A 57,671-nucleotide genomic window follows, 5' to 3' on the forward strand; every position below is an offset into this window, starting at 1 on the left:
ATTTTGGAATGACTATATTATCGATAGAAAAGTGACTGAAAATAGTGAGGTAACTTCTTTTTATCTTAAACCTCAAGATGGTAAAACCTTGGCACCTTCATTAGCTGGACAGTATATTACAGTGAGAATTAATCACCCGCAGCATGGACAAATGATGCGTCAATATAGCTTATCTGCTGCTAATAAAAACTCTTTCCGAATAACTGTTAAAAAAGAACAACGCCATGCATCACATCAAGGGATCATGTCAAACTTCTTACATCATAGCATCAATGAGCAGGATGAAATTTCTATCAGTGCACCAACAGGTAGTTTTTTACTAAAACCACAAGTAACACCTAAACCAATTGTACTGATTTCAGCTGGTGTTGGCATTACACCAATGCTTAATATGCTTAGTTTTCTGCATCAATCTGGTACAACACAACCGGTATATTTTATCCATGCAACACAAAATAGCCAATCGCAAATTTTGCCTAATGAAGTTGATAACATTGCAAAAAGAATGCGTAACTTAGCTGTTTTTTACTGTGTTATAGCTTACCGCAAAATAAGGATATTCAAAGCACGTCTACACATCGCCATGGCTATGTGACACAGGATTGGTTAGAGGAAATATTGGCAACCAAAGATTGTGATTATTATTTCTGTGGGCCTCGTGGTTTTATGCAACATATCTATCAGATTCTAAAAAGCTGGGAAATTAAGCCTGAACACATAAACTATGAGTTCTTTGGTCCAGAAGAGACTTTAGCAAGTGCCTAATAATCAATAAATACTGTCAAGTAATATAGCTTAACGTTACAATAGCCAAATATTTTAACCTTTTTAACTTTGCGGCTTTCTTATGTTACGAACAAAACTAAAAAAGATCTCATGCATTCTCACTCTATCCGTCAGCTGTATTGGCTTACTATCTGCGGCTGATTTTCAATGCAGTGAAAAATTATTAAGCACGCCAATCACTCCATTTAAAACGAAGCAAGCGCTTAATTTCACTAACTGGGCAGACTATATGTCACCGGATCTTATCCCGTGCTTTAGTCATCTTTCTAATACCCGTGTGCGTTTAAGCTATACAACAGATGATAATATGACACGTGCTAAAGTAATGACTGGCGCCTCGGGGTTTGATGTCATTGAGCAAGGTGCGCTTTATCTGCCAAGTGAGATCAAATCACATGCTTTGATTAAACTAGATAAAAGTAAGCTACCTAACTGGGCACATCGCAATAAGGCAATTTATGACAAAGTTTCTAAGATCAATGATCCAGGCAATCACTATGCTGTTGTCTATACCTATGGTACAACAGGGATTGCCTATAATGTCAAAGAAGTAGCTAAAGTTTTTGGTCATCCTGTTGTGCCAAACAGCTGGAAATATTTATTTGACCCGAAGTATCTTAAAACTCTGTCCAAATGTGGTGTTTCAATGCTTGATGAACCAGAACAGGTATTTGGTAATTATTTTTATTACGCTGGTATTGATCCTAATACTACAGATAGAGCTGCTTATGAGAAAGCCGCTCTTTATTTAATAAAAAATGTACGTCCGTATATAAAATACTTTGACAGTAACAAGTACCAAAATGACTTTACTGCTGGCAATTTATGCGTTGTTATGGGCTATTCTGGTGATGTTGTGCGTGCCGTTGAACGCGCTAAGGAGATTAATCCAGGTCAAATTTTAAAATATGTCTTACCACAAGAAGGCACAAACATCTGGTTTGATATGTTGATGATTCCTAAAGGAGCTAAAAATCTTGATGCCGCTTATGCCTTTTTGAATTTTAATATGGATCCGTATATCGCGGCAATGAATAGCAACTACATTTATCAACCCAATGGCGTTGTTAATAACAGTCAATATTTAAATGACTTATTCAAGGATCCCAACGTCAATCCAACAAAATCAATGATTAAGAAAATGTATGTTTTAAATATGCATCCACCTGAGCTACAAGCCTTTGTCTCCAAAATGTGGATGTATGTAAAATATGGGATTAATTTTACCCCGCAGTATTATCATCCTGATAAAAAATAATGACAATCCCTAAGCCAACTCAGTTGCTTTATCTTCTGAATAAACAGGGAACCTAGCACAAAGTACCACAACTTTTCGTTTGACTTCCTGCTCTTTTGCTTCATTACCAAGATCATCAACAATATCACACATCCAATGTGCGATTTGCGCACATTCATCTTCTTTAAATCCACGCGTGGTAATCGCAGGTGTACCGATACGTAAACCACTGGTGACAAAAGGAGAACGTGGGTCATTAGGCACCGAGTTTTTGTTCACGGTGATATTCGCACGTCCCAAAGCTGCTTCAACATCTTTACCGGTAATATTTTTGCTGATTAGATCAATTAAAATCAAATGGTTTTCAGTCCCTTTTGATACAACATCTACACCACGCGACATCAATACTTCTGCCATCTTTTTAGCATTTTTCACAACTTGTTGTTGGTAAGATTTAAATTCAGGTTGCAAGGCTTCTTTAAAGGCAACTGCTTTAGCAGCGATAACATGCATCAGCGGCCCACCTTGTGTGCCAGGAAAGACAATCGACTGGAATTTCTTCTCAAGCTCCGGATTTGATTTAGCCAAAATAATCCCGCCACGCGGACCGCGTAATGTCTTATGTGTCGTACTGGTGACCACATCAGCAAAAGGGATAGGATTTGGGTAAACACCGGCGGCAATGAGACCGGCAACGTGCGCCATATCAACCATCAAATAGGCACCAACCTCATCAGCAATTTCTCTAAAGCGTGCCCAATCAACAATCCCTGAAAATGCTGAAAATCCAGCGATAATCATCTTGGGTTGATGCTCTTTTGCCAAACGCTCAACTTCGACATAGTCGATATCACCGGTTTGCGGATCTAAACCATATTGAATAGCATTGAATAGTTTACCAGAGAAGCTCACTTTAGCACCATGCGTTAAATGCCCACCATGCGCTAATGACATACCAAGCACCGTATCTCCTGGCTTAAGAAGTGCAAAATAAACGGCCGCATTCGCTTGTGAACCAGAATGTGGTTGCACATTAGCATAGTCTGCACCAAATAGTTCTTTTAAGCGATTAACCGCTAACTCTTCAGCCACATCTACATATTCGCAGCCACCATAATAACGCTTACCAGCATAGCCCTCAGCATATTTATTGGTAAGTTGTGAGCCTTGGGCTTCCATTACGGCGGGACTGGCATAATTCTCTGAAGCAATTAACTCAATATGCTCTTGTTGACGCTTATTTTCATTTTCAATCGCTTGAAATAATTCCGGATCAAATTGGGCAACGGTAACGTGGCGATCAAACATCGATGTATCCTCCAAGATAAGGTTATATAACTTAGGAATTTGGTGTATCATTCTACACATCATTATCATAAAATCCTATTGAAAACCGCCAATGACTGAAGAATATCACCAAGATCACAATAGCAATGATTTTATTGAAGAAAAAAGTCGTACCAAGATTAAGAAAGAAGCGCATGATATCACTGACTTTGGTAAGAAATTAACTGAACTAAGTGAAGAGCGCATTAAGAAAATGCCTTTAGATGAGAAAATCATTGATGAAATTATCAAAGCAAAATCTATGCAACGTATCGCTTTAAAACGTCAATTGCAATACATTGGCAAATTGATGCGTAATGCTGATCTTAACGAAGCTTATGCTACCTACGATGGTTACACACAAAAAAATCAAGCTGAAATTGCTAAAATTCACCGTTTAGAGCAACTGCGTGATGCACTTGTGAATGAACATACGATGAAATCAGCCTTTGATAAACTGTTGAAGGAACACCCACACACCAATACTCAACAATTACGCCAATTAATCCGTCATCATCACAAGGAAGTATCACAACAAAACCCCGGCAAATCTTATCGCCAAATTTTTCAACTTTTAAAAGAAATACTAGGCTAAATAATGCAAAAGCGCTTTATCTACGCCTTTTGGATTGTGATCTTTATTGTTATTACCTATCTTGCACATTCTTATTTACAACATGAAGAAAAAGTAAATCTCACCCCGATAACAAAACAAAATACAGTTGAAAAAACGGTTATACTAAACGCCTATAATCACCACTATATTAGCTTTGGGTTTATTAATAACGTTAGCGTTAAATTCTTAGTCGACACAGGAGCGAGCTCCGTCTCCATTCCAGAACACATTGCCAAACAAATTGGATTAAAGAAAGGCTTAGGCTATACCGTGAGCACCGCTAATGGCAATATCACCGTATATCAAACGTTAATTGATCAATTACGTATTGGCAATATTACATTGACCAATGTTCGCGCTAGCATTAATCCTCAAGCCAATGATGATTTTGTTCTTTTAGGTATGAGCGCATTAAAGCAACTTGAGATGATTCAAAAGAACAACACATTGATTTTAAAGCAAAAAATCTAAGAAACTTGAGGAATTAGAGCTTACGCCCTATCAACCTGCATTTAACATAGTATTTAAGTAATCTATACTAGCTAATACGCATCCCTGGAACAGCTCCTTGATCCGGCTCTAATAGATATAAAGAATCGCCATCGCCGGCACATAGCACCATTCCTTCTGACAACCCAAAACGCATCTTGCGTGGTGCCAAATTCGCTACCATCACTGTATATTTCCCCAATAGACTCTCCGGGTTATAAGCCGCTTTTATCCCTGAGAATACTTGTCTTTGCTCTTCGCCTAAATCAAGTTTTAAGCGCAATAATTTATCAGATCCCTCAACATGCTCAGCCTCAACAATTTGTGCTACACGCAAGTCTACTTTAAAAAATTCATCAATTTTAATCTCATTGGCGATGTTTAAACTATTTTTTGCATGCGCTGTTTCAGGTGTTGTTACTGCTGCAGCTTGCTCTAATTCTAATTGCATCTTTTTTGTTTCCTCAATAATTCGTTCAATTTTTTCTGACTCAACGCGTGCAATCAACGGTTTGAAAGCATTGATTTCATGCCCCAGCAACAAGTTTGGAATCTCAGCCCATTGCAATTGATTGATATTTAAAAAATGCTCGGCTTTTAGTACCAACTCAGGCATTACAGGCTTTAAATAACCGATAATGATTTTAAACAGGTTAATCGCTAGACTGCAAACTTCATGCACCGTTTGCTCTTGTCCTTCTTCTTTAATCAACTGCCATGGTTTATAAGCATCAACATATTGATTGGCTTGATCGGCAAGCTGCATAATTACACGTAAAGCTTGGGCAAAATCACGCTTTTCAAAAAGTGTCGTAATCTCCTCATGCACTGCATGAAATCGTTCAATTAACTCCTGATCATGAATATGCTTGGATAACACACCATTAAAACGCTTATTGATAAAGCCCGCACAACGACTGGCAATATTAACGACTTTACCCACCACGTCTGAATTGACCTTTTGCACAAAATCTTCCAAATTCAAATCAATATCATCGATTCTAGGTGTTAGTTTACTAGCAAAATAATAACGCAAATAATCTGCTTTTAAGTGATTTAAATAGGTTCTTGCCGCAATAAACGTACCACGTGATTTTGACATCTTCTTGCCATTAACCGTTAAAAATCCATTTGCAAAAACGCCTGTTGGTGTACGATAGTCTACTGCATTTAAAATCGCCGGCCAGAAAAGTGCATGAAAATAAATAATATCCTTGCCAATAAAATGATAGAGCTCTGCTTTGCTTTCTGGACTCCAGTATGCATCAAAGTCAATACCTGCTCGATTACAAAGATCTTTGAAGCTTGCAATATAACCCATTGGCGCATCCAGCCAGACATAGAAAAATTTCTTATTATCCGTGCCTGGAATTGGAAAACCAAAATACGGCGCATCCCGTGAGATATCCCAATCTTGCAAACCTGATTCAAACCATTCTTTGAGTTTATTTTGTACTTCAGGTTGCAATGCTTTGTTGTGCTTCATCCATTTTTGAATATCTTCACTTAATTCGCTGATCTTAAAGAAAAAATGCTCACTATTTTTTTGAATTGGTGTTTCACCACTGACCACAGACTTAGGGTTCAGTAAGTCTGTTGGCGAATACGTTGCACCACAGACTTCACAACTATCTCCATACTGATCTTCTGCTTTGCATTTTGGACAGGTTCCCTTGACAAAACGATCAGGCAAAAACATCTCAGCTTTTGGATCATAGGCTTGCGCAATATCACACGTACTAATAAGATCATTGGCTTTAAGCTTTAAATAAATTTCTTCAACAATCTCCTGATTAAGTGGATGGTGCGTAGAATGATAATTATCAAACTCAACCTCAAAACCGATAAAGTCATCACGATGTGCTTGTGACATTTGTTCAACCAATTTTTCAGGCTTAATACCCTCTTTTTTTGCCTTAAGCATAATCGGTGTGCCATGTGTATCACTACCACAAACAAAGTGGCACTGATTACCACGCATTTTTTGGAATCTCACCCAAATGTCAGATTGAATATAACCAAGCATATGCCCTAAATGCAAATGACCATTAGCATATGGCAATGCATTAGTAACTAGAATATTTCTCATATTAACTGTATAGAATGCTAAAAGTGCCGATGATTATATACCCATCACAAACCATTTTACAGCATTTCTGCTATTGAACAGTGGGAGCTGCTGATAAAAAGCTTTGTCTATTTATTATCTAGGTTTATTATGGCAAGCTAGTTTAAGCCTAAATAACGCATTAACAAATAATGTACTTCCTTGTTGATAAAGTAATCGTATTCCAAATCCTCTACGTGATTGGTATCACAGCTGAAAGTATGTCAGGAACCATTTCAGCGGGCAAAAAAAATATGGATATTTTTGGCATTGTCACGATTGCAACCATTACCGCACTAGGTGGCGGCACCGTGCGCGATATTCTTCTAGGATATTATCCTCTGACTTGGGTGATGTATCCTGAATATATTCTGGTGACTTTTGTCGCTTCTATCTTAGCAATTTTTATTGCGCGCCATATTGTTAAACGTCATAAATTTTTCTTGCTGGTTGACGCATTGGGACTCGTCACTTTTGCTTATTTAGGTAGTGACATTGGCTATAGCATTGCACTACACGCCGTAAACAATGACCACTTTATGATTTTTGGCAGCTTTATCATTGCGATATTAATGGCAATTATCACAGGTGTATCAGGTGGTGTGTTACGCGATGTCTTATGCAATGATGTACCACTTGTTTTCCAAGCTGAACTCTACGCTCTTGTTGCAGCATTTGTCGGCATACTTCATGCATTAACACTATACTTCAAAGTGGATAATCTCATTAGTGCATTGATTATTATCGCGATTGGTTTTAGTCTCAGGGTATGTGCAATTTATAAAAATTGGCACCTACCTAAAGCCAAATACTTTTCTTAACAAATACAATCAGAGGAAACCAGGCCTATATACCCATGCGTTGTCGTGCCATATCAGCCTGATGATCACAGAACTTTCTATAACCTTCTGCAAATTTTGTCCATTTTGAAGTATTTGTAGTACTTGATATGCTCATTTTTATTCTCCTTGAATGGTTATTTTATGACTTATCAGTGATGGAATATTATCTCTTCATCACAACCTTGATTGAATTTTACACTTTATTTCACAAAACACACGTTTCACTAAAGTATTTGCCCGTATCATTTTTGATACATGGGTATATATAAGAGTGCATATTGATAAAAACCTGCTTAACTAGATAGCATATCTTACTAATACGCATCAACTGAATTGGTGTAGGAGAAATAAATGCATTTGCGTAATTATGCGTATAAATTGAAAACTATCTTATTTTTTAGTCAGTGCATTATCTGCAAACAAATAACAAGCAAGGGTCTTTGTAACAACTGCCAAGAAGCGCTTACTAAAGAGTCACATACCAATAAACGCCAGCAGTTGATAATCAATGGGCAGCCTATTATTTTCTATGCATTGAATCATTTTGATGGCTTAACACGCAAATTACTCTTTTTATTTAAGTATCAAAACAATCATATTGCTGGTGATGCACTAGGTTTATACCTCTCAACATGCTTTAAACGCCTACATTCACTTTCAGATGTTGATTATATCCTACCCGTGCCAAGTCACCGTTTGCGATTTCTGGTGCGTGGCTTTAATCAGGCAGATATTTTGGCAAAACACCTAAGCTCCATTTATTGCGTCGTTGATACAACCTCTATCAAACGTCATAAATATACTAAACCTCAAGCTAAATCAAGCTATGAACAACGCCAACGTCAAATGCATCATGTCTTTAAACAAAAAAAGGCAATTATGGCAAAGCATCTTTTGATTATTGATGATGTCTATACTACGGGCGCGACACTTAAGGCACTTATCGCCTGTATCCAAAGCTTTTCAAAAAATCATATTGAAAAAATAAGTGTGCTCACACTTTGTCACGCGTGATGATGTCTTAATAATTCACGAACTTTTGAACGAATAACATCAATCGCAATTTTATTTTTGCCACCGTGCGGCACAATAATATCGGCATAACGCTTAGAAGGCTCAATAAATTGTAAAAACATTGGGCGCACCGTTTCTAAATATTGTGTCACCACACTATCGACTGTTCTACCACGCTCTTTTTGATCACGTACCAAGCGGCGGATAAATGATACATCCATTGGTGTATCCATAAAAATTTTAATATCCATGAGTTTGCGTATATTCTCATCAGTAAACAGCATAATTCCTTCTAAAATTAAAATGCTCGTCTGTGCACTAATTGGCAAAGTCTCTCCTTTTACACGACTATGCGTTGCATAATCATATAATGGCACTTCAATATTCTGACCAGCGATTAGCGATTCTAAATGCTCTTTTAACAAACTGTGCTCAAAAGCATCCGGATGATCATAATTCAATTTGTCTAATTGTGCTTTTGATAAATGACTATTATCACGATAATAATGGTCTTCAGATAACACTGTCACTCTTGCGGATTCTAAATCCTCAAGTTCCTCAACAATTGTATTAGACAATAAACTTTTTCCAGAACCAGAACCGCCGACAACACCAATGATGACAATACTTTTATTACTTTGCATCCGAGTAAATGATTTGATGAGTTTGTGACATTCTAGCGACTTTTCTAAAAAAAGCAGCAAAATTTTCTATACCGTTTGTAAATCATTTTGCAGTGTCCGATGTCAAAGAAGTTTTTGATAATTTTGAGTGATTGTATTGCAGGTGATAGCCGCCCTTGAAAGAGTCTTTGGGCGCTCATTTGCTAAAACAATGAAACTATTCATTGTTTCTTAACGCATTTGCTATTGGCAAAATACAATGACTCAAAAGTGCAGGGAATTCGATGGCAGAAATATTGTAAAATGGTTTGTGGACGGTATAATCGTTAAGCTTGTGATCCCGTTAACACTGTTTTGATATTGGCAAGTTCGTGCAATGCCTCTGAAGAACACTCCCGACCATAACCTGATTGCTTTACACCGCCAAATGGTAACGCCGGATGCGAGGCAACACACTGATTAATAAAACACATACCTGCTTCAATACGCTTTTCTGCCACTTCTTTGGCATATTCAATATCATTCGTAAAAATAGCACTACCTAAACCATACTTAGAGTTATTTGCAAGCTCAATTGCTTCCTCATCATTTGCTGAATAGCTAATAGCAATTACCGGACCAAATAATTCTTCTTTAAATGCTAACATCGATGGCGTGACATCTGTCAAGACAGTTGGAGCATAATAAAAGCCTTCTGCATTATCTATTTTAAGGCTTTTTCCTCCTGCTAATAGTTTTGCTCCTTGCGCAATACTTACTTCAATCTGGTGATGTAAATTATCACGCAAATCAGCTCTAGCCATAGGGCCCATGGTTGTAATCTCTGCTAACGGGTCCCCGACAATAATCTCATCAATTGCATTAAGTATTGCTTTTTCAAATGCTACTTTGATAGATTGATCCACAATCAGTCGTTTTGGTGAAATACACACCTGACCACTATTTAGCATTCTGACACTAACAATTTCTTTGGCAACCCTCTCAACATCAACATCTTTACGAATAATATACGCATCGGATCCACCAAGCTCTAGCACACTTTTCTTGCAAACTTCTCCAGCTTGTTTGGCAACGATGCTACCTGCGCGATTGCTGCCTGTTAGTGTCACCGCAGCAATATCACGGTGTTTAATAATATATTCTGAATGCGCAAGATCAATCACGACATTTTTTAACAATGATAAACCCAGTGCTTTCGTAAAAATACCTTCAATCACCTCAGCAGAACCAATCACATTTTCGGCATGTTTAAGCACAATGCCATTACCAATTAAAATACTAGGAATTGCCGCGCGAAATACTTGCCAGAAAGGGAAATTCCACGGCATAATCATATAAATCACACCAAGTGGTGCAAACACACGCTCAGCATTTAGATCTTGATAGTCGATTTTCTGCGGACATAGCATCTGTTTTGCATGCTCAACATAATAATCACATAAAAAAGCACATTTTTTGATTTCAGCCACACTTTCTTTGAGTGTTTTACCCATTTCACTGGTAACTAAATGCGCATATTGATCAATATTTTGTAATAGTAATGATTTGATGGTTTTAACACTTTCAATACGCTGATCAATCATGCGATCACGCCATAATAGTTGTATTTTCTTAACCTTTGCAATCGTTTGATCTATTTCAGATAAAGTCAATATTTGATAAGTATTCAGTAACTTACCATTACTTGGATTAATGGTTTGATATTCCTTTTTCAAACGATCCTCCTTTCTACTAAACAAGCATTGTTAATGCAACAATAAACATCATTATAATGTAGATAATTTGTAAATATTTATGTGAAATCAGCGCCGTAACTTTAACACCAAGAATAACCCCGATAACACTTGGAATAAGCGAAACTAAAAAGAATACTATATTTAAATAACCAACACTATAAGGTGGCAAATTATGCGCATGCCAACCAAATACGATAACAAAAAATGACATGACTAAGCATATAGCCATAGTAATCACAGTGGATGTACCAATTGATTTACGAATATCTAGGCCACACTTTATTAAAAATGGGACAAAGAAAACAGAAACACCTGAGAGCATCGTAAACATACCTGATATAAACGCACCCAATGCTTTTAATGGTAATGGTGCTTCCCAGACTTTTAATACAACCTTGAGCTTTCGCCACATCCAGATTGCCATAGCAATGACGATCACTGCAAAGGTAACCTTTAATTCATTACTACTGATTACTGACATTAGAAATACACCGAGTAAACCGCCTACGAGCACACTCACCATTGCCCAACGCAGTGTATGATAACAAATCTGCTTATATTTATGCTGTTTCAAGCTTGCAAACAGCCCTAATAATACGCCAGAAGCAATACTCGAAGCAATGGCGACCTGCATTAAATGATCATTTTCCGGATATGCATATTGCATCAATAAATAAAATCCAGGAACAAGGATAAGACCTGCACCACCACCAAATACACCAGAAACAAATCCACCCAAAAATGCTACTAAAGCAATAAGTATAATCAATACAGCTAGACTCAATTTTTAAACTCTCTCACTCTTTCAAACACCAACAAAGATGTTTTATTCAAAAGAAACTATATTACTTATAGATGTGCTTGTACACAATTAGGAACTCGCTAAATTCTCAAAAAATCTTACAACCAATGCGCAGACTCTATAGACTTTATCAAACTTAAAATATTGAGAAATGTGATGTACTATTCTATTTATTACGGAATTTAATACGCCCTTTGGTTAAATCATAAGGCGTCATTTCAACAGTAACTTTATCTCCTGTCAAAATACGAATATAGTTCTTACGCATTTTCCCTGAAATGTGTGCCGTGACAATATGCCCATTTTCAAGCTCAACACGAAACATGGTGTTTGGTAATGTCTCGACTACCGTACCTTCTAACTCAATACAATCTTCTTTTGCCATTGCTTGTTTAAATCTCTCTATATCTTCAACTTTAGTGCTTTTGTAAGCACCCAATAAAATAAGCGTGTGAATCATGCACTATTTTCAAGAAATATTCAACTGCTTGTGTTGATCTATTGAAATTTTTCGAGATTTAACCTAGCAGCTGATATCCTAATCTTTAATGGCGCCGCTGGCTTTGATTGCCTTGTAAGCAGCAGATAAGTATAGCCACATCGAATAAACTGTCAGGATAACAGCAATATATAACAACACAAATCCTAAGATCACCCAGATATTACCTAAATCTTTTGGCTTTAATAATAAAATAAAAATTGCAGCCATCTGCGCTGCTGTTTTTACTTTGCCCACAAAAGAAACTTTTACTACAGAGCGCTGTCCAATTTCTGCCATCCACTCACGTAATGCTGAAACGACAATCTCGCGACAAATAATGATAATTGCCGGTAATGCCACCCACGGATAAGGATAAAGCGCAATTAAAAGTCCAAGTGCTGTTGCCACCATTAACTTATCCGCAACGGGATCTAAAAAGGCGCCAAGTTTTGTCGTTTGTTCAAAATAGCGCGCTAGAAATCCATCCAACCAATCGGTTAATGCAGCTAACAAAAATAAAGTCGCACTAACACCATGATGATGCGGGAAGGGAACATAAAATGCCACGACTAAAAAAGGAATAAGTAATATTCGTAATATGGTTAACATATTTGGTACTGTCCAAATCATCTTCGTTATAATCCTTTTCTTAGCTGACGTTACTAGTGTAGCAAAGCGCTTAGCTTACAACAAGTTTGTTTATACCCCAGTATGTCCAAACCCACCCACACCACGTATGGTTTGATCCCCAAATTCTTCAACCGCAACAAAGCTTGCCTGCACAACAGGCACAATTACCAATTGCGCAAAACGCATTAATGACTCGATCACAATTACATCATTTGATCGATTCCAACAAGAAACCATAAGTTCTCCTTGATAATCAGAGTCAATCAAACCAACACTATTACCTAAGATAAGCCCCTTTTTGTGTCCTAATCCTGAACGCGGTAAAATCATACCGGCAAGCCCTGGATTTGCAATGTGAATCGCGATACCTGTTGGCACAAGCTCACATTGTCCAGGACTTAACTGAATATCATGTTCAATTGCGGCACACAGATCAATAGCTGCAGAACCTGTTGTACCATATTCAGGTATTGTTGAAAAAATTTCAGGCCGTAATAATTTTAATTCAATCATCGTTTGACGCATATCACCCCCTATAATTGTTCTACAAATCGATCAAAAAGCCACGCCGTATCAACAGGTCCAGGTCCAGCCTCAGGATGGAATTGGACAGATGAGTATGGTAAGTTTTTGTGTTTGATCCCTTGAATTGTATTGTCATTAAGATTTCTAAACCAGACTTCCCAGTTTTCAGGCATAGTTGATTCATCGACTGCAAAGCCATGATTTTGTGAGGTTAAGTAACTACGGTTACTTCCCTCTAATAAACAAGGATGGTTCTGCGCACGATGCCCAAACTTAAGCTTATAGGTTTTAGCACCAATCGCAATACCCATAATTTGTGAGCCCAAACAAATGCCAAAAATAGGTTTTTGAGGTGACTTTACCATGGCTTCTTTTAAGATCTTAGCGGTTGTCTGACAACGTGCTGGATCTCCTGGACCATTTGAGATAAATACGCCATCATAAGACTCTTTCGTGTAATCATAATCATACGGCACACGCTTTAAGGTTAAATTCGAATATTCACATAAGTAACGCCAGATATTTGCCTTCATGCCACAATCAACAACAATCACTGTTTTCTCTCCATTGCCATGTGTAATGGGTTTATCAATCGTGACTTTAGAAACCAAATCAAGATCACTAATGTTGGGGTAATTTTTTGGTAGTTCATTGCCGACAACAATAGCTCCTGCAACAACTCCATGATGACGCAGGACTTTGGTTAATGCACGCGTGTCAATATCAGCAATAATTGGGGTGTTATATTTTTCACACCATGCTTGCAATGATGACTCTCCTTGGACGCGTGCGTAAAAGGGTGCCAATTCTGAAATGATAATACCGGCTGCATGAATCTGATCAGACTCCCAATGCGTTTGGTTTTCAACACCATAGTTACCAATCATAGGATAAGTAAAACAAACAATTTGTCCTCTATATGAGGGGTCAGTTAATACTTCTGTATACCCTACCATACCGGTATTAAATACAATTTCACCGTAATTAATCCCTTTAACCCATGTTGGCACTTTGCCTTTGAATACTTCCCCGGTTTGTAAAGCAAGCTTTGCTGGAATCATGAAAAATCACCTTGATTGAAGTTGATCTATTCTATACCCACCACAAACCATTTTACAGAATTTTTTGCTTCGCATTTTGCGTGCTTTTGATAAGTTGAGTTTTGAGATGTTTTAAGCGCTTTTCTTTCTTACAAAATACATTAATAAAGAGATAATAATTAATATGATACATGCAATCGCTGACACTTTGGTGATTGCACCAAATACATTGTAGTAGTTGGTAGCACTTTTAACCAAAAAATCACCCGCAGTTTTTACCGTTTCGACACTTGTTAAGGTGGCAATTTCTGCTGCTGCATAGTTGGCAATCGATCCGGTAATGAGCATATAAAGCCCTGCCAAGAAACCAACCGAACCACCTGGGTTTAAACGTGTGATTTCAGATAGTGCAACTGGGTCAACAAACAGCTCTGCAAAACCAATAACTGTCATTCCAACGACTACCCATATCATTGAAGCATGTCCGTCGGTAGCCGCTGCAATCTTAGCCCCCATCATAATCATAAAAAAACCAAAAGTGAGAAACAACAATCCAAACGTAATTTTAAATAACGCACTTAATTTAATACCTACTTTGATCAACCAATACCAAACTTGCGACATAATCACACCACCGATTAAAATCGCAAAGGGGTTAATCGATTGAAAGGCTGCTGCAGGAATCGTAAATCCATCAAAGTCACGGATGACATTGCGCTCAATAAACAGGCTAATAGAACTACCGCCTTGTTGATCAAATGCCCAAAAAATCAAGCCAAAGATCATAAAAAAGCAGATCGCCAACAATGCCCTTCTATCTTTACTATTGAGCTTAATAAATAAGAAAAATAAGAAGTAAAGACTAGCGATCACACAGGCAAGCAAAATCCAACCAGCAAATAAATAATATAATGCAAAGCTAAAAAACACTGCTGAGACTACGATTAATAAAACGGTAATTGGCAATACTTTGATGCTTAATATCCCTTTCTCCTTTAAAGCATCCCACTGCGGATCGTTACCAGCAACAAAATGCTTGCGCCCTGTTATAAAAATCACCAAACCAATCGCCATACCAATTGCTGCTAATAAGAAACCATAATGCCAGCCCCATACTTGTGCTGCCCACGCACACAAGATCGGGGAAATAAAAGCCCCAATATTACCGCCAACGTACATCAGTGCAAAACCACTATCACGTTTAGTGTGTTCACGCGAATATGTCGCTCCCAACAAACAAGACACATTGGTTTTAAATAGACCATAACCACAGATAATAAGTGCTAAACCGAAATACAAACCACCTCCATCTAAGCCAAGTACTAAGTGCCCTGCCACCATGGTCGCAGCCCCTAGCAAAGTCGACCAGTAATATCCTAAATAACGATCCGCAATCGCCCCACCAATAATAGGTGTGACATAGACTAGTGCCGTATACGCGCCATATAGCGCATACGCGTGATTGTCAGTAAATAATAGTTTTTGCGTCAAATAAAGTACCAGTAATGCACGCATCCCGTAGTAACTAAAGTACTCCCAGACATTAAGTGCAATGGCATAATAAAGCGATTTGGGTTGAGTCTCAATTTGAGCCATGTAAATTTCCTGCTAACCATATAGAAAAACAAGAATATCAAAGATTTTCAAAAATCCTATTAAAACCTGTAAGAATTGATAAAAATCTTAAAAAACTCTATACAATCTATTGCCTGATTGCGCTTGAATGAGATTATTAAGTCTGATTCAAAGTAAGTAATCTTCCAAATCACCGAGGATTGCATTTTCAGAGATAGCAAAATTGCAGGCTGAAGCACCTGCCTTATGGACACTGTTTTTATCTTGTGTAATTAGTGGGTGCCAATCAGGTAATTTTTTACCATGATAGCGGCATTTATAGGCGCAAGTGTCAGGCAACCAATGCTCGGCATGTTTTAGATGATATAAATCCAGTTGCAAGCAGTCAGGGACGAGTTGTTTGCGTTTGGGATAGTTTGTGCACTGACAAGTACTGCAATCTAAAAGTTTACAGGCAACTTTGGTGTAATAAATCTCATCTGTTTTATCATCTTGCAATTTATGTAAACAACATAAGCCACAACCATCACAAAGAGCTTCCCATTCGGCATCATTTAATGCTTTTAATGGATATAAGTGCCAAAAATTATCACGTAAAAGTTTAGTGGACATAATCGTTAATGCGTACGTTCAACTGCAATATTTGCCAGTGCAATCAGTGCATCTTTATATTCAGATTCCTTTAAAGTATCTAATGCATCAATAGCAGATTGAGCGGCTTGTTCTGCTTTGCCAATAGCATATCCAATCGCGCCAGTGTCTTTAATAATATCAATAATTTTTAGCATTTCTGGATGGTGTCCTTGTTCAATCGCCTGACGAATAAGGCGTTGATCTTGAGCCTGTGCGTTTTTCAGTGCATAAATGACGGGGAGTGTTGTTTTGCCTTCGGCTAAATCATCACCAATATTTTTGCCAAGTGCCTTACTATCAGCAGTGTAATCAAGGATGTCATCTGCAATCTGAAATGCATTACCCAAATGCATACCATATTGATGGAGTGCCGTTTGTTCTTCTTCACTAGCGCCAGCAATGACACTGGCTACATCACAAGCAGATTCAAACAGCTTTGCGGTTTTGCAGTAAATAACTTGCATATATTGTGCTTCAGTAATCTCTGGATTATTGCAATTTAGCAGTTGTAATACTTCACCTTCAGCGATTTTATTGGTCGCATCTGCTAAGATTTGCATAATCTGCATTTGATTTAATTCCACCATCATCTGAAAGGCACGTGAGTATAGAAAATCTCCCGTTAATACTGATGCTGCGTTACCAAACACATTATTAGCAGTTTCTTTCCCACGACGCAAATCCGAAGCATCAACCACATCATCATGCAATAATGTTGCTGTATGGATAAACTCAATAATAGCAGCAGCTTTAGTGTGATCTTGACCTTTATAGGCAAGAGCACGTGCCGCAAGCATGAGTAACAACGGACGCAAACGTTTACCGCCGCTGTGAATGATATATTGACTAATTTGATTAATTAAAACAACATCAGAGCTTAATTGATCAATGATGACCTGATTATTTTGCTGAATATCATGCGCTGATAATTGTTGAATGTGCTTAAGTGTTAACATTTTTAATATTTGATCTTAAAGTAAGTCGTTGAGGATAATTGTCATTGCCCACGAGGTCAAGTAAATTACTGGAATCTGCGATGTAAAAAACTGCCAAGTATGACAGTAAAAATAAGCGATAAGATAAAAATACCGATAATTGAAAGCCAATGTGTGGTAACAAAAATGTTTACTATTTTATGGGTAAAAGCGGTCAAAATAGCACTAGGTGCAATTAAGCGCAAACTTAGATTATAAAGTGCAGATAATTTGATTTTTGTGGCTTTATGTAGTTGATAACTTAACTTCTGTGCATCGCAAATCCAACCAAAGATAATAATCTCAAGATAGGCAATAAAAAGAATAAGACTAATAATAAGCTCAGATTGAATCACTTCATGCACTTTGTTTGCTAGCACGTGTTGGTAGATAATTGAAGCGGCTAAAAGTAGGATGAAAAATGGCAAGTAAACATACCACTTATGTTTTGTTGTCGACGTGCTTAAGTCTTTAAATGTTTGGCATAGCAGTACAGCCGTTGTCAGTAAGCAGAAGAAGAACATGCCAAAAGCTAATAAGTTTAATGTATAGGCATATTGAAAGCCTAATATATCTGACGCTGAACGACTGCTATTGGTATATAAACTTTGCATCAACATGATCATAGTAATCGTCACAATACTAGCAATGATAAACACCCAGCTAAAGCGTCGGATCGAGCTTTGAGGATTAAAATAAGTACCAAGTACCGAGTTGATCCCTAAACCAATTAAACCCGAAAATAATGAAAGGCTAAGCGCTGATTCCCAGACATCTATTGATACCAGTAAATGAAAATTAGGCATGAAAAAGTGATGTGTTGTTAAACCAGTATTAAATGTAATGCTATTCATCATAAATAGACCCACAAGACAGCCAAGACCAAGAGTTGCAAATGCCGCACACAATTTTAAAAAGCGTTCACGTGTTTGTGAAAATCCAATAATGATAACAATAATGGTGCTAAAAATAATACCTATAAGCAAGGTGTAATGATCCATAAGATGTAGTGTTTTCTTTGCTGAATGCGTTGTATACCAAAAGCTTGTATAAACAAGACTCGAACTCGTTATCGATATGCGTGCAATCACCATAACGAGTAATATTGCAGCAAGTATCATTGACAATAGTCCAACAAAGCGTAAACGCTGCGAACGCGTGGCATAATGCAAACTACCTGTTAGTGGTTTTTTGCTTAAAAAGCCCGAAATGGTCTCAGAGACAAAAAGTGGCATACTGATAAATATCAGCGTAACAGCATAAGCAAAAACAAAGGCAATATTATTAAATGCTTGTGGGTAGCTACTGATCTGCCAATAAACAAAAACGCCAATACTGGCGGCAACAATGCTTAAAGCATACAGCGCTGAACGTATTGTCGAGGCTGGATTCATGTTAATTCCTATCACTAAAAAATAAGCCTATGATAACAATACCATTTTGCTTGTCATCTAAAACCGTGCAATATTTAGCGCTATACTGATATATACCACTTGTAAATTATTTTGCGGTGTTTTACTGATATATACCACTTGTAAATTATTTTGCGGTGTTTTATATCGAAGAAGTTTTTAATGTTTTTAGGTAATTGATTTAACAAAGTCAATTACCTAAAGTGCGTGAAACTCAGTAGTAAAAATAATGTAAAATGGTTTACAAGCGGTATAAAACTTAAGGGAGATGGATATGATAACCAATGTGCTTTATAGCAAACGTTTTTCTTTAATAAATGCGTTAAAAGCGGTTATTGCTAGTGCTATTGCTTATCTTGTTGGGCATTTATTAGGTGGGTGGTTTAACATTTCGCAAATGTATGCTTGGATCGTGATTACTGTTTTGGTAGTGATGTCAAGCCAGCCTAATTTAGGCGGAGCATTAGAGAAAGCCAAAATGCGATTTTTAGGGACATTGCTTGGCGCATTATGCTCAATCGTTGTTATCTTGATTTTTCCACAAATGCCAATAATTCAGCTAATTTTAGGGTTGGGCATTATTGCTGTGGGTGTTTTTACTGCAACAAACTCTAGCAAATATACCTACGCTGGCGTTCTAGGAGCAGTAACAGTTGCGATTATTTTGTTTAGCAGTGATGTCACTCTGGCTGCTGCGTGTTACCGCACTTTGGAAGTGCTTATTGGGATTACGATTGCCATTATTGTTAATCGCTACTTTTTTCCTATTCATGCCTATAAACGCATCCATCAATCCTTTTGCGATACAGTAAACTGTATTGGCTCTTTAAATAGCCGGCTTTTTGTCGGCGGTGACTATGATAATGTTTTAGTGGAGATTTTTGGTCATTTCTCGAAACAAATCGCTCTGCAAAAGGAGATCATGCATGAGAAGCCAAATATTGATCTTAAGTTACTTAAAGCCACAACACGTCATTTGCGACAGTTATATCGTTATACCAGCGTGATCTATGACTATGTTGAAACCTATCCCGAAAAGCGTGAAAAATTTGACCAAAACCCAGCATTTAGGGCGCTATATGATGAGATCAATCATACCTTTAAAGCGCTAAGTATAAGTTTTAAGAAGAATTTTTTTGATCAGAATAACTATCAGCAGATCATCGTCAAATTAGAAGGGTTACTAGAAGCATTTGGTCAATCAATGAAAATTCAAAGTGACTTGCGTCATGCAAGTGTTGTGATGTTTTCATTTAAAAAGCTCATTGACACATTACGCATGATTGAGCAGAACCAAAATCTCTTTAATCAAATGTGAGTTTTATACATACTATACCGCTCGTAAATCATTTTGCAGTGTTCGGTGCCGAAGAAGTTTTTGATGCTTTTGGATGATTGGATTGCAGCTAATAGCTACCCTTGACAGAGTCTTTGGGTGCTCATTTGCTAAAACAATGAAACTATTCATTGTTTCTTAACGCATTCGCTATTGCCAAAGTTCAATCACCCAAAAGGGCGTAAAATTTAATGGCAGAAATGCTGTAAAATGGTTTATGGGCGGTATAGCTAGTGGAAAACGCTATTGATCAGTAGTGCGTAAATAAAACAACTAACACAGAAAAAAACAAGACCACAAATAACCGCATTAAGATAACGGTCTTTCTTACTAAGTGCTTGGCTTTTTTTTATGTTTAGGCGAAATAAGGCACGTGCAGCAAGCCAAGTAATAATCATTGAGACTAATAATGAAATTAAGAAGCTAATGAACATAATTATTCCTCATATTTAACATAATACGCACTTTGCTCATGAACAACATTCAGGCTCCTATTACGTTGATGATCAAATCATTTTTCTTTGATACTTACTATATACCACCGACAAAATGATTTACGAGTAGTATCAACATAATAATTGTCATGGCAAGTACAAACAAGCCAATTTTTAACATTGACAAACTAAGCATTGAGTTATAACATTGTTATAACTTAGATATTTAGGAGAAATCATATGCAGACTACATTAAGAGCCATTGGTAACAGCGTTGGCATAACCATTCCTGCAAGTGAATTAAAGTCACTATCTGCTCAGATTGGTGATACCATCGAGATCAACATTACTAAAGTGATCAAAGCGCCACGTTCAAGTTGGGATGACGCAAATTTATGGCAAAACTCAGATCTTGAGCCCTTACATTTGAATGATCTAACCGATAATGATTTTGATGGAAAAGAATGGCAATGGTAACGATCAAACGATTTAGTGTTTGGGGTGTTGACCTAGATCCAACCAAAGGTAGCGAACAATCAGGTTTTAAGCCTGTTTTAGTTCTATCACCTGATGTTATGAACAATTATTTAAATACAGTCATCGTTGCACCAATGACAACCTCATTACGCGGCTGGCCAACACGTGTTCAAATAGAGCACCAATCAAAGATCGGTGAAGTTGCACTTGACCAACTTAGAACGATTGACAAAATCCGTCTGAAAAAAAATATGGGATTGCTTAAGACAAGTTTTCATCAGGATATTTATAGCGTTCTTGCTGAAATATTTAGCAAATAATCAACAACGTGAATCTATAATGTTGTCTGATAAATACTGTTGAAATACCTCAATAATCTCCCGATTTGCTTCAGGCATGATCTTACTATCTAGCATATCTACACTCACCCACTTCCCCTCTTGATCTTCTTGAGGGGAGATATTATTTTGATATTTTGTCACAACAAAACAGTGAAGTTCAACTGATTTATGTTCATAGTGATGTGCTTTTATCAGTAATGGTGAAAACGCAACAACATCAATACCGACCTCTTCTTTAAGCTCACGTTTAAGTGCCGTATGTGGTAATTCATTGGCTTCAAGTTTACCACCAGGAAACTCCCAAAGTTCTGATAAATCCTGAGTAACTTTGCGCTTAGTTAAAAAAACTTGATTTTTTTGGTCATTTAGTATGACTCCGACGGCAACTTTGATTAAAATCATTACTAATAACAAACACTTAAGCAGGTCAAACATGTCTTATAGCTTAACAAAGCAATTTTTAATTGCTATGCCTAATTTGCAAGATAATGCATTTGAGCATTCCGTTATCCTTATGTGTGAAGATAGCGACAAGGGTGCAATGGGCTTTATGATCAATAAGCCGCTTAAACACAAACTTAAAGATATTTTTAAAGAACTTAATATTGATTACAGTCAAACTGAGCATGATATTTTAAACAAGCCCATTCATGTTGGTGGTCCAGTGAATATAAATAATATTTTTGTTCTTTATCGCACACCACATACACCAAGTTACAAAGCCAGTATTCAAATTACTGATGATCTGGTTGTCACCACAAGCCCAGATATTTTGCATGATATTGCACAAAATATTACCCCTTCGCAATATCTTATTATTGCCGGTTGTGCTAGCTGGGAGCAAAATCAATTATTAAATGAAATCAAACAAAATAGCTGGCTTAATACACAAATCAATTATGACATCTTATTTGCCAAAGAAGATCACTATAAGTGGGAGCAAACTTTTAATCTAGCTGGATTAAGAAGTCCAGCACAACTAGCCTGTGGCTATGGTCATGCATAAATTGATAGGACTTGATTTTGGCAAATCACGCATTGGTATTGCCAGTGGGCAAATGATTACCAAAACTGCCACACCGCTTACAACCATTGCCGCCAAACAAGGTCAGCCCCAGTGGCATGAACTTGATAAGATCATTAAGCAGTGGCGCCCTAGTGATATTATTGTAGGGCTTCCCATTGATGCCAAAGACCAAGAAACAAAGATCACTGAAGAAGCACGTGTATTTGCGCAAAAAGTTGCGCTTAGATATCAAAAACCGGTACATTTAATCTCAGAAACCTTTTCAACACGCGAAGCACGCTGGCGTTTAGAAGAAGTGCAAAATAAGTCTAACCGCCACCTTAAAGTCGATGCGTTTGCTGCTTGTGTTATTTTAGAGACATGGATGAACGAACAAGGCTAAATCATTTACGGCAGCTTTATTTCTGATCTATACTAGTGGAAATACCTACAGCATGGAGTTTAGTGTGACGATTTATAGTTTTCTCTCGCATCACTTAATTATTGGCTCAATACAAAGTATTGCTATTGCTTTGCTTATGTACTTTTTATATCGTTTTTTACAATGGTATTTTACAAGAAAAATTGATAATACAACAAAGCTCAAACGTAAGCTCTCACGCATCCGTTATCTGTTGATTGCTATTTTTGTCTTCTGCTTGATTAAAATATGGATTAGTGATTTTAGTCATATTCTCACCGCATTAGGTTTGGTAGGTGCAGGTTTGGTTGTTGCCAACAAAGAAACCATCATGAACTTTATTGGCTCATTTATTATCATGTGGCGAGATCTTTTTAGTGAGGGAGATTATATTGAAGTTCAAGGTCAAGAAGGATACGTCTATCGTTTGGGGCCACTGTATTACACATTAGCCGAACACCCACCAAGTGACAAAAAAACCAAGGGGAAATATATCCGTATCCCTAATGCTACAGCAATTACCGCAATCATCATTAATTACTCACATGCCGTACCTTTTAAAGGTAATATCCAATTTAAGCTAAGTTATGAACAATATAAAAACCTCAATGTTGAACGCTTAAAATCAACATTAGAAAACCATCTTAATGACTACCTTAAAACACTGAGCAAACAACAGTTAAATACACTAACATCAACAACTATTCACCTTTACCAACAACCTGATGTCGAACAACATGCACTCATCGATATGGGTGTGACCTATCAATGCTTATTTGAGCATAAAAAATCACTGTCCACTAACCTTAACTTAGCTTTATTACAAATGCTTACTGTAGATACCTCCTCCAATGAGGATAAACATAGCGATAGTACAAAAGAGTAACCTCCAACCTTATGACCAAAGACAAATAAAGGGCAAGGCAAACTCAAGGGAAAAGAGCTTTAAAATAAAGCCTATATGATATACAATCATGTCGCTTTTAACATACTCTTTTGGAGCAAAATCTCGTGAGATCAATTAAACGCGCTTTGCTTAGTGTTTCTGATAAAACAGGTATTGTTGACTTTGCCAAGCAACTGCAAAAATTCAATATTGAGATATTATCAACCGGAGGTACTGCTAAGCTATTAATAGATGCAGGGATCCCCGTGATTGAAGTGTCGGATTATACTGGTTTTCCTGAAATAATGGATGGACGCGTAAAAACTTTACATCCTAAAATCCATGGTGGACTTCTAGGCAGACGCGACATCGATCAAGCGGTAATGCAACAACACGATATTCCTGATATTGACTTAGTTGTTGTGAATTTATACCCCTTCAAACAAACGATTGAAAAATCGAATGTCAGTTTCAGCGAAACGATTGAAAATATTGACATTGGCGGGCCTACGATGCTGCGCTCAGCGGCAAAAAACCATCAAGATGTTGCCGTTATTTGTGATCCAACTGACTATCAAAACATCGCACAGAAGCTTAGCAATCATCATGGTGCTTTAGATTTTGCCACACGTTTTAGTTTGGCATGCAAAGTATTTGAACATACAGCGCAATATGATGGTATGATCGCTAATCATCTTGGCACATTAAATCCAGCAACAGGTGAAAAAACACAGAACTTTCCGCACACGATCAATCTGCAATTTACTAAGCTTCAAGAGATGCGCTACGGTGAAAACCCACACCAGCAAGCTGCTTTATATATTGAGCATGATTACCCAAATGCCTCCGTAGCACTGGCAACACAATTACAGGGCAAAGCCTTATCTTATAACAATATTGCTGATACCGATGCGGCATTGAAATGCGTTAAAAGCTTTGATTTACCTGTGTGCGTTATCGTCAAACATGCTAACCCTTGTGGCGTTGCTGTGGCAAACTCCCTAACCGAAGCCTATCAGAAAGCTTTCCAGACTGATCCAACCTCGGCCTTTGGCGGTATTATTGCCTTTAATCAAAAGCTTGATGCGACAACTGCGCAAACGATTATTAACCAACAATTTGTCGAGGTGATTATCGCACCTGAGGTTGATGACTTAGCCCTAAAGGTGCTGGCGACTAAACCTAATGTGCGTGTATTGGCTTGTGGTTATGATACGCAGAGAAATTTTGCTGAACTTGAGCTTAAGAAAATTGAAGGTGGCGTTTTAATACAAGATAAGGATATCTATCAACTGGATCAAAATGCGTTAAAAGTTGTCACTAATAAAGTACCAACTGATGATGAATTACAAGACCTTTTATTTGCTTGGAAAGTCGCTAAATTTGTGAAATCCAATGCCATTGTCTACGCCAAAAACAATATGACTGTTGGTATTGGAGCTGGGCAAATGAGCCGTGTGTTTAGCTCTAAAATTGCCATTGAAAAAGCGCATGATGCTGACTTGAGCATCCAAAATTCAGTGATGGCATCTGACGCCTTTTTCCCGTTTCGCGATAGCATAGATGCAGCTGCCAAATCAGGAGTCAGCGCCATTATCCAGCCTGGTGGCTCAATGCGCGATCAAGAAGTCATCGACGCTGCTAACGCACACGGCATTGCCATGGTATTTACGGGAATTAGACACTTTAGACATTAAACAATTAAATCAATTATAAAAATCTGACGGTACTTTACCATTCATGCGCTTCTTAAACATATAAATAAACGCGCTGTCACTATCATAACCAAGCTCTTGAGCAACCAAAGTTGTACTTTTTTTAACAGGGAGAATGGTTAATGCCATCAGCATCTTGTAGTGACTAGTCCAATCAGAAAATGACAATCCCGTTTCTGCTTTAAAAATACGGCTTAAATGTCTCGGTGTTATATAAACAAGCTCAGCCAACAGCGGCAGATCCAAATGTTCTCCCAAATGTGTACTAATATACTCAATCACCTTTAATAACTTAGGGTGATTGGATGCTGTCAACAGATGTGGGTTATCTGCTGTTGATGCTAGTATTTCAGGATAAATAAGATCGTAATATGGTTTATAATCTGATGAATGAAAGTCCACAGTGTCTAGTTTAAAAATCAATTGTTTTAATAGTTCTGTTGGCGCAATAAAGATTACATCGGCAAATTTTTTATTACACATGCTTTCATTGATGTCAAAAAATATATGTATTGGTTTAGCACCTGTTTCTTTAATCGAGGTATGGGCAACTAATTTAGGAATATATAAGGCATAATTTTCAGGGATCAAATAGACTGACTTACCAATTTGAATTTGCATCACGCCTTTTTCCATAAATGTAAGCTGCGCTTTATCATGATAATGCTCCTGATTAATCAAACGCTGTCTGGCAAAATCCGCTGAAGGCAAAAAAATCATCGCTAACTCCTAATCGACACTAAGCTTTGAGACTGTTGTTTCAATCGGTTGCCATATATTATATAGCTCACCCACAAATGCTTATTATTGATAATACCTGCTTATTGATAAAGAAACAATATGCGAATTAGAGTTGATTTGAGCTTGACGATTATCGATCATTTTACCCATGCTACCCTCAGTACTAATTTTCTCTAAGCTCAAATAAGTGTATATCCAAAAGTATAGCCTCTGCCTTTTGGTTAGCATTAGTAATAACTTTTGCATTCTCTTGAGCAAGTATCTGTTTAAGTGTTCTAGCCATATCCTACTCCTACATTCTGTTTTTATTTAAATGAAGCGTAAATTCTCTATCTGCAATGGGTATCATAACCTCATAAAACCTTTTATCTTTACCTGTTTTATTTCCAGTATATAGTAAAAGTAAAATGAATGAACCCAAATCAATCTATCTTTGATTGGGCACTATTAAGAATTGTCTGAATTCAGCAATATCATAGCCTTAATTTGATAATTTTGCCTATTGGGAGATGCTAAAATATCCTCACCTTTAATACAATGGTTCTAGAAAATGACAATCTCTAAAACAAATGATTTACAAACTTACAAAATTATTATCCTGCTAAGCTATGTTTGTATAGCATCCTTATCATCAGCCATGATCACACCAGCACTTGATGGTATAAAATTAGCATTTAACTTAAGCACTGGATCACTTGAGTGGATCATAACGATCTTTTTACTTGGCTATGTTTTTGGTCAACTTATTTATGCGCCCTTATCAAATCGTTATGGACGTATTACCACATTAAGAGCAGGCTTATGTATAAACTTAGCTGGAATTATTCTTTGCTTGATATCAGCTTATAGCTCAAGCTACTGGCTTCTACTGATTGGCCGACTGGTGACTGCATTAGGCGCTGCTGCTGGTTTATCAATCACCTATACACTTATTCACGAGCTCCTGCCTGAGGAAAAAGCAAAGCATGTATTATCCTTTGTCATTATTGCCTTTACTGCAGGCATTGCGATTTCCGTTTTTATTGGTGGTATTGTTACCGAGTATTTACATTGGTACGACTGTTTTTGGATACTTCTGGTTCACGGCATCATCATGCTCGCGTTAACGGGCCTTTTCTCAGAAACATTAACGCAAAAAATCAAGCTCGATTTCTCTGCAATATCGCATAGTTATTTGCATGCGCTTAAATCAACGCAACTTATTATTTTTTCGCTGGGGTTAGGACTTGTCTCTGCCTTCTCATACGGCTACTCAGCTGCAGCACCATTATATGCAGAAGAAGTTTTACATCTAACCCCTTCGCAGTATGGTTTATGGAACATTGTGAATATGATTGGCATGCTGCTTAGTGGATTTTCTGGTTTTTATCTCGTCAAGCGCATCGGTGCTGCAAAAACACTCATCGTTAATTTCATTGCGTTGATTCCATTTTTAATTATCTTAGTTGCTATTTCGCTATTACCTCATGTATCTCCAGTGATTTTCTTTGTTGATACCACCATTTTATTTCTACTTTTTGGTGCAATTATGGGACCAAGCAGTCATTTTGCGCTAAAAATTAAAGCCAATAAGGCAGGCGCCACAAGCATGATGTCATTCATCAATGTGTTTTCCGCAAGCATTTCTGTTGCAGTAATGGGCTATCTTCCAATGATATCCATTCAACAGTTTAGCTGTATTTTAATTGTATTTTACGTCATTACCGCGTTACTTATCACAGGCTACATGACAAAAAATCATCATTACATCCATGCACTTAACTAAATGGTGTCACACTGTAATTGCTCTTGATGTAATTCTTCTGTAATTAAATCAATCATCTTTTGCACCTTTGGTTGTGTATAATTATGTTTTTGATAATAAATATATAACAACCTAGGCATCGTAATTTCTGGCAAAATATGTACCAATTCACCCGACTCCAACTCTTGCTTGACAACATAATCATGCATTTGACTGATTCCCATCCCCGCTAACATAGCTTGCTTAATAGCTAATATTGAGTCCATCTGTAGTTTTTGATTAATATACTCAGGATATTCACGTCGTATCGGCATTGCGCGCTGATTGATATGACCGATAAATAGAAATCTCTGTAAATCTTCAATCGTTTGTGGCATGCCGCCTTGTTTGGCTATATATTCCGCTGTTGCGCATAGAACATGATTTGAGTGAAATGCTTTTTTCAAAACGATTTCATCAGGTGCTTCTAGATTGCGGCCAATGACAATATCAATCTCGTTAGCATACATATCGACATTGTCTTCCTGATATAGCACCTCCAACACTACCTTTGGAAAAAGTTGTTGATATTTGGCAATAACAGGAACCACCAAACTCTTCATTAATGAAGGGTTTACCGACAGCTTAAGCTTACCTGATGGCTCATGGTGCATTGCTCTAATAACAGATTGAGTGCGCTGCATCGCAGCTTTAAGGTTAAGACAATGTTGGTAGAAGACATTTCCTTCCGGGGTAAGCTCCAAGTGACGTGCATTGCGTAAGAATAAAGGCAACTCAAATGTATTTTCCAACTGTTTAATTGATTTACTGATCGCTGATTTGGTTAAATGTAGCTCCTCAGCCGCCAGGCTAAAAGACTTCGTTTCAACGGCTTGCATAAACGCCTCTAAATTAGAAAGATCTTTATATATACTTCTTTTTTTTATTTCAATGCTCACCTGTTCTCTCCCTTTCACGATCAAAATTTCAAATTATACGCTGGCATAAATCATATTTTTACCTATTTACCGATACGTCATTACGTTTTGTGGACATTAAATTTAAATTACAATTAAATTGCAATTATCTAAATTCCCTAATCCCCTCGAGGGGGTATTATACAACTACTACACAATTGACGTATCGGAGTTTTAGGAAACACCCGTTTCAATTTTTACATCTTTTTCCGTAGCATTGCTAAAAAGCGGCTGACTTTGGCGGGGATTACATCATCATAAACCGCATAATAGGCATATAACTGGTGATGCGAATTAAACTGCGGCAAGATCGAGACGATCTCTCCTTTCTCCAGCTCGCTTGCAATAATTGATCGTGGTAATTCCGATATGCCAAACCCTGCAACAACACAGTCTTTAATTGCATTGGTTGAGTTGATTTCAAGTCGAGAGCGAAAGTCTATATTTTCTTTTTTTAATTTTTCAGCAATAGACTCAATATAAGTGCTTGGATATCTACGAAGAAGAATTAAATGATGATTCGCCAAATCCCTCAAAGTTTGTGGCATCCCATGCGCTTTAATATAATCAGATGATGCACACAGCATACTTGTTGTCCTTAGCACGTCTACTTTATGTACGTGCGCAGGTAAATTACTTTTATGCGGTGCAATATAAAGGTCAATATCACCCCGAATATGTCCTGTAAATATACTGCCGTGCGTGATAAGATTAATATGCACTTTTGGATATATTTCTTGGTATTTGGTGATGATGTCTAGGAAGTGATGACATAGTAAGCTTCTTACAACATTGATCGTCAGCACACCTTCTAGCTCTGTTTGAACATCCTCAATATGTGCAAATATATTTAAAACCTCTCGCTCAATTTTTATACATTCATGATAAAAAGCATCACCCTCTGGTGTGAGCTTGAAGTTTTTATGGTTGCGCGAAAACAAAGGCATCTCAATAGCGTCTTCCAATAGTCTAATGGCTTTACTCACCGTTGATTTTGACACATCAAGCTCCTCAGCCACTTTAGTTAAGGACTCAAATTCGACCGCGCGCATAAAAAGATTGATATTACTTAACTGATGATAATTAAGTCGTTTACTCATTTTTGTATCAAACATCGACACCCTGACATACCATTCCTGTTAATAACCTGTGATGTATATCATAGCCTTAATTCGCATTGATGTCAGGTGTGTATAATAGTTTCATGTATATACATTGGAAAGAGTGAGGTAACAGCAATGAGTCATACAGTACAACAAGCCCTTCAACATTGGCAGTATATTCAACCTATTGCCATGATTCCCAAAAATGAAGCTGAATATAAAAAATTATCATCTTATTTAGACGAGCTCTTAGATATATGTGCAGACCAAGAAGATCATCCTGCTTGGGGCATTATTAATTTTAGTGTCTAGCATTATTGAAACTTATGACCGTAACCATTATAGGATCACACAAGCAGATGGTATAGATACCTTAAAATATTTGATGAAGGAGCATAATTTAAAGCAAGCAGATCTTGTAGAATTAGGTAGTCAAGGCGTTGTTTCTGAAATTCTGAATAAAAAAAGAGCGCTTAATATAAGGCAACTAAAGGCCTTAGCTAACCGCTTTAATGTCAGTGTGGATACATTTATTTAATTTATCGAATCAAAAAAATATTGGGTTATCGATTAGCTGTTAGCGCCAGCAATAAAATGACTCTCAGCCAGAATTATTTTGCAAATCAACCAACATTATTTTGCAAATGTATTTCCAACTATTTAGCTAGTTCTATAAAAACCCATTATTTTATTTTTATTGCAGAAATTAATGTCGCAAGTTTTGTCGTTAGATTGTCGCAAGTTTAGTTTTTTAACACGTAAATAAGCTTATTAGTAGCACCTTGTGATTCGATAAGTTTTTTTTCAGCCATCGCCTTTAGTTCTCTCTGTAAGGTTCTTTTATTCACGTCTGGACATAGTAAACTAAATTCCTGCATATTGATTTGACCATGTTCAATAATATGTTCTACAGCCTTTTTTTGCCTATCATTTAACTCGTGATTGAGCTTTAGGACATCAAGTTTTATGATATCCTCACCACGGTGACGAATTTCTTGCATCTGCGTTGACAAACCATGTGTGAAATATTCTAACCATTGTGTCATATCCAAGGCATTTTCACGCACACTTTGCAAAGCCTGATAATACTCAATTCGATTTCTGTCGTAGTATTCACTGATTGAAAATAGTTTCTTAAAGTCATATCCATAGCGGTATAAACAAAGCGTAGAAAGCAATCGTCCGGTTCGTCCATTGCCATCCAGAAACGGATGTATATGCACGAATTGAAATTGAGCAATACCAGCAATTAGAATTGGGTTGATTTCGGACTCATTGTTTAGCCAGTATATTAGCTCAGACATCATTATGGGAACATCGTAGGCTGGCGGTGGTGTATAGATAGCTTCTCCAGTTTTTGAGTTAACAACGTAGTTTTGTATTTTTCTGTATTCCCCTGGCGCTGCCGAGTCTCCCCTAACATCTGAGACCAATCTTTTGTGAATTTCTCTTACAATGGCTTCACTAATATGGCTATTGTAATCGATAGACTGGGATACCAACTCAAATGCTTTCCTATAATTGAGGAGCTCTTGGACATCATCTTTATTGGTATCGGGAACATTAATGCCTGCAAGAATTTTTTCCGATTGATCAAGCGTTAATTGTGTTCCTTCAATGTGAGTGGTGTGATGCGCCTCCAATATTAAGGCTTTGTTCTGCATCTGTTGAATCCAATGATCTGACAGCTGGGCAGCCTCCAAAAAACCACGAGCACGTTCTATCGTAGTGAGGTATTGAGCTATTTTATTGTTAATACTAAAACGCGGTAAGAATGGCATAACAATATCCTTATACGACAATATTAGCCTGAATCAGCGATTGCTCAATTTCATCAGATTGTTGTTCTGATAACTTTCCTGCAAACCATTGATCGATGATTTTCTCCGAGGTGTGAAGCATTTTTGCAAGTGTTGAAACTTTATAACCGGCTCTTGAATATTGAAGCTCTTTTTGAAAGCCTTTTGGCTTTATCGCTTCGGTAACGACTGATACATCGATAGGTTTAACGCCTGCTTTAAAACCGATTTCCATCGCTTTATTAAAGAAAGAAATAATTTGCATAGGTGTTTGCAAAGATTCAGCAAGCAATTTTAAAGCATCGGGGGTAATTACCTCGCTGACTTTCTTTTCTCCAACACATTGCTTTAATGCCCACTGGAAATATTTTTCTTTATGTACAAACAGCACATCCAAATCTATTACATATGCTCTAAAGCCAACCTCTTCCATTTTCGGTGATTGAATAACATTTTTTAATTTTGGTTGACCTGCTAAGATGATTGAAAACTTTTGGTTACTTTTTCTTGCCATTTCAGAGAGTTTTTTTAACGAAGATAGCGTGTTGCCATGCAAGTCCTGAGCTTCGTCAACAAAAAGTACCACAGGCTTATTATGCTCTTGCATAAGTTTAACAAAAGCACGATCTCTTAGTTCAGAAGACGCAGGAATAAAAGGCGTCTCACCTGTGCGTAAGTCAAGCAATAATGCAGTTAATAATGTTTTCACTGTGACGCGCTCTCGATCAGAGCTATAAGAGTAACTTACAATACACTTTTTGCTATCTATGAGCTCTTGCATGAGTTGGTTCATCAGTATGGTTTTCCCAGATCCCACGCTGCCATTAATCACAATGAGCTTGCCATAATTTAAGACATATTGTTTAATTTTGCTCTGTAAACGTTCAATGTCTTTTGTTTTATAAAAGCCAGCTTCGGCGATATCATGTGTTAGTCCGTAATAGTCAAGTGCATCAAAAATCATGATTAATCCTTATTTGAAACAAGTTTAAGTTGAAAATAATGGCTAATGGCATCCATAAGCTCCTAATGTATTAACGTTTTATCTGTAAGGTTATCAATAACCTGACGCTGTTTATCAGTTAGCTCTGCCAAAGCAATATCTAGATACTTAGAAATAGCTAGCTTTGCTGCTAATTTAGACTCATATACTTTTTGAGGAGCAATAAGCGTAACTTTAATGTTCTGTGCGGTACTAAAAATTGAAGGGGTCGGTCTCACAATATTTAACCCTACATCTTTAGATAAATTAATGACATTATCTGCGGCATATTCTTTCTCTGACTTTTTATGGTGATGATAAGTTCCAAATTCTGTTGGCGGCGATATAGGATAGAATGGTCCAAACTCTTGGTCTTTGTGTATCACACAGACCTCATGTGCATTTATTCCTAACAATATAGTGACTTTCTCGCCTGCAAATTGTGGCGATAATTGGTAATGGATACCATTTATTTCAACCGTTGCATCACTTTTAACTTGTCGATCAAAAGGCTCTCTCATAAGCGACTGATATTGCTCATACGAACATATTGATAAATCATAATCTTTGGGCATATTTTGTTTCCATACCTCAATTTTACTTAGCATTAAGGTTGGATGCTTTTTATTATTCTGCTCAGCTATAAATTGAGCTAACATTTGATAAGCTACTCGACTTAGATCATCCACCACGCTATAGCTCATCACTTTTCTTGGATCATCGGGATGCTGATCAGGAAACCGATACAATTCAGATGGCGTAATATCTAACTGCCAACATTGGTTACTATAACAAGCCTGAAAATGGTTTACTGTTGATTCAGCAGTGAGTTGATCGGGGGAAATATAATATTTCTCTAGATAATTATTAACAGTTGAACGCTTGAGGATCCCGTGAGACAAAGTCACGATCTTATTTTTAACTGTTACTTCTCCAGGCTCCAAACGCCTTATGCACTCCTCTGTTGAGAGCATGTGTCTATTACCATTTGTTGAAGCAAATTTTAATGCTGCAATAATTTGACAATAATAATGCAGCTCTTTCTCTGGGAGAATTCTACTACTTCCCTTGTCACTACGCGTTTTACGTTCGCACTGGTGTAGGTTAAGTGCTCTTAACTGCCTATATACGCTATCTTCAGAAATATTAAACACCGCTGCTGTATCCGATATTAACGCCCGCCTTGCTTTGCCATTATTTGGTAAGTGCATAAGCTGTTGATCAAGCTTAAATAGAACCTCTAATGGAATCTTCTTCATGATGTGCCATTACCCCTTAGCAATAAAGTCATTTCTAGCTAGCCAGTGCTTAAGATTCCCTAATGAAGTATCATATTTTTTAGCCACAAAGGTATAGGTTGAGCCATTATTAAGTAGTGCAAATATTTCATCTTTGTAACCATCTAGTTTGCTCTTGCCTTTCCCTTTTGGGCGCCCAAGTGGCAAACCTTTCTCCTTTCTAGCTCTTAATGCCTCTGAAGTTCGCTTGGAAATAAGATCACGCTCAATCTCACTTACAATTGAAAACATCATAGCCATTACTTTGCTTTGTATCGAGTTATCTAACTTCCATGAGCCTTTAATTGCATATAGGTTTATTTTTTTTGACAAGCAACGTGAAATAACTTCTATGCACTCCAACATGCTTCGTCCAAGCCTTGAAAATTCACTTACAATTAAGTTGTCACCTTCACTTAATGACTCAATAACAGATGCCAGAGCACGTTTCTGCCAACTAATCGTTCCAGAAGCTTTATCTTCAATAAATTTAACCTGCCCTAAATTTTTTTCGGTGGCAAAAAGCAAGATATCCATTTTATTTTTTTCAAGGTCTTGATCCTGCGTCGAAACTCTTAAGTAAGCTATTGTTTGTTTATTAGTCAAGCCAGTCATCTTAACGGCTACTTCCATGAAAATGCATTTAAATTGATTTATTTAACTACATAATTATAAAAATATCCAGTGAATTTCATTAAGTAAAAGAAAACAAAATAAACGATCGTTTTTATTGTCAGCAAATCAAATCCATTTGCAAAATAATTCTGGCTGAAGGTCATTTTATTGCTGGCGCTAACGATTAGCCCCCAATTGCCAAAGTGATTGGCAAAAGTCCACGCATTATTTTTGAGTAATGAAATGTCAACTACCCCCTCACCCGTGCAGCTTAAGCTGCACGACCTCTCCCTCAAAGGGGAGAGGTAAAATTTCGTAACGGCATATGGGGCATATTGCAACCTCTTACAACTCAACACCCACCTGACTATTACCAATCGTCCCCTGTATTATTCAATAGCCACCTTAAAATTAAGCGTACCACTAATCGTTGATATATTTTTTATAGCATCCTTATCTGCTTCTGTTGCAGCCGGGTTTTTAAGTAATGAGATACTAAAAGGACACTGCTGAACTGGTGCCTCACCTGAGCCTGAAATGGTAAGTGGATTAAAATCACATAAATGCAAATGCTTGGTAAATGTTGTAGGCGGCGTGCTCTGGGCAATTTGCTTAACCCCTTTGCTATTATAAACCGCATAAACAAATGGCTTCTGTGTAATTCTATTATCTGAACTATCTGACAATAGTGGCACATAATTTCCATCTGTACCCACCTGGCCTGTTGCCTTACTTAAATAAACAGCGACATTATTAGAAACCGTTTTACTATAAGTGTTTTTGCAATTTAATATGATATTTGTTGTTCCAAATAAATCTTGAGGCTTCCCATTGTAAATATTTTGTAGGGTATCTGCGCTAATCTTTGTATTTAAATTAGGAGCTGCTGATATTGAGCAACTAATTGGTGGTACTTTGATTTTAAATACCAATTTCTGACCATACTCAGCCACTGGCCTTATACTATCTCCACTTGTGTTAAAATATACTGTTGAGGTAATACCTAGAGTCGATGTACTTGATGCACCTGGAGTCAGTGGGTCAGTTGCAACAACAGTAACTCTATAGCCTATTTTTTGACCAGTAATATATAAATAAGCACCATTATCTACACTATAATCGTTATGAGTAGTAGACCCGCAAGATTCACCATACTCTTTCCGTATGTAACTATCTACCTGATTACTAGAATCATTTGCATACGCTGTCAGCACACTTGGATTAACAATATTTTTATAATCACCTTTTGGGATATATGAAGACACATTAAAATCTCCCTGAGCAACGACACCATTGTCGTTATCTCTTAAATTAAGAGTACCATCGCTAATAGTTTTTAAGGTGATATTAAAATATAAATTTTTAATACCTGGCACAGGCATATATTGCCCTTGCACCCCTGGGAGTGCAGTAGGTACATACCCTGCTATTGGACAATGAAAAAAAGACACATCACCATCAGAAAAGCATACTGCCACACGGTAACGAGGCTTTGCCCCAACATAATTGCCTGATTTACATAACTGCATACCGTAGGGAAAATTTACACCAGAAGTTTTACTTGTGTCTAGCACGCCATCAGATACTACAACTGTTGGTTGATTTAAAATCAAATTTCCAGCATCAACCGTTACAGTCGGCAAATCAGCAACAGCTAGTTTACAGCAGATAATAAATATAAAGCTCAAAAAATATAATATTGATTTTAAAGCATAGCTATAAATCCTCATGTGACGCCCCTTCTTTCTTTAAAAGAAAATAAACCTCCCCACCATAATCATTAATATAAATTAAATACAGTGGCTTGTTATTGGCTAATAACTTATTGAATATATCTCTTTCTGCCGGTGTTAGTTTGACTACTGTTTTCTTAAACGGTAATAAAATCCGGGCTTTTTGCATGACAATCGGTTTTGCTTTTGTCGATTTGCTATCATCTTGACCTGTTTGATCGGGAATTTGGTCGGTTAGCCCTAGCGAATTAATGACGTATGGGCTGCTATTATCAAAGACAATGTCATCACCTTTGTGTTTCCATGTGATTTTGCCGTTAATCTCACTATTCTTAAGCTCAGGAATATCTTTTGGGCGATACATCATCTTGATCTGTGTATGAATCGCAATTTGTAATCCACTTTGTAAATGCCCTTTTTTCGAGCTGTTATCGGCCAGATCAAGCTTAGGTGGTGCTTCTTGAAACTCGAGATAAAATAGGCTTTCACGATCTTTCGGCAAGTCCGTACTGGGAAGCTTGATAATATGCAGTACAACCTGTTCATTTTTCGCTGGAACAACTGTGAACTTTGGCGAAATCAAAAAATCATGATCTATTGTGCCCTTGACTGTTTGCGCTGGATTTTTAGGGTCACTGGCAATTACCCAACTCTCCAAGCCATAGGCATTATTTGGATCATTGTTCTGAACATTGACCGCTGTAAATTTATCCCCTTGATGATAAATTACCCGTGTTGGCACAGGGGTGACGTGGGCAAACGACTGCGAAAAAAACAAGCTGGCAATAGCAACCCATTTAGCTGTTTTCAAAAACCTCAACATATCTTATCCTTACTGCTTTTATTTCTCTTTTTTACATTCAGGCTCGATCAAGTATAATCCAAATATCCTAAAAGCTCGCCATTTTTATTTAACCTTTGCATCATACAGTTTTAGCATTTTCCTTCCTGACATACTGGATTGTAAGCTTAGCAAACCTAGATTGTTTATTTTTGGGAGTTTTCAAAAATATCAAAATGTATTTTATTATGATCATTACTAACTATAGGGTAGTTACCCTTTATGGATACTGCAAACCAAGAGTAGCTGTAGCTTGTATAGAAGGTGCGCTAGCCCATAATGCCTTAATACTAGCTGATGTTGCTGCAGTTGTATATGTTAACTCTGGTTTAAGATCTATTTCATACATATGTAGCCCCCCTTTTGTCCCTGCTGTTTTTGTAGCAATTACTCCTGGATTTCCCGTTAATTTTGAAAAGTCAAGATAAGTTTTCGTGCTTGCATTTTTATCTTCTAAGCGAATACCTAATGGTGTAGTAGCGGTACCATTCATTAGTATCAAAATCTCTGGATGATTTGTATCGTAATTAGGTGTATTTGAACCATAATTCACAGTTGGAGGTGTACTATCAGCACACGTTATAGTTTCCGTGATTGGTTGCAATGGGGTTTGCATCCCAATATCTGAAGAACTAACTGCTTCATCCGGGCTTACATTATCTGCATTATATAGGTATAAATTACCCATACTTTCGGTTATGTTCTTTCCACTGCCCCCAGTAATGGAGCAAGTACTTTTTACTACTTGAGCCTTAAAAGTCACCGTTACACTATTATCACCAGTATCAGCATATATCGAGCTTGCCGTTAACACTGCCAAGGCTGTTGATATTATTGCTATATATTTTTTCATCTTAGTTCTCCTCTTGCGTTGTTTTATATTTTTAAATGGTTATTTCATTATGATCTAGCTTGCTTATCGTGATAGTGTTAACAAGCTTGTTGGTTGTTGTTTGTAGTTGCATATGATCGCCCTCTTTAACGGTATTGAAGTAATATAAATTGCCATAAACATGCTCAGCGATTTCCCCAGTTCGCATATCGATGAGTTTATCCACATTGGCATGTTTGCTCTGATTAAGTTTAATAAACAATGACTGACCTACTTTTGCTTTGAACTTGCGATATAAGATCGCGCCTTGCACTGGTACAGCATACGCTTCATGTGTCTCTAGCACACCATTTTGGTGCTGTGTATCACTTAACAAAATATCGTTGTAGTAATAAGGCATCAGACTGTTATACAGGCCATAGCCATTATGATTGGTTTCGGTTAAACCATCGACATTCACACCGGATACGCCATCGGTATCAATCACTGCAAAGGTGTCATTGGCATATTGCATAAATTGCACACCGGTATAGCGCGTGTAAACCAGTCCTCCTGATATGTTAGCGGATACGGAATAATTACGTAAACTCTGCATATTGCCAGTAACATCAATATTCGCAAAATTGGTCTGCTGCGATACGCCGATATTGACACTGTTGTTTTGCGTGTTTGCTTGTTGCAATTGTCTTGTGTAGCTATAGCCGATATTTGCAGATGTCTTACCTGAATCTGAACTTAGCGCGTAACTGATATTGTCGTTGAGTGCTTGTGACTCCATATCATAGCCTGTACTGTTATTTAAACTGCCACCATGCTCCCCAAAATTAAAGCTGATATTAAAGCTGATGCTACGATTTAACTGCCCTGAATTTTCACCATTGAGCACTTTTGATTGATCATAAGAAATACTGTAGTTAAAGAGTTGAAAAGACTGGTTTAAGCTCAAGTCTGCTGTTAACTCATTGTCATTTGACCACTGTTGGCTGTATGAAACATTGGCATTTAACGACATATCCCAAAATAGGCTTTGTGAGATATTGATGCTAAAATTATTCTTCTGTCCTGAATCAGTATCTGCTGAAAAAGCGCTTTGCGAAAATGCTTGTCCGACACCGACATAATGACGCGTTTGATAAAAATAACCAACAACATCAAAGCTACTTCCCATATTGACAAAACTTTTATCATAACTGACTTGCGCGCGCAGACCACTGTATAGCTTGCGTGTGCCCTGTGTTGTTTTTGCGTTTAGCATCGAACCTGAGGTGACTAAATTTAATGCCCCATACTGACCTAAGTTGATCGAAGTACCAACACCCTCTGCGACATAATCAGGATTGACAAACACACCAACATAAGGTGAAAGATAGTTGCTTAAGCCGTAATGTACTTCAGCTTCTAAAAACTCCGCCTCCATATTGGTGTGATATTGCATCAATCCGATATTGGCATCATACATAACAACGCCTGGATAAAGCGCACTTGAGACGTATTGAAATGGAATGGTTGATTGTGTTTTGTGACCGCTATTATCTGTGACAATCTCAGTAATATCACCAAGACCAGCAACGGCATTATAGTCACTAATCTTATAAGGTCCTGGATTTAAATGCGTTTTATAAATCAGCTTGTTATTTTGATACAACTCGATCGTAATCGGTGTACTTGCAACACCTTGGACAACAGGCTTAAATTGCTGCTCATCTTGTGGCAACATTGCCGTATTATTATTCAGTGTCGCCCCATAAAAACTATTACCACTAAAAATATTGCTCTGAATATTGTTATACCCGAGCATCAAGCGGCTACGCCAACTTGGAATAATCGTTGTCACATATGTATAGGTAATATCCGCGCTATTTTGGGTTTGGCCAACACCATTTGATTTATTATAACTGGTACCTGCACTCATATTGGAATACAACTGCCAACGCCCTAGGTTATAATGCAATTGGGCTGAGCCAAAAACACTGGCGTTATCATTATCAAAATCATGATTAAACGCGCTATCAATATTATAATTCATCACACCGCCTGAGATCCCAAACTCCCATAATGCAGGTGGTGCCGTCGCACCTGATTTTACATCATAAATATAAGATTGTGGCACCAAAATATTAATGGTTTGCGTCATATGATCGTAGGTATAGCTCACATATTGAATATCTGTTTTGCTTAACTGGTATTTTTCGTGTTTGAGCGCTTTTAATAATATTGGTTTTGCATGCATTTTATTGATCATATCACCCGTTAACTGAATTAAAAGCGCTTTTGTTTTAGGTTTTTGTATGACATTTACACTGTATTGTCCTAGTGGTTTATCATTAAGCCTAAAGTTCAATACCTGAAAGCCAGGCACTAATTCGCCTGAGAGCATCTTGGCATCTTGTGCTGAAAAGTCATTGAAAAAACTCGTGTCAAAACCCAGGTCTTTACCTTTCGCCGCACTTATGCCTACACAAGCAGAAAGTATGCAAATATATATTATTTTCTCTTTCATGACATAAGACCTTTTTACGCTAGTAATTTCCGCAAAATAAAAGAAGCACGCAGCTTGATATCCACTGATATCAATCTAGCAAAACATCATTTACGGTAAATATTGGTGATTAAAAACAAGTAAACCTAAACACTTCTTACCTCAAAAGGGACAGATGCATATAAATGATTCACTGGCATAATATACCCATCTCTATCTGCCACGACAGCAACACGGTAGGTGAGGCTTGTTTCAGCCGCACCTATGTGTTTGATGCGGTACGGTAGTACCGGCTCCCCCCCTATGGCTTTTCGATTGTTTTTACCCAGTATCTCTAGTGCAACACCTGCATGTGCATTATCGCCAACATAAGCTAAATTTCTTGATCGACCATAATCAAACACTGTTGATATCTGGTGCGCCAGATACTCTGGACAATTTTTCAAGCGTATGTCAAAAGTTTTAATTTGGTTACCAATAATATCACCATATTGATAACGTTTATAGCGCATAAAATCATCAAAATGAAGATATCCTGAGCTATCATTGTTGTGATCATAATCAACATCAATCTGACAGAAAGCCTGCTTGATTGTCGCTGAAAACTGTATCACCGTCGTTGTGTACTTATCTTGTGCATAGCCATATTGCAACACGATCAATAACACAACACCCCATTTGTTCATAACGACCCCCATAGTCATATGAAATTTTTGACAGACTTAATATCGATTCATATTAACCCCAATCTGTCTTTATAGTGTCATTATTTAATCAATCATCATTAATTGCAACAAACTATTAGGAAACGACTGTTTCCATATTTTATCTTTGACGTAATAGATCTGTATGTCATTGACAGAATGACCCACGTATTTAGCGATACTGGTCATGATAAGCGCTTTTTAAAAGAACGAAAATTCTAGTTTTTTATTAACTGCATTTGCAATTTTTGCCAGCAATTCTAAAGATGGTATGCGTGTATCTCTCCCACTCTCCAAACGAGCAATAACTAGTTGAGTGGTATGTGCTTTTTAAGCTATCTCATTTTTAAATTATCGCTGTAAGGTTGTTTCCTATTGATCAGGTAACTAATCACATTGGTGTCTAGTAAGTACATTAAAATAGCGCATCATTATTAGGTATATCACCTGGTATTTTAAACGCATCATATTTAGGCGTGGGAATATTTTAGCTAAACCTTGAAGCAAAAATTATTGCTTTTGATGTTATAGTCATTCCAATATATAACCGATCAACCGTGACCTTGATAACCTATTACTGATATAGGTTAAAGATATATGGTATTTATTAGAATGACTATAAAGTCTGGTGTGCCAAGCATAGGGAGCTTGCCGAGCAATATTTTTTAAAGCCGATCTTAATAGATTATAGGCAGTCAACCGATGAGGAATTATTAGCGCATGGTGAAATATCAGGCTTAGAAATTACATTAAAACATAGCTTTGATGATGTGGTTGAAGAAGAAGCAATCAAAAACTTAATGCAAGGCATAGAGAAATGCACTAAAATTGAGTTAAGGCGTGACTGGTTTATGTATGCGTTAAGAACGTGGGAAACGTCACCAAGTGCCTTAATAAAAGAATACAAAGAGAAATTAACCGATGACGAGGTTTTTGTTATGACAGCAGCCGAACAATTAAGACAGCAAGGCGTACAGCAAGGTATCGTCTTAGGTAAAGCCGAGGGCGAAAAGCTAGGCGAACATAAAAAAGCCCTAGCAACGGCACGCAATATGCTTTTAAGGGGTTTAAACGCTCAATTAGTAGTTGAGTGTACCAATTTATCAATTGAGGAAGTAACAGCCCTAGCGGACGAGGTAAACGGCAGTAAGCATTAAGTTTTAGGGTTAGAAATATTACATATTTCTGAAGTTTAGAGTTTCAACAATGAACTCGCATATATAGGCAAGTATTAACGTCATTAAATACGTTTTAGATAGATCCAACCATTATCAACCAACGCTTTAAAATCAGGGGAGCTCTCTAGTGCAATGTCTAAGAGCTGCTGTGGGGCATCAACAATAACCAATAATCTTCTGGGTTCATGCAGTAATCTATTCTGGTAATAAATACTTTGTTGTGGTAAACCAAACTTTAAATCACTCAAATTGCCTTCAATCACACCAATATCAGGAATGACATTATGAACTGCCTTGTTGCCAGCACCAAATTGTTTGGGGTTAACGGTTGAGAAATAATATTGCGCATTAATCCAATGCGTAACAACACCAGGGCCTGATAATATCGCACTGAGAATAACACCATCTTTATCTTTTGCGGCATCATATGAGTGTAAAAACACCCTTCTATTTAAATTAATTTTTTTTGTTAAATCACGCCTGCCTATAACAAACGCAGCATTATTTGCAAGCCCTAGCTCAGGGATAAGCTCAGACCAATCCAACTCTCTATGCTCTAAGGATTTAAACCCAGGCAATTGCAATGATTTTTCGCTCTTTAATCGATCACATGCTAAAATCAAATCCTGTTGTAGTTTAGTATCATCAATATTAGACATCAGCTCAATGCGATCATTCGTCGTATGATGACATGCTGCAATAAATACAGTTTTTTGACCTATCTGAATACCTTGTAAAGTCAATGCTTTTCTAATCACAGAATCATTAAGGATCTGGCACATGAGTATGGCATTTGGCGTACCTGAATTACCACCACAAGCACCACAATCTAAGGATGATTGATAGGGGTTGTTTGTATTATTTGATTCATGCCCAACAATGATAACTGTAGCTGCAAAGTAATCCGTCAAACCAATGGATGTTAAAAACGCATATGCTGCTTGTATTTGCTCACTTTGCGTGTAATGTTGATCTTTTGCAATATGTAGCTTGCAGGCCATAGACTCTTTTCTTATCAAACGGGTAAAGAAGGTATTTTTGGTCAGGTTTAATAACTTCCAAAATCCAATCATTTCAAAAAATGCAAACGGCGAAAATAAGTTATTTTTGCCACCGGCTTGCAACTGCTGGTTTGCCTTTTTTGACCAATGTACTTTTTCATAAGTCGCGGTTATTTTTTTATCAGGATTTTCGATCAATGCTGGTGCTTGATAAGATATTTTATCCTCATTATGCAACTGAAAAAACGTACCAAAAAAACCTGCACAACCATAAGTTTCATAATGATCAATAGCTTCTAACTGCCTTCGTATACCTTCGGATCTTGTATCAATACAAAAAATCAATTGCGCTTTAACTGGTGATTTTTGCGCCATTACTGGCTGTTGTGCCAATAGTTGCTGATATAGGTTGTCAATATAACCTTGCTCATAGGCGCACTGCCATATATATAAGAATTGCCAATTTATTTGTTGGGCATTTTCTGCTGTGGAAAGATGGTAGGGTTGTTGCTTTTTTTGATAGATAATGTTTTCACAATGTAGCCATAGCCTAATGATATCTTCTAATGTCGCCTTAGTTGCAACCCAAGGATTATTAGGGTGACTTAGCTCCCAGTTAATAAAACTAGCCCAACCATATAGCTCCAAAAAAATAGCTCTAAAGTAATCAAGAATAACTTCTTTAGCAATCCCTATCGATGATAAATAGTATTCAATTGTCTTGATATCACCCTTTGATTGATCAAAGTCAACACTCGTAGCTAACGCATAGTCAACTAAGCTCTTGTGCTGTTTTTTTTGTGCATAGTAGTTCTTAAGTAAATGAAAAAATTTATCCTTTATCCACTGTTTTGGCGCTTGATAAGCATATTCATCGATTTGATCACAATATAAAATAGCGCTATTCTTTTGAGATGACTGTGTATAATTTTGTTCAAATGAATGATTAATCCAAACATGTAACTCATGCTGACTAAGCGATTGTTGCATCACCTTTTGATAAGCCTTTTCAATATGTTCAAAATCAATATTCCCACTTTGATATTCATGCTGATAAAAGTTGATGTCCATGACCATAGTGATATTAAGTTGTTGCATAAGATCAAAAAAACATTCATTTCTATGCATCCATAATGGGTTTGTTGCTATAAAAGATTGCAGTGGCCAATTCGTTGCCAGTATTTTTTTAGCCGTTTCTATTTGGGATTTTATGATCATAACCATCTACTTCTATATGTGTTGAATCAAAATATTTGGTGCGATACCTGAGAATATATTTATCAAGACTACAGCAATAAAAAATATATGCTGGTATACACGCACTTTGGCATAGTGAAATTCTGTATAATTCAAATTAAAAACATATAGCTGTATCGCATGCATAATCGTAATGGAAAGCAGAACAATTATACTTAAAACTAAAATACATGCTATATAATAGCCTTCCGAGAACATGATATTAAGTATCATAAACTCTGAAACAAAGCTTGATGTTCCCGGGATGCCAACAAGCATTAACAATGCAAAAATAAGATAGAAAAATCGTGATGGCAACTTGTTAGATTCAAGCTCAGACAAATCCGTTTTAGGTGATTTATTATTTGATAAGATCAAGCTAAACAACATCAAAATTGTTAGCGTAATGTTGATCATATGAAATACACCGATTTTTGTCATCTCTACATTGCCAAAATAAATGACAAAGCAAATAAAAAAGCCTTCAAACAACGTCAGATAAATCACAAATTGCTTTAGTGAAAAGCTGCGATTAGAGGCAATAAGTATTAAGATAATTGGCAGGAAAAGCGCCATACTTAACCATGTATTTGCACCTGTAATCGAAAAATAATTAAGTACTAAAACAAACAGCACAATATAACAAATGCCTGTTACCTTGATTTTCAGATAAGCACTGTGCCTAGATAGCATATGATTTAAAAAACTACCCATCCATCTAAATGGATTAAGTATACACACGCGCCAATATTGCTCAGTCATATCTCTTGTTTTGATTGCCTCTATCAGTTGAGGCTTAAGCCAAAGTAAGCACTGCATGACCACAAAACCAATAATAATCACTACCTGAATCCACACACTAATAGTCGTTGTAAATTCATACGCTTGTAGAAAGTGTGTAAATGCACTCAAAAGCATCAGATAAATCAAAACCATTACTAATACAGCAATGCAAGCTATCAAGCGCTGGTAAAATACACCAATATGCAAAACAATCGCACGAGAGATACTTAATAATGTAATGAAAATAAAACCTTCAATAAACACAGGAAGACTTAAACCAACCTGAGACATCAACCAATAACTTATGATAAATAACAAGACTGTATAGCATAAATACTTAGAAAATTGGTAAATGCTATCAGCTTTTACCAATCCATTAGATTGATTCCTTTGATTAATTTCACCGGCACTTAAAAACAAATAGGCTTTATAAAAGCCATGCGCTATAAAATGAAAAATAGCTGCAGGAAACGCGCCTAATGAACATTGAGCCAGCATGTAGCCCATTTGTCCCATTGTTGAATAGGCAAGTTTTTTCTTGATGTCTGTTTGGTAGTATCCCCAAATAGCACTTAGAACGATACTCATAAGGCTCAAACAAAAGACAATAATCAAAACCACTATTTCATTTATTAAAATGTGGCCTACTCTAGCTAGCAATATAGCACCTGCATTGATAACACCAGCATGCATTAATGCCGATACAGGCGTTGGTGTTTCCATCGTGTCAATCAGCCAGATATGAAAAGGAAATTGAGCACATTTAGTCAAAACACTTACACATAGCAGTGTTGCAATAATCCATGAATGTGTGTTTGAAACCAAGCTATCAAAGCTTGCTGGCATGTTCCAACAGTAACTAATCACAATCGCCATAATAAAGCTACAGTCACCAATACGGTTAATGACAAACTTCTTCTTTGCAGCTTTGTTGGCATAGATGTCATAGTGATAGTGATTAAGAATAATATAAAGTGTAATACCAATAAATTGCCACGCAACGAAAGCTGTGAATAAATTTTGGGCAACAACTAACAGACAAACACTACTAATGACAGAAATCAACTGTAATAGAAATCGCAAACGCGTCTGATCACTTGATAGATAATTATTGGCATAGCAATAAATGAGAAATCCTATCGTTAATACAAATAGCAACAAAACCTTAGCAAGGTGATCTAAACCAATAAAAAAGACCACACTTATCGTTTTATAAGCGATCACGGCATAGCTGAAATGATGCGTATGATCATCAAAAAGAAGTAAATATAAACTTAACCCTATCAATACTGCAAAAATCAAATAAGTAAGTAAATAAGATTTTTTATAAAAGGAATCACATAAAACCGGGCCAACAGCAGCTAATACTAACAATAAAAAAAATAATAATATCATAATGCATAAGTTCCTTGCTCTGGTAACTGATCCAATAATTGATTATCACAGCGCATAATGATCAAATAAAACAAACTTCTTATTCCATAGCAATTAAAACTTTCAATACTTTAATTCAGTTAGCTAATCATGTAAAATTTATATTTATTATTAGCAAAATCACTTTAAAATGATGTTATGCGCATAACACTCCATCAACTCAACGTTATCAAAAAGATAGCCAGCAATCAATCTATCACCAAAACAGCTGTGGAACTGCATATCACACAACCGGCAGTTTCAAATATTATCAAACAGGTAGAAGCTATTTACGGTGATAAAATTATAAAAAAAATCGACCGAAAGATACAGATGACGGATATTGGTCAGCGGATTGTTGATGCAGCACAAAAAGTTGAGACTATTATACAGGATATGGAAATTGATATCTCTGGTATCAAAGAGGGAATCTCTGGTGAAATCTCAGTAGCTATTGTCTCTACTGCTAAATACTTTTTCCCTAAAATGCTTGGTGCCTTTTGCGAGCATTATCCAGATGTCAAGGTCAAACTTATCGTTGGCAATCGTCAGGAAATTATCAGATTGATTAATAGTAATGCCTGTGACTTTTTCATTATGAGTCAACCACCCTCTCATGCGTTTATCTCCAAGGAATTCTTCTACAACGATCAACTCGTGATTGCAGCATCTCCTGAATTTACATCTAAACAAAACAGCAAACCACCACTGAAGCTTAACGCACTCTCAGATGAAAAATGGATTATTAGAGAGCAAGGTTCAGGAACCAAAATGATGATGGATAAACTATTCAAAGATCATAAAATGACGGCAAATATTTTTATGGAAATTGGTAATAATGAATCAATAAAACGACTGATCATGGCAAACATGGGGATCAGTATGATCTCTTATGAAAGTATCAAATTAGAGCTTGAGAATAAATTAATACAAATATTTGATGTTGTAGATTTCCCTGTAGATCACCCCTGGTATATTGTTACCAATAATAGGCAAAAGCATACAAAATTAGTTGAATTATTCTATGAATTTTCCAGAAATCATCACTACGATGGATAATCAAAATCAACGGATTAAAGAGGAATATACCGCTCGTAAATCATTTTGCGGTGTTCGGTGCCGAAGAAGTTTTTGATGCTTTTGATTACGTCATTTTCGCATAATATTTTTTCAATGCACCCACGACTTCCTCCATCTTATTAGCACGTGAACCCTTAACTAAAATGCGAGACCATGTGCTTTGGTTTTTATTTAGATCTACAAGTAACGCCTCAATTAACCCACTTTTTTTCTCAAAGTATCGCGCATGATTTCCCGCCGCTTTAGCAAGCAGAGTCATCCACACTTCATTGCCATATAAATAGACATAATCGATGCGTGATTGTTCAATCAGGTGACCAATCTCTTGATGATAATGCCCCGCATACTCGCCAAGCTCGCCCATATTACTTAGCACAAGATATTTATCACCCTTGAATTTGGCTAAATCGTTAATTGCCGCTTTAACAGATTCAACACTGGCATTATAGGTATCATCAATTATCGTTACATAGTCATTTAAATAAGCTAAAGAGAAGCGTCCTTTATACGGTTGATAACTTGCTAATGATTTAAGTGCTAAGGTAATATCCAATTGCAATGCATGGATAAAAGCAAGTGCTGTTAATGTATTTTGAATATTATGTACACCAACGAGATCTAAGTATGCCTGATAAGGCTTTCTCGCAACACTTAATGTAAAGCTTAGTGCTGTTATTGACTCTGTTTGATCACACAAATAAATATCTGCATTGGTATTGTGCATTGAGAAAGTAACTTTATCGATCGCTAAACCTGTAGCAAAGGCATTGATTCTTGGATCATCCAAGTTAATAATTGCTTTACCTTGACCTTTTATGCCCTGAAGTAAGGCACCTTTTTCAACCATTACACCATCAAGAGATTTCAGCTTTTCTAAGTGCGAGGCTGACACATTGGTAATACCTGCATAATCTGGCTTGATTAACTGTGTTAAATAGGGGATTTCACCTGGGGCATTGGTGCCGGCTTCAATCACCACAAAATCAGCATCTTGCGGGGTGGAGAGCACAGTCATTGGTACGCCTAAATCATTATTGAAATTGCCCTGACTGTAATGCACTTTGCCAAATGCTTTGAGCATACATACCAGCATTTCTTTGACTGTTGTTTTGCCACAACTACCGGTTATTGATAACACCGGCATATTTAGTGTTTTGCGATATAAAAGGGCTAGATCAAACAGCGATTGACGCGTGTCTTTGACAATAATTTGTGGCACATCAAAATCAGCTTGTTGTTGTGTCACCAAAACTGCAACTGCACCATTTTTTAATGCATCATGAATATAATCATGTCCATCACGCTCACCTTGCAATGCGACAAATAACTGGCTTTGGCTAATCTCTTTAGAATTAATATGCGCGCCGGTAATCGCAACATCTTGTCCAATGTATTTACATCCATTTAGCTGTAAAGCCAATGATTTTAATGATTCAATCATTTTTTCTCCAAAAATCCAATACCACTTCACGCTCATCAAAATGTATTTTTTGATGGTTTTTATCTAAATAGGTTTCATGCCCTTTACCGGCAAGCAAGATAACATCATCCGCATTTGCTTTGCTTAATGCATATTCTATTGCCTGTTTGCGCTCTTGAATCACTATAAACGCCCTAAATCCCTCATCAAACCCTGATAAAATATCTTTAACAATATCTTTAATATCATCCGTGCGACTATTATCTTCTGTTACAATCACAAAATCAGCTATTTCTTGAGCCACTTTTGCCATCATTGGACGCTTACTATGCTCACGCGCTCCACCACAACCAAATACGCAATAAAGCGCCCCCTTTGTCTGCACACGCACAGCTTGTAAGGCGTTGGCTAAAGCATCTGCGGTATGTGCATAATCAATCACTACCAAAGGCTTACCACCTAGTGCAAGCTTCTCAAGCCGTCCTTTGGGGTTCTGCAAATAACTTAAAGTTGACAGCAAATCAGCAAATGAATAACCATTGACTAATAAAGCACAAAATACCGCGGCAATATTACCAACATTGTATTCACCAATAATGGGTATCGTAATATCTAATGCCTTATTATCTTTGGAAAAGATATCAACAACAAAACCTTGTGGAGATATAGATTTTATCGGTATATAGCAATCCGCTTTCCTATGAACAAGGCTAAAGCTAAACGTCTTCTTGCTTTTATCTTTAACCAGTTCATCATACAAACGTCTACCATAGCCATTATCGATATTAATCACGCACTTCTTGACACTTGCCAACATAAATAATTGGCGTTTTGCGTGGAAATACGCCTCCATCGTTTGGTGATAATCTAAATGATCAACATCAAGATTACTAAAAATCGCTGTTTGGATATTTACATTGAGAATACGCTGCTGGCTGATAGCATGTGATGACGCTTCCATGGCAATTGTATTAGCATCTTTATCATAGAAGTCTTTAAGCATCCGTTGCAAACTTAAATTATCTAATGTCGTTAAAGTTGAATCTTCAAGTTTTGGGAATACGCCATTGCCAATGGTTCCTAACACACCCACTTTGTAATTGAGTGTTGATAAACTTTGCGCCAGAAAATGACAAATTGAGCTTTTACCATTGGTACCCGTCACCGCAAAGATATCTTGGTGCATGGATGGATAGTCATAAAACCAACTTGCTAAGTCCGATAAAATTGATTTCATGTAACGAATTTCTATGACAAAAGGCAAATCGTGTGGATTGATTAAATTTATATCCTCCACCAAGATCAATTTCACACCCTGAGTTAAGAGGTCACTGACATACTGATGCCCATTATGCACCTGACCTTTAAGTGCAATAAAGCCATCATTTTTTGTGACTAAACGATGATCTTGATATAGGTTTTCAATCAAAAAGTAAGCGTTTTTATCAAAAGATGTCGTTTGATAAGATCGTGATTTTAATGCATTAATTTCAGTTAAGAAGGCTCTGATTTGTGCAATAGTTTTCACGATTATTGATTGATTAGCTTGGCCATGACCATATTTCTACCCACTTTGATTGTATAAGCGCTGGCTGAGCGTAAGTCGAAGCCTCTATGAGAGTGCATTACCCTTCGACTTACGCTCAGGGTACGGTGAGCACTTGTGGGTGAATGTTTAGTCTTAGGCATTAGTTTATTTCACTTGGCGCTTTTCTTTAACAGCAGAGGCTAATTTATCAAGCATCTCAACCGTTTCATCCCATCCAACACAAGCATCCGTAATGCTTTTGCCATACTCTAAAGGTGTTACAAAAATCGATTGATTTCCTTCTTTTAAGTTACTCTCGATCATTACCCCAAGAATATTCTGACTACCTGCTTTATATTGCTGACAGATGTCATCTATCACCAAAGATTGTTTCTTGTAATCTTTGCTACTGTTACCATGACTACAATCAATCATTACCTTATGTGGTAAATGATGCTCTTTTAATGCTGTTGCTGTTTGATCAACATACTCTTTGGCATAATTTGGTCCATCATTACCACCACGCAAGATAATATGCGCATCTGTATTACCTGTTGTTTCAAAAATTGCTGTTGTACCTTGCTTGGTGACACCTAAGAAATGATGTTTTGATTTTGCAGCCCTTACCGCGTCAACAGCAATACCAATACTGCCTTTTGTACCATTTTTAAAGCCTATTGGGCAGGATAAGCCTGAAGCCAACTCGCGATGCACTTGACTCTCAGTGGTGCGTGCACCAATGGCACCCCACGCAATCAGATCTGAAATATACTGCGGACTGATAACATCTAAAAACTCTGTCGCGCATGGGAGCCCTATATCTGAGATATCCAATAACAACTGACGTGCCATACGTAGGCCCTTGTTAATTTTAAAGCTATTATCTAAATCAGGATCATTAATCAAGCCCTTCCAACCAACAGTTGTTCTTGGTTTTTCAAAATAGACACGCATGATCACAACAAGCTCACCTGCATGTTTTTTCGCTTCTTTTAACAACAAGCCTGCATATTCTCTAGCGGCTTTTATATCATGCACCGAACAAGGACCAACGATAACAACCATACGATCATCTTTGTTTTGCAGCACATTTGATACCGCTTTACGCGCAGCAAGCACTGTTGCAATTGCTTCTTTGGTAATCGGTTGCTCTTCATGAATAACCCCAGATGGCACTAAGGTACGTTTGTCTTTGATACGGGTGTTATCTGTTTTATCGTGTATCTCTATCACGCTCTCTACTCCAGTTTATACTGTTTTTTATTTTCTTGTTTTTTACAATTTTATCCACTATATACCCATCACAAACCATTTTACAGAATTTTTTGCTTTGCATTTTGTGTCACAAAACGCGTTAATCGCCTTGATATCATAAAGCAATGACTAACATGAAACAATATGCATAATGTGTTTGTGTTTTTATGGATATGTCATTTTCTAAGATATTTTTTTATAGACATAACGCGGCATAATTTCATCCGCTGTAATCTTATTCTCAAAGTCAATTCTAAGCAGAATACCCAAGGCAAAACACATAATGAGCAAACTACTTCCCCCATAGCTAATCAATGGTAATGTTAAGCCTTTGGTTGGTAAAACGCCAATGTTAACGCCAATATTAACAATTACCTGAAAAGCCACCCAAAAGCTTATACCATAAGCAACATAGCTTTGAAAATGACGCTTAAGGACATAGGCAAGAGTTGCAATTCTCATTCCTTTCCAAATTAAATAGGAATATACCATTAACAATGCAATCACACCAACGGCACCTAGCTCTTCGGCAACGACTGACACAATAAAATCAGTGTGCGCCTCTGGCAAGAAAAATTGCTTTTGGATACCACTGCCTAAACCATCACCAAACCAGCCACCTCGACCATAAGAGATGAGCGCTTGTACTAGCTGATACCCGGTATTATTAGCATCAGCCCAAGGATTCATAAAACCATTTAAGCGCGCTAAACGATAAGGTTCAAAAAGCACTAAAAAGGTTGCAGCCACTGCGCCTAACACGACCAAGATAATAAACCATCTAAGTTTAACACCCGCCATAAACATAATGCCAAAAACACAAGTAAACATCACAACAGAAGCACCAAAGTCAGGCTCCTTAAGTAGCAAACCAGCCATCGCTGCAAGAATAATCAACGGCTTGACAACACCTTTAAACGTCTCTCTGGCAAGATCACCAAAGCGCACGAGATAAGATGAAAAATACATGATAGCGCATAGCTTGACCACCTCTGAAACTTGTACATTAATCACAATCAAAGGAATCCAGCGCCTTGAGCCATTGACCTCACGTCCGATATGTGGAATCAATACAGCAACAAGCAAAACAAAGGCAATGATCAGCCACAGTTTATAGATCTTCTGATAGTTATCCGTTGGCACTAATAGTGCACAAACCATTGCAAAGATACCCAAAATCGCAAAGAAGCCTTGACGAATACAATAAAAATAAGGATTACCATAGTCATAATTTGCATCGACCATTGATGCAGATGTCACCATAATCCAGCCAAATGCTAATAGCCCTAGCACCAAAAAAACAAATGCCATATCTAGCTCAATAGTCGCTCTGACGCGCACTTTTTTGCTATTGCGCTGACTAAATAAATTACGAATAAAAAAAAGCACGCTGTTACCTTAGCTTATTAACTAACTCTTCAAAATATTCACCACGATGCGCATAATTTAAAAAGCCATCGAAGCTTGCACATGCCGGTGATAATAGCACAATATCATTTTCACTGGCGAGTGTTGTGCCGGCATTAAATGCCTCATCGAAATTCTTGCACAACACGCAATCTATTTCATGAGAAATCGCCTGATAAATAATCATACGATCCTGTCCATAGATCAATGCTTTTTTAACGTAAGTCTTAAGCGCCGGTACTAACTGACTAAAATCAGCCCCCTTTGTAATCCCACCTAGTAGAATAATAATGTTTTTAGTATATTTATTGCCTAATCCTATAAGGGCTGCTTCAGTCGATGCAATATTAGTTGCTTTAGAATCATTAATATAGCGAATACCATTACATGTTTTTACTAAACGACAACGATGTGCTAGTGGATTAAATTGTGTAATAGCTAATTTAATGCGTGCCCTATCGTCCTCTGACAAGATCATAAGGCCATCTAAAATAGTTAAAACTGCTAATATGTTTTCTAGATTATGCTTACCTTGCAGTATAAGCTCAGATTGCTGACAAAATACCTCGCGATGAAATATCGCTTTATCATCATCGACATAAGTAGCGTCATTATTAAAGTATGAAAGAGCGCCATCCGTTCTATGATTGAATAAGTCTTTTTGCTTGGCATTCATCACACAATATTTACCACGCACTAATAATGCAAGCTTCGCGTCACAATATGCACGGTAATCAACATAACGATCTAAATGATCAGGGGATAAATTAAGCACTGCCACAACATCAAACTGTGCATGCTTTAATAAATCAATTTGAAAGCTTGAGACCTCAAGGACATAGATATCAACTTTTTCATCAATAAGGCTCAAAGCAGGGATCCCAATATTGCCACCTAAAGCAGCATTTATTCCAAGACTTCGAAGCACATAAAAAAGCAAAGAAACAACAGTACTCTTGCCATTTGAGCCAGTCACTGCAATTGCTTTTTGCTTTTTGCTTTTCTTATCATTGCTTGCAATATGTAATGCAAATAACTCAATATCACCGACCACTTTATGCCAATGGTTTTGCAGACGATTAAATGGTGCTTTGTTGACGGGAATACCGGGGGCTACTACAATTAAGTCATAGCTTTCAAGGTCAATTTCATCAAAGTTTTGATAATCAACTATCAAGCGCGCGTTTTTAGGGTTCTGATCGAAGATATTAATCTCTAATGCATACGCCTTTAAATAATCAACAACAGAAGCACCAGAAACACTAAGGCCTACCACTAATACATGGTTGATTTGTTGCTTTTGATAATAAAACTTAGTCATCATTTCACATCAGCGCACTTTAAGTGCGGCAAGGCCAATCAACACAAAAATAACCGTTAAAATCCAAAAGCGTACAACCACCTTAGTTTCAGGCCAACCTTTTAACTCAAAATGATGATGAAGTGGTGCCATTTTGAAAATACGTTTTTTTCTTAATTTATACGAACCGACTTGCAAAATAACTGAAACCGTTTCCATCACAAACAAAAAGCCCATAATAAAAAACACCAGCTCTTGACGAATAATCACCGCAATCGTGCCAAGTGTCGCCCCCAATGCTAGCGAGCCAACATCTCCCATAAATACTTCCGCAGGATAAGCGTTAAACCACAAAAATCCAAATCCAGCACCCGCAATTGCGGCACAAAACACAACAAGCTCATCAATGCCAACATTTGGCATATAATCAAATAGTAAATGCTCGGCAAAAACACTATTTGTAATAACATAGGCATAAACTGCAAGCCCCATTGCCACAAGTACAATTGGCAAAATGGCTAAACCATCTAAACCATCCGTTAAATTAACTGCATTACTACTTCCAGTTATGACAAAATATCCCAACAAGATGACCCAAGCACCAAGCGGGATAGTCCAGTTTTTACTAAACGGAATCGACAAACTAAAGTCCATATAGTTGTGTAATAACCCATAAACCCACAACATTGCTATCACCGCGAAAATCGACTGCATCAAGTATTTATATTTAGCACGTAGACCTTTAGGATGTTTCAACACCAGCTTTAAAAAATCATCTAAAAAACCGATTAATCCAAAGCTCACAAGCACAAAAAGTAGCACCCATACAAAGGGACTATTGAGCTTTGCCCACAACAGAATCGATATAACAATTGCAAAGATAATTAAGCAACCACCCATGGTTGGCGTGTTTTTCTTTACTAAATGGGTTTGTGGTCCATCATCACGTACCACTTGCCCTATTTGCATTTTGCTTAACCAGTTGATCATCGGTTTACCAATAAACAAACTAATCAAAAGAGCAGTTAATGCTGCCATTAGTGAACGTACGGTCACATAACTGTTAAAAATATGCATAAACGTAAAATACTGTGACAACCAGCTTGTTAACCATAATAACATCTAAAGAAACCTTGCCTTAATTACCTTGAATTATACTGATGAAAAACAGTGTATTACAAATGCAAAGTATTCTAGTAAGCCTACTTGCAGAACACAACTAAAGGCGCATTAAAATTACTTTTTTTAGCATTTTTCTTTCTAAAAACACGTACTTATCAAAGATGAACAAAACAATCCAATCTTGATTTGTACCAATTAAAGATTTCCTTTAAACTATTCATCAGCTGTTTGTCTTCGTATACAAAGAATTTATTGTAAACTAAATGTTTCATATTTTTTATTTAATGGGAATGAAGTATGGTAAATGAATATAGGAATTTGATTTTAGTAGTTGTTTTGTTCTTTATTTTGCCATTTATTTCTTTTGGAAATAATTTCTATGGCGACGAGTATCATCACTGGTGGGGAGATATGCTTGTGTCGGTTACACATCCTAAATGGGGGAATAAATTTTCCACTGTTAAAGAATATCAGTTTAAGTTTGATTCTTCAAAACAATATTTGATAGAGATATATAAAAAAGGATATCGCAGTGATAGATATAAAGTTCTAGATAATGAAAATGGAGCAATTGCTTTTGTTTTACAGGGGGATATTAAAGAGAAATTTTATAAAGATAAGGATGCACATAAGCCTTGGAAAGTTTTTGAATATGTAAAAGGCGATTATTTTATTGTAGGAAATCATAGAAACTTATATCGTGTGGATGAAGTCGTCGGTGATATAAATGTAGAATTAGCTGTTATGAGATTTAAATAGTCATTTTTTGCATAGTGCAACTTTTATTTTGGTAACCTTTTTAATTTAACTTTTTAAGTTGCATATGGCTTAACAAATACGTAATACTAATTATTCACTGGAGTTATGCACTATATCCACAAATGGAGAATTAAAATGCCCATAAATAGTAAACATTGGAAAATTATTTTACTTTCAAGCCTTGGTGGTGCGCTTGAGTTTTACGACTTTGTCATATTTGCTGTCTTTGCGATGGTAATTGGTGAAACTTTTTTTCCTTCATCATCACCAGTGCTTAGCATGCTAGGCGCTTTTGTTGCCTTTGCTATTGGTTATTTAGCACGACCCTTTGGTGGCATACTGTTTAGCCACTTTGGGGATAAATACACACGTAAGAAAGTTTTCGTATTATCGATTAGTATTATGGCGCTGGCAACACTGTTAATGGGATTGTTGCCTGGCTTTAGCACACTTGGTATAAGTGCCTCCATTATCTTTATCTTACTGCGATTAGCGCAAGGCATCGCCATCGGTGGAGAAATTCCTGGTGCGATTACTTTTGTCTGTGAGCATATTCCTAAGTACCCTGGATTAGTCTGTGGTGTGATTTTTTTATTCATTAATCTAGGGATTTTCTTAGCAGATATAATACATGCATTACTCATTCACGTTGACCCATCGATTGCTTGGCGTATTGCCTTTATCTTTGGTGGAATACTTGCTGTCATTAGCTACTTCTTACGTAAACGTCTGGAGGAGTCTGAGCTTTTTTTAAATGAAAGCAAACGTCATAAGTTACCAATACTTGCCTTATTTAAAAGCCATGCGCGAAATGCTATTTTAGGGATTTTTATCGCTGGCTCACAAGCCGCTGTTGTAAGTATTTTCTATTTATATATCACCTCATTTATGAAGCTTACAGGCTATGATAATAGTATGAT

The 57,671-nt window shown here is 37.1% G+C and carries 56 protein-coding genes and 1 pseudogene (1 of these 57 running past the window's edge); 21 read left to right on the top strand and 36 right to left on the bottom strand.

All coding sequences use genetic code 11. The features are described from left to right. From DNK85_RS03110 to DNK85_RS03120, 3 genes are all read left to right on the top strand, one after another. The coding region (locus tag DNK85_RS03110; RefSeq protein WP_235842365.1) for an FAD-binding oxidoreductase at window positions 1-595 on the top strand (595 nt) is incomplete at its 5' end. After that, window positions 592-765 (top strand): hypothetical protein, encoded by a 174-nt coding sequence (locus tag DNK85_RS12375; protein ID WP_407919659.1) that lies wholly within the window; start codon window positions 592-594, stop codon window positions 763-765. The genes DNK85_RS03110 and DNK85_RS12375, both read left to right, overlap by 4 nt. A gap of 82 nt (window positions 766-847) precedes the next feature. Next, window positions 848-2,044 (top strand): polyamine ABC transporter substrate-binding protein, encoded by a 1,197-nt coding sequence (locus DNK85_RS03120; RefSeq protein WP_119328127.1) that lies wholly within the window; start codon window positions 848-850, stop codon window positions 2,042-2,044. A 9-nt stretch (window positions 2,045-2,053) separates the two neighbouring features. Here the strand turns inward: DNK85_RS03120 and glyA are convergent, their stop codons facing one another. Then, entirely contained in the window at window positions 2,054-3,331 is a 1,278-nt protein-coding gene (glyA, locus tag DNK85_RS03125) for a serine hydroxymethyltransferase (RefSeq protein ID WP_119328128.1), read from the bottom strand. Window positions 3,332-3,422: 91 nt separating this feature from the next. On the opposite strand from glyA, the gene yjgA reads away from it, so the two are divergent. Further along, window positions 3,423-3,944, top strand: a complete 522-nt coding sequence (gene yjgA, locus DNK85_RS03130) for a ribosome biogenesis factor YjgA (RefSeq protein ID WP_119328129.1) — start codon at window positions 3,423-3,425, stop codon at window positions 3,942-3,944. Window positions 3,945-3,947: 3 nt separating this feature from the next. Next, window positions 3,948-4,436 (top strand): retropepsin-like aspartic protease family protein, encoded by a 489-nt coding sequence (locus tag DNK85_RS03135; protein ID WP_119328130.1) that lies wholly within the window; start codon window positions 3,948-3,950, stop codon window positions 4,434-4,436. Window positions 4,437-4,503: 67 nt separating this feature from the next. Here DNK85_RS03135 and metG read toward each other — a convergent pair whose 3' ends face one another. Next, window positions 4,504-6,543: a methionine--tRNA ligase gene (metG, locus tag DNK85_RS03140; RefSeq protein ID WP_119328131.1), complete on the bottom strand. Its 2,040-nt coding sequence runs from the start codon at window positions 6,541-6,543 to the stop codon at window positions 4,504-4,506. Window positions 6,544-6,713: 170 nt separating this feature from the next. On the opposite strand from metG, the gene DNK85_RS03145 reads away from it, so the two are divergent. Both DNK85_RS03145 and DNK85_RS03150 read left to right on the top strand, forming a co-directional pair. After that, a complete protein-coding gene (locus tag DNK85_RS03145; protein WP_119328132.1) occupies window positions 6,714-7,382 on the top strand; it encodes a trimeric intracellular cation channel family protein in 669 nt (222 codons plus the stop codon). A gap of 372 nt (window positions 7,383-7,754) precedes the next feature. Further along, window positions 7,755-8,417: a ComF family protein gene (locus tag DNK85_RS03150; protein WP_119328133.1), complete on the top strand. Its 663-nt coding sequence runs from the start codon at window positions 7,755-7,757 to the stop codon at window positions 8,415-8,417. On the opposite strand, the gene udk is transcribed toward DNK85_RS03150, so the two are convergent. The 11 genes from udk to DNK85_RS03205 all read right to left on the bottom strand — a co-directional run bounded on the left by udk (window position 8,408) and on the right by DNK85_RS03205 (window position 18,830). Next, entirely contained in the window at window positions 8,408-9,061 is a 654-nt protein-coding gene (gene udk, locus DNK85_RS03155) for a uridine kinase (RefSeq protein WP_119328134.1), read from the bottom strand. The two genes, DNK85_RS03150 and udk, sit on opposite strands and share 10 nt — an antisense overlap. 305 nt (window positions 9,062-9,366) lie before the next feature. Then, the gene (locus DNK85_RS03160) at window positions 9,367-10,755 is read right to left on the bottom strand and encodes an aldehyde dehydrogenase family protein (protein ID WP_162896492.1); all 1,389 of its coding nucleotides are present in this window, start codon (window positions 10,753-10,755) and stop codon (window positions 9,367-9,369) included. Window positions 10,756-10,771: 16 nt separating this feature from the next. Beyond that, the gene (locus DNK85_RS03165) at window positions 10,772-11,560 is read right to left on the bottom strand and encodes a sulfite exporter TauE/SafE family protein (RefSeq protein ID WP_119328136.1); all 789 of its coding nucleotides are present in this window, start codon (window positions 11,558-11,560) and stop codon (window positions 10,772-10,774) included. A gap of 184 nt (window positions 11,561-11,744) precedes the next feature. Next, window positions 11,745-11,963, bottom strand: coding sequence for a translation initiation factor IF-1 (gene infA / locus DNK85_RS03170; protein WP_117003346.1), 219 nt, complete (start codon window positions 11,961-11,963; stop codon window positions 11,745-11,747). Window positions 11,964-12,116: 153 nt separating this feature from the next. Next, entirely contained in the window at window positions 12,117-12,689 is a 573-nt protein-coding gene (pgsA, locus tag DNK85_RS03175; RefSeq protein ID WP_119328137.1) for a CDP-diacylglycerol--glycerol-3-phosphate 3-phosphatidyltransferase, read from the bottom strand. 69 nt (window positions 12,690-12,758) lie between these two features. Continuing rightward, the gene (gene dut / locus DNK85_RS03180; RefSeq protein ID WP_235842367.1) at window positions 12,759-13,202 is read right to left on the bottom strand and encodes a dUTP diphosphatase; all 444 of its coding nucleotides are present in this window, start codon (window positions 13,200-13,202) and stop codon (window positions 12,759-12,761) included. 20 nt (window positions 13,203-13,222) lie between these two features. After that, the gene (gene carA, locus DNK85_RS03185; protein ID WP_119328139.1) at window positions 13,223-14,275 is read right to left on the bottom strand and encodes a glutamine-hydrolyzing carbamoyl-phosphate synthase small subunit; all 1,053 of its coding nucleotides are present in this window, start codon (window positions 14,273-14,275) and stop codon (window positions 13,223-13,225) included. Between the two features lie 111 nt (window positions 14,276-14,386). Beyond that, a complete protein-coding gene (locus DNK85_RS03190; protein ID WP_119328140.1) occupies window positions 14,387-15,850 on the bottom strand; it encodes a peptide MFS transporter in 1,464 nt (487 codons plus the stop codon). Window positions 15,851-15,997: 147 nt separating this feature from the next. Beyond that, the gene (locus DNK85_RS03195; protein ID WP_119328141.1) at window positions 15,998-16,441 is read right to left on the bottom strand and encodes a YcgN family cysteine cluster protein; all 444 of its coding nucleotides are present in this window, start codon (window positions 16,439-16,441) and stop codon (window positions 15,998-16,000) included. Between the two features lie 5 nt (window positions 16,442-16,446). Then, window positions 16,447-17,418 carry an octaprenyl diphosphate synthase gene (gene ispB / locus DNK85_RS03200; protein ID WP_119328142.1) on the bottom strand — a complete coding sequence of 324 codons (972 nt, stop codon included), beginning with the start codon at window positions 17,416-17,418 and terminating at the stop codon, window positions 16,447-16,449. Between the two features lie 65 nt (window positions 17,419-17,483). Then, complete coding sequence (locus DNK85_RS03205) at window positions 17,484-18,830, bottom strand: SLC5/6 family protein (protein ID WP_119328143.1); 1,347 nt, start codon at window positions 18,828-18,830, stop codon at window positions 17,484-17,486. Window positions 18,831-19,122: 292 nt separating this feature from the next. Here DNK85_RS03205 and DNK85_RS03210 point away from each other — a divergent pair, with 292 nt between their 5' ends. Beyond that, entirely contained in the window at window positions 19,123-20,166 is a 1,044-nt protein-coding gene (locus DNK85_RS03210; protein ID WP_208123122.1) for an FUSC family protein, read from the top strand. Between the two features lie 248 nt (window positions 20,167-20,414). Here DNK85_RS03210 and DNK85_RS03215 read toward each other — a convergent pair whose 3' ends face one another. Continuing rightward, entirely contained in the window at window positions 20,415-20,618 is a 204-nt protein-coding gene (locus tag DNK85_RS03215; RefSeq protein WP_119328145.1) for a hypothetical protein, read from the bottom strand. Window positions 20,619-20,858: 240 nt separating this feature from the next. On the opposite strand from DNK85_RS03215, the gene DNK85_RS03220 reads away from it, so the two are divergent. After that, entirely contained in the window at window positions 20,859-21,095 is a 237-nt protein-coding gene (locus tag DNK85_RS03220) for an AbrB/MazE/SpoVT family DNA-binding domain-containing protein (protein ID WP_119328146.1), read from the top strand. Then, entirely contained in the window at window positions 21,083-21,415 is a 333-nt protein-coding gene (locus DNK85_RS03225) for a type II toxin-antitoxin system PemK/MazF family toxin (RefSeq protein WP_119328147.1), read from the top strand. The genes DNK85_RS03220 and DNK85_RS03225 overlap by 13 nt, the downstream gene beginning before the upstream one ends. On the opposite strand, the gene mutT is transcribed toward DNK85_RS03225, so the two are convergent. Further along, window positions 21,416-21,871, bottom strand: coding sequence for an 8-oxo-dGTP diphosphatase MutT (mutT, locus tag DNK85_RS03230; protein ID WP_119328148.1), 456 nt, complete (start codon window positions 21,869-21,871; stop codon window positions 21,416-21,418). On the opposite strand from mutT, the gene DNK85_RS03235 reads away from it, so the two are divergent. The 4 genes from DNK85_RS03235 to purH all read left to right on the top strand — a co-directional run bounded on the left by DNK85_RS03235 (window position 21,870) and on the right by purH (window position 25,446). Continuing rightward, window positions 21,870-22,442 (top strand): YqgE/AlgH family protein, encoded by a 573-nt coding sequence (locus tag DNK85_RS03235; protein WP_162896493.1) that lies wholly within the window; start codon window positions 21,870-21,872, stop codon window positions 22,440-22,442. The two genes, mutT and DNK85_RS03235, sit on opposite strands and share 2 nt — an antisense overlap. Then, entirely contained in the window at window positions 22,435-22,845 is a 411-nt protein-coding gene (gene ruvX, locus DNK85_RS03240; protein ID WP_235842366.1) for a Holliday junction resolvase RuvX, read from the top strand. The genes DNK85_RS03235 and ruvX overlap by 8 nt, the downstream gene beginning before the upstream one ends. Before the next feature lie 64 nt (window positions 22,846-22,909). Continuing rightward, window positions 22,910-23,749 (top strand): mechanosensitive ion channel family protein, encoded by an 840-nt coding sequence (locus DNK85_RS03245; protein WP_162896494.1) that lies wholly within the window; start codon window positions 22,910-22,912, stop codon window positions 23,747-23,749. Between the two features lie 125 nt (window positions 23,750-23,874). Then, window positions 23,875-25,446, top strand: a complete 1,572-nt coding sequence (gene purH / locus DNK85_RS03250) for a bifunctional phosphoribosylaminoimidazolecarboxamide formyltransferase/IMP cyclohydrolase (protein ID WP_119328152.1) — start codon at window positions 23,875-23,877, stop codon at window positions 25,444-25,446. 9 nt (window positions 25,447-25,455) lie between these two features. Here the strand turns inward: purH and DNK85_RS03255 are convergent, their stop codons facing one another. Continuing rightward, window positions 25,456-26,184: an AraC family transcriptional regulator gene (locus tag DNK85_RS03255; protein WP_119328153.1), complete on the bottom strand. Its 729-nt coding sequence runs from the start codon at window positions 26,182-26,184 to the stop codon at window positions 25,456-25,458. Between the two features lie 571 nt (window positions 26,185-26,755). On the opposite strand from DNK85_RS03255, the gene DNK85_RS03270 reads away from it, so the two are divergent. Beyond that, on the top strand, window positions 26,756-27,970 hold the full coding sequence (locus DNK85_RS03270) for an MFS transporter (protein ID WP_119328154.1): 1,215 nt from the start codon (window positions 26,756-26,758) through the stop codon (window positions 27,968-27,970). On the opposite strand, the gene DNK85_RS03275 is transcribed toward DNK85_RS03270, so the two are convergent. After that, on the bottom strand, window positions 27,967-28,887 hold the full coding sequence (locus DNK85_RS03275) for a LysR family transcriptional regulator (RefSeq protein WP_119328155.1): 921 nt from the start codon (window positions 28,885-28,887) through the stop codon (window positions 27,967-27,969). The genes DNK85_RS03270 and DNK85_RS03275 overlap by 4 nt on opposite strands. A 215-nt stretch (window positions 28,888-29,102) precedes the next feature. After that, a complete protein-coding gene (locus DNK85_RS03280; RefSeq protein ID WP_119328156.1) occupies window positions 29,103-30,020 on the bottom strand; it encodes a LysR family transcriptional regulator in 918 nt (305 codons plus the stop codon). A 123-nt stretch (window positions 30,021-30,143) separates the two neighbouring features. Here DNK85_RS03280 and DNK85_RS11745 point away from each other — a divergent pair, with 123 nt between their 5' ends. Together DNK85_RS11745 and DNK85_RS11750 are read left to right on the top strand one after the other, a co-directional pair. Beyond that, window positions 30,144-30,320, top strand: coding sequence for a hypothetical protein (locus tag DNK85_RS11745; protein WP_208123123.1), 177 nt, complete (start codon window positions 30,144-30,146; stop codon window positions 30,318-30,320). Then, window positions 30,313-30,546 carry a helix-turn-helix domain-containing protein gene (locus DNK85_RS11750; RefSeq protein WP_208123124.1) on the top strand — a complete coding sequence of 78 codons (234 nt, stop codon included), beginning with the start codon at window positions 30,313-30,315 and terminating at the stop codon, window positions 30,544-30,546. Before DNK85_RS11745 ends, DNK85_RS11750 begins: the two co-directional genes overlap by 8 nt. A gap of 205 nt (window positions 30,547-30,751) precedes the next feature. Here DNK85_RS11750 and DNK85_RS03290 read toward each other — a convergent pair whose 3' ends face one another. From DNK85_RS03290 to DNK85_RS12380, 10 genes and pseudogenes are all read right to left on the bottom strand, one after another. Beyond that, complete coding sequence (locus tag DNK85_RS03290; protein ID WP_119328157.1) at window positions 30,752-31,789, bottom strand: Fic family protein; 1,038 nt, start codon at window positions 31,787-31,789, stop codon at window positions 30,752-30,754. Window positions 31,790-31,799: 10 nt separating this feature from the next. Beyond that, window positions 31,800-32,771, bottom strand: a complete 972-nt coding sequence (locus DNK85_RS03295) for an AAA family ATPase (protein ID WP_119328158.1) — start codon at window positions 32,769-32,771, stop codon at window positions 31,800-31,802. A 62-nt stretch (window positions 32,772-32,833) separates the two neighbouring features. Then, window positions 32,834-34,048: a hypothetical protein gene (locus DNK85_RS03300; protein ID WP_119328159.1), complete on the bottom strand. Its 1,215-nt coding sequence runs from the start codon at window positions 34,046-34,048 to the stop codon at window positions 32,834-32,836. Between the two features lie 9 nt (window positions 34,049-34,057). Beyond that, complete coding sequence (locus DNK85_RS03305) at window positions 34,058-34,699, bottom strand: recombinase family protein (protein WP_208123125.1); 642 nt, start codon at window positions 34,697-34,699, stop codon at window positions 34,058-34,060. A gap of 371 nt (window positions 34,700-35,070) precedes the next feature. After that, on the bottom strand, window positions 35,071-36,411 hold the full coding sequence (locus tag DNK85_RS03310; RefSeq protein ID WP_119328160.1) for a hypothetical protein: 1,341 nt from the start codon (window positions 36,409-36,411) through the stop codon (window positions 35,071-35,073). Next, window positions 36,398-37,237 (bottom strand): fimbrial biogenesis chaperone, encoded by an 840-nt coding sequence (locus DNK85_RS03315; RefSeq protein ID WP_119328161.1) that lies wholly within the window; start codon window positions 37,235-37,237, stop codon window positions 36,398-36,400. Before DNK85_RS03315 ends, DNK85_RS03310 begins: the two co-directional genes overlap by 14 nt. 238 nt (window positions 37,238-37,475) lie before the next feature. Then, the gene (locus tag DNK85_RS03320; RefSeq protein ID WP_119328162.1) at window positions 37,476-38,108 is read right to left on the bottom strand and encodes a type 1 fimbrial protein; all 633 of its coding nucleotides are present in this window, start codon (window positions 38,106-38,108) and stop codon (window positions 37,476-37,478) included. A gap of 31 nt (window positions 38,109-38,139) precedes the next feature. Next, window positions 38,140-40,587 (bottom strand): fimbria/pilus outer membrane usher protein, encoded by a 2,448-nt coding sequence (locus DNK85_RS03325; RefSeq protein ID WP_119328163.1) that lies wholly within the window; start codon window positions 40,585-40,587, stop codon window positions 38,140-38,142. A gap of 125 nt (window positions 40,588-40,712) precedes the next feature. After that, the gene (locus DNK85_RS03330) at window positions 40,713-41,252 is read right to left on the bottom strand and encodes a fimbrial protein (protein WP_119328164.1); all 540 of its coding nucleotides are present in this window, start codon (window positions 41,250-41,252) and stop codon (window positions 40,713-40,715) included. Between the two features lie 219 nt (window positions 41,253-41,471). Then, window positions 41,472-41,579, bottom strand: a pseudogene (locus DNK85_RS12380) (hypothetical protein); the annotation flags it as partial. 461 nt (window positions 41,580-42,040) lie between these two features. Between DNK85_RS12380 and DNK85_RS03340 the strand changes: the two are divergent. Further along, window positions 42,041-42,427 carry an RpnC/YadD family protein gene (locus DNK85_RS03340; RefSeq protein ID WP_162896496.1) on the top strand — a complete coding sequence of 129 codons (387 nt, stop codon included), beginning with the start codon at window positions 42,041-42,043 and terminating at the stop codon, window positions 42,425-42,427. Window positions 42,428-42,510: 83 nt separating this feature from the next. On the opposite strand, the gene DNK85_RS03345 is transcribed toward DNK85_RS03340, so the two are convergent. Both DNK85_RS03345 and DNK85_RS03350 read right to left on the bottom strand, forming a co-directional pair. After that, the gene (locus tag DNK85_RS03345) at window positions 42,511-44,667 is read right to left on the bottom strand and encodes a putative inorganic carbon transporter subunit DabA (protein ID WP_162896497.1); all 2,157 of its coding nucleotides are present in this window, start codon (window positions 44,665-44,667) and stop codon (window positions 42,511-42,513) included. Between the two features lie 12 nt (window positions 44,668-44,679). Continuing rightward, on the bottom strand, window positions 44,680-46,863 hold the full coding sequence (locus tag DNK85_RS03350) for a proton-conducting transporter transmembrane domain-containing protein (protein WP_119328168.1): 2,184 nt from the start codon (window positions 46,861-46,863) through the stop codon (window positions 44,680-44,682). A gap of 177 nt (window positions 46,864-47,040) precedes the next feature. Here DNK85_RS03350 and DNK85_RS03355 point away from each other — a divergent pair, with 177 nt between their 5' ends. Continuing rightward, window positions 47,041-47,940, top strand: a complete 900-nt coding sequence (locus DNK85_RS03355) for a LysR family transcriptional regulator (protein ID WP_119328169.1) — start codon at window positions 47,041-47,043, stop codon at window positions 47,938-47,940. Between the two features lie 85 nt (window positions 47,941-48,025). Here the strand turns inward: DNK85_RS03355 and DNK85_RS03360 are convergent, their stop codons facing one another. The 6 genes from DNK85_RS03360 to mraY all read right to left on the bottom strand — a co-directional run bounded on the left by DNK85_RS03360 (window position 48,026) and on the right by mraY (window position 55,992). Beyond that, window positions 48,026-49,402 carry a UDP-N-acetylmuramoyl-tripeptide--D-alanyl-D-alanine ligase gene (locus DNK85_RS03360; protein ID WP_162896498.1) on the bottom strand — a complete coding sequence of 459 codons (1,377 nt, stop codon included), beginning with the start codon at window positions 49,400-49,402 and terminating at the stop codon, window positions 48,026-48,028. After that, entirely contained in the window at window positions 49,395-50,909 is a 1,515-nt protein-coding gene (locus tag DNK85_RS03365; protein WP_162896499.1) for a UDP-N-acetylmuramoyl-L-alanyl-D-glutamate--2,6-diaminopimelate ligase, read from the bottom strand. The genes DNK85_RS03360 and DNK85_RS03365 overlap by 8 nt, the downstream gene beginning before the upstream one ends. A 165-nt stretch (window positions 50,910-51,074) precedes the next feature. Beyond that, window positions 51,075-52,142 carry a 3-deoxy-7-phosphoheptulonate synthase gene (locus DNK85_RS03370; RefSeq protein WP_328587289.1) on the bottom strand — a complete coding sequence of 356 codons (1,068 nt, stop codon included), beginning with the start codon at window positions 52,140-52,142 and terminating at the stop codon, window positions 51,075-51,077. A gap of 204 nt (window positions 52,143-52,346) precedes the next feature. Beyond that, the gene (ftsW, locus tag DNK85_RS03375; protein ID WP_119328172.1) at window positions 52,347-53,552 is read right to left on the bottom strand and encodes a putative lipid II flippase FtsW; all 1,206 of its coding nucleotides are present in this window, start codon (window positions 53,550-53,552) and stop codon (window positions 52,347-52,349) included. A gap of 4 nt (window positions 53,553-53,556) precedes the next feature. Next, entirely contained in the window at window positions 53,557-54,894 is a 1,338-nt protein-coding gene (gene murD, locus DNK85_RS03380) for a UDP-N-acetylmuramoyl-L-alanine--D-glutamate ligase (protein WP_119328173.1), read from the bottom strand. A 6-nt stretch (window positions 54,895-54,900) separates the two neighbouring features. After that, window positions 54,901-55,992 (bottom strand): phospho-N-acetylmuramoyl-pentapeptide-transferase, encoded by a 1,092-nt coding sequence (gene mraY, locus DNK85_RS03385; RefSeq protein WP_119328174.1) that lies wholly within the window; start codon window positions 55,990-55,992, stop codon window positions 54,901-54,903. A gap of 297 nt (window positions 55,993-56,289) precedes the next feature. Between mraY and DNK85_RS03390 the strand changes: the two genes are divergently transcribed. Beyond that, the gene (locus DNK85_RS03390; RefSeq protein WP_119328175.1) at window positions 56,290-56,751 is read left to right on the top strand and encodes a hypothetical protein; all 462 of its coding nucleotides are present in this window, start codon (window positions 56,290-56,292) and stop codon (window positions 56,749-56,751) included. Between the two features lie 135 nt (window positions 56,752-56,886). Continuing rightward, window positions 56,887-57,671: the 5' portion of an MFS transporter gene (locus DNK85_RS03395; protein ID WP_162896501.1), read on the top strand. Its footprint extends 451 nt past the window's final position; the window shows 785 of its 1,236 coding nt (coding positions 1-785); it begins with the start codon at window positions 56,887-56,889; its stop codon lies beyond the right edge, outside the window.

Origin of the sequence: Cysteiniphilum halobium, from assembly GCF_003574425.1 — a bacterium.
Lineage (GTDB): Bacteria > Pseudomonadota > Gammaproteobacteria > Francisellales > Francisellaceae > Caedibacter > Caedibacter halobius.

What these genes read in the sequence shown, in the direction of transcription:
- DNK85_RS03345 (WP_162896497.1), bottom strand. Translation starts at nt 44,667, where the DNA reads ATGATCATAAAATCCCAAATAGAAACGGCTAAAAAAATACTGGCAACG.
- dut (WP_235842367.1), bottom strand. Translation starts at nt 13,202, where the DNA reads ATGATTGAATTAAAATTATTACGGCCTGAAATTTTTTCAACAATACCT.
- metG (WP_119328131.1), bottom strand. Translation starts at nt 6,543, where the DNA reads ATGAGAAATATTCTAGTTACTAATGCATTGCCATATGCTAATGGTCAT.
- infA (WP_117003346.1), bottom strand. Translation starts at nt 11,963, where the DNA reads ATGGCAAAAGAAGATTGTATTGAGTTAGAAGGTACGGTAGTCGAGACA.
- DNK85_RS03330 (WP_119328164.1), bottom strand. Translation starts at nt 41,252, where the DNA reads ATGAACAAATGGGGTGTTGTGTTATTGATCGTGTTGCAATATGGCTAT.
- DNK85_RS03290 (WP_119328157.1), bottom strand. Translation starts at nt 31,789, where the DNA reads ATGCCATTCTTACCGCGTTTTAGTATTAACAATAAAATAGCTCAATAC.
- mutT (WP_119328148.1), bottom strand. Translation starts at nt 21,871, where the DNA reads ATGTTTGACCTGCTTAAGTGTTTGTTATTAGTAATGATTTTAATCAAA.
- glyA (WP_119328128.1), bottom strand. Translation starts at nt 3,331, where the DNA reads ATGTTTGATCGCCACGTTACCGTTGCCCAATTTGATCCGGAATTATTT.
- carA (WP_119328139.1), bottom strand. Translation starts at nt 14,275, where the DNA reads ATGATTCCAGCAAAGCTTGCTTTACAAACCGGGGAAGTATTCAAAGGC.
- DNK85_RS03210 (WP_208123122.1), top strand. Translation starts at nt 19,123, where the DNA reads ATGATAACCAATGTGCTTTATAGCAAACGTTTTTCTTTAATAAATGCG.
- DNK85_RS03360 (WP_162896498.1), bottom strand. Translation starts at nt 49,402, where the DNA reads ATGATTGAATCATTAAAATCATTGGCTTTACAGCTAAATGGATGTAAA.
- murD (WP_119328173.1), bottom strand. Translation starts at nt 54,894, where the DNA reads ATGATGACTAAGTTTTATTATCAAAAGCAACAAATCAACCATGTATTA.
- pgsA (WP_119328137.1), bottom strand. Translation starts at nt 12,689, where the DNA reads ATGATTTGGACAGTACCAAATATGTTAACCATATTACGAATATTACTT.
- mraY (WP_119328174.1), bottom strand. Translation starts at nt 55,992, where the DNA reads ATGTTATTATGGTTAACAAGCTGGTTGTCACAGTATTTTACGTTTATG.
- DNK85_RS03350 (WP_119328168.1), bottom strand. Translation starts at nt 46,863, where the DNA reads ATGATATTATTATTTTTTTTATTGTTAGTATTAGCTGCTGTTGGCCCG.
- DNK85_RS03135 (WP_119328130.1), top strand. Translation starts at nt 3,948, where the DNA reads ATGCAAAAGCGCTTTATCTACGCCTTTTGGATTGTGATCTTTATTGTT.
- DNK85_RS03295 (WP_119328158.1), bottom strand. Translation starts at nt 32,771, where the DNA reads ATGATTTTTGATGCACTTGACTATTACGGACTAACACATGATATCGCC.
- yjgA (WP_119328129.1), top strand. Translation starts at nt 3,423, where the DNA reads ATGACTGAAGAATATCACCAAGATCACAATAGCAATGATTTTATTGAA.
- ruvX (WP_235842366.1), top strand. Translation starts at nt 22,435, where the DNA reads ATGCATAAATTGATAGGACTTGATTTTGGCAAATCACGCATTGGTATT.
- DNK85_RS03325 (WP_119328163.1), bottom strand. Translation starts at nt 40,587, where the DNA reads ATGAAAGAGAAAATAATATATATTTGCATACTTTCTGCTTGTGTAGGC.
- DNK85_RS03355 (WP_119328169.1), top strand. Translation starts at nt 47,041, where the DNA reads ATGCGCATAACACTCCATCAACTCAACGTTATCAAAAAGATAGCCAGC.
- DNK85_RS03145 (WP_119328132.1), top strand. Translation starts at nt 6,714, where the DNA reads ATGTACTTCCTTGTTGATAAAGTAATCGTATTCCAAATCCTCTACGTG.
- DNK85_RS03320 (WP_119328162.1), bottom strand. Translation starts at nt 38,108, where the DNA reads ATGAAAAAATATATAGCAATAATATCAACAGCCTTGGCAGTGTTAACG.
- DNK85_RS03305 (WP_208123125.1), bottom strand. Translation starts at nt 34,699, where the DNA reads ATGGAAGTAGCCGTTAAGATGACTGGCTTGACTAATAAACAAACAATA.
- DNK85_RS03215 (WP_119328145.1), bottom strand. Translation starts at nt 20,618, where the DNA reads ATGTTCATTAGCTTCTTAATTTCATTATTAGTCTCAATGATTATTACT.
- DNK85_RS03220 (WP_119328146.1), top strand. Translation starts at nt 20,859, where the DNA reads ATGCAGACTACATTAAGAGCCATTGGTAACAGCGTTGGCATAACCATT.
- DNK85_RS11745 (WP_208123123.1), top strand. Translation starts at nt 30,144, where the DNA reads ATGAGTCATACAGTACAACAAGCCCTTCAACATTGGCAGTATATTCAA.
- DNK85_RS03205 (WP_119328143.1), bottom strand. Translation starts at nt 18,830, where the DNA reads ATGAATCCAGCCTCGACAATACGTTCAGCGCTGTATGCTTTAAGCATT.
- DNK85_RS03195 (WP_119328141.1), bottom strand. Translation starts at nt 16,441, where the DNA reads ATGTCCACTAAACTTTTACGTGATAATTTTTGGCACTTATATCCATTA.
- DNK85_RS03280 (WP_119328156.1), bottom strand. Translation starts at nt 30,020, where the DNA reads ATGTTTGATACAAAAATGAGTAAACGACTTAATTATCATCAGTTAAGT.
- DNK85_RS03255 (WP_119328153.1), bottom strand. Translation starts at nt 26,184, where the DNA reads ATGATTTTTTTGCCTTCAGCGGATTTTGCCAGACAGCGTTTGATTAAT.
- DNK85_RS03390 (WP_119328175.1), top strand. Translation starts at nt 56,290, where the DNA reads ATGGTAAATGAATATAGGAATTTGATTTTAGTAGTTGTTTTGTTCTTT.
- DNK85_RS03120 (WP_119328127.1), top strand. Translation starts at nt 848, where the DNA reads ATGTTACGAACAAAACTAAAAAAGATCTCATGCATTCTCACTCTATCC.
- DNK85_RS03300 (WP_119328159.1), bottom strand. Translation starts at nt 34,048, where the DNA reads ATGAAGAAGATTCCATTAGAGGTTCTATTTAAGCTTGATCAACAGCTT.
- udk (WP_119328134.1), bottom strand. Translation starts at nt 9,061, where the DNA reads ATGCAAAGTAATAAAAGTATTGTCATCATTGGTGTTGTCGGCGGTTCT.
- DNK85_RS03235 (WP_162896493.1), top strand. Translation starts at nt 21,870, where the DNA reads ATGTCTTATAGCTTAACAAAGCAATTTTTAATTGCTATGCCTAATTTG.
- DNK85_RS03310 (WP_119328160.1), bottom strand. Translation starts at nt 36,411, where the DNA reads ATGAGGATTTATAGCTATGCTTTAAAATCAATATTATATTTTTTGAGC.
- DNK85_RS03225 (WP_119328147.1), top strand. Translation starts at nt 21,083, where the DNA reads ATGGCAATGGTAACGATCAAACGATTTAGTGTTTGGGGTGTTGACCTA.
- DNK85_RS03150 (WP_119328133.1), top strand. Translation starts at nt 7,755, where the DNA reads ATGCATTTGCGTAATTATGCGTATAAATTGAAAACTATCTTATTTTTT.
- DNK85_RS03270 (WP_119328154.1), top strand. Translation starts at nt 26,756, where the DNA reads ATGACAATCTCTAAAACAAATGATTTACAAACTTACAAAATTATTATC.
- DNK85_RS03190 (WP_119328140.1), bottom strand. Translation starts at nt 15,850, where the DNA reads ATGGCTCAAATTGAGACTCAACCCAAATCGCTTTATTATGCCATTGCA.
- ispB (WP_119328142.1), bottom strand. Translation starts at nt 17,418, where the DNA reads ATGTTAACACTTAAGCACATTCAACAATTATCAGCGCATGATATTCAG.
- DNK85_RS03315 (WP_119328161.1), bottom strand. Translation starts at nt 37,237, where the DNA reads ATGTTGAGGTTTTTGAAAACAGCTAAATGGGTTGCTATTGCCAGCTTG.